A 56,483-nucleotide genomic window follows, 5' to 3' on the forward strand; every position below is an offset into this window, starting at 1 on the left:
TGCAACCGGTGGATATGAGACCAGGGATCAGGCCCGGGATGCGGTCGAAAACGGCTTTGTCGATGCGGCTAGTCTGGCCCGGGCGATGGTGCTTGAGCCAGGTCTTGCGAATAGCTGGCTGACTGGAGACGGTGGTGATCCCGATTTTCCTGTATTCGATGCGCCGCCACGCGGAGGCGTGACGGCATGGTATTCAATGCGACTGACAGCGCTTGGAGAAGACGATGAGGCGCAGTTTGATCTGACCCCCGCGCAGGCTGTCGACGCCTATGAGGCACGGGACGCACAACGCTGCATCACATGGCAAGAGCGGTTCGGCTGAGGCAGGTTGTCAGGCTTTCGCGCTTGCTTTGCGCCGGCGGATCGGGGTGGGGCGCACACGCGCCTCGATCATTTCGTAGAGGTTGCCAACGATGTTCTTGCCGGTCGAGTTTTCGATCCCCTCGAACCCCGGTGACGAATTAACCTCGAGCACTTTCGGCCCTGCCTCGGAACGCAGGAGGTCAACGCCGGCCTTGTTCAGGTCAAAAACCCTCGCCGCGCGGATCGCGGTTTCGCGTTCCACTTTGGATATCTTGACCGATTTGGCGGAGCCGCCGCGATGCAGGTTAGATCGGAAATCACCTTCAGCCCCGGTGCGTTTCATCGCGGCCACGACCTTGCCGCCAATTACGAGGCAGCGGATGTCCTCTCCGGCGGCTTCCTTGACAAAATCCTGCACCAGAAAATTGGCCTTGAGCCCGCGGAAAGCGTCAATGACCGACTCGGCCGCTTTTCTGGTTTCCGCCAGCACCACGCCCTTGCCTTGTGTCGATTCCAGCAGCTTGACGATCAGCGGCGCGGTGCCAACAAGACCAATAATATTGCCGGTATCGCGAGGCGAGGCGGCAAAGGCGGTGTTGGGCATGCCGATCTTGGCGCGCGCCATCAGCTGATGGGCATAAAGCTTGTCGCGGCTGGCGGTGATGCCCGCGCTGCCGTTGACGCAATAGGTGCCGATGGTTTCAAACTGGCGGATGATCGCGGCGCCATAGGGGGTGATTGATGCGCCGATGCGCGGGATCACAGCGTCAAACCGGGGCAGGCGCTTGCCGTCATAATGCACTTCGGGCGCCATCGCGTTGATCGCCATGTAGCAACGGGTGGTATTGATGACCTCGACCGTGTGGCCGCGTTTTTCGCCCTCTTCCACCAGTCGGCGGGTGGAATAATTATCCTCGCGCGACAGCACGGCAATGCGCAGCGAGCGTTTCGGAGCGGACTGCCGCATCTTGGCGGTGTGGTAGACGTCGTAGCTGAGTTCCGGTTGCTGAAACCGCTCGGTTGCCACAATCGAAATGTTATCCTTGAGTGCGGTACGACCCAGCAGCATCCGGCTGGTCATGTTGGCCCTGTTTGTCAGGGTAATTTCGATGGGCCAGTGCTGGCCGCTGACCTCGAGCGACGAGGAGATCACGTAGCGCAGCTCCTTGTCGCCGTTCGATGAGGTGACCTCGCGCCGGTCAACGATTTCGGCCGAGCAAGGGATGACCAGATCGTCACGCCCGGGGATCGGATGCACCGTGAACCGCACCTTGGGCTTGGCACTGGAGCCGAAGGTTTCGATGTCGAACGCATGCAGGGCCGAGGTGCGCGCGCCGGTATCAACCTTGGCTCTGAGTGCGGGCACGCCCAGATCAGGCAGGCTGATCCACTCCTCCCAGCCGAATTGCAATGTGGGCTGGGGGGTGTCGTCGGTCATGGGGGGTCCTCTCGTGAATGCACGCGGCCGCGTGTATCCGGCATCATCGCGATTGCGGCGCGTGGGTTCAAGAGGGATCGGTCAGTCGTTGATGTCTTGATCGAACCGACGAGCAGCACCGTCTTCGCGGCGGAAGAGGGTGCGCAGGGCGCCCCAGGCCACCAGAGACAGAACGGCGAAGATTGCCATGAGCGCGGGCAGGCCGGGGCTGAACGGGGTGAGCAGCATCAACCCCACCAGAACGGCCCCGATACAAAAGCCAAGGAACATGAAGCCCGGCGCCAGCACCTCGAGAATGGCTAGGATAAGCGCGGCGGCCAGCCAGACCCACCAGAGCGACCACAGAGCCATATCAACCATTATGTTTTCCCTTTCAGCATGTTGAAGGCGTTGCCAAAGGCTTCAAGCGCGTTGGCGGGCACCACGATGGTCGATGAGGACGGGCTGTTGCCCATGGCATTGAGGGCCTCAACCTGTTTCAGCGCCACCTGATACTGCGCCGCCTCTAGCCCGTTTTCTGCGATGGCCGCGGCAACGACGCTCGTCGCATAGGCCTCGGCATCGGCCTGGACACGGCGCGCCTTGGCGGATTGTTCGGCGGCGTAAAGCTCGGCATCGGCGTTCAGCTCGACCGATCGTTTCTGGCCTTCGGCCTCGGTCACCTGCGCGCGGCGGGCACGTTCCGCGTTAAGCTGTTGCAGCATGGCATCCCGCGTCGCCTGATCGAGGTTCACATCGAGGATTTCCGCCCGCGTAACCTCGATACCCCAGTTGTCGACCGCATCTTCGACCAGCTCCTTGATGGTGGCGATCAATTCATTCCGGTTCGACTGCACCTCGTCGAGGTCCATCTTACCGATCTCTGCCCGGACGATTCCGGCCACGGTGGTGGCAATGGCGGCATCGACATCGCGGATCCGGTAGACCGTCTTTTCCGGCTCGGTGATACGGTAGAAGACCGAGGTTTCGACCTGCACCAGTACGTTATCCTTGGTGATCGCGTCCTGACTGGCAGTGGGCAGTTGCCGTTCCAGAATGGAAATCCGGTGGGCGACCTTGTCCAGAAACGGCACGATCATGTTGATGCCGGGTTTCAGAACCGCGTGCAGGCGACCAAAGCGTTCAACGACGAATTGCTCGGATTGCGGCACGATCTTGACGGCCCGCAGGATGACGATGATCAGCAATACGGCCAGTAGCACATAAAGCAGGTTCGATGAGAGCAGGCTCAGGATTTGGTCTTCGGTCATTCAGTTCCCTCGTGATAATTCCGTTTTGGTATACTACGGTATACATATGGGGATCGAGCATCTGTTTTACAAGATATGGTAACTGGGATTAAGGAAGGGAAAAAGCGAATAAGGCCTTTGGGTATGGTGAAAAAATTTCAGTTTGAGCTTCTGGCAACAGATGGAGCGGCGCGACACGGGCTGATATCAACCCCGCGCGGCGACATCCGCACGCCGGCCTTCATGCCGGTGGGCACGGCGGCGACGGTCAAGGCGATGATGCCGGAATCGGTGCGTGACACCGGGGCGGATATTCTGCTGGGTAATACCTATCACCTGATGTTGCGCCCCGGGGCCGAGCGGATTGACCGTCTGGGCGGGTTGCACCGGTTCATGAACTGGGCGCGGCCGATCCTGACCGATAGTGGTGGGTTTCAGGTGATGAGCCTTGCCGGGCTGAGGAAGCTGACCGAGGCTGGCGTGACCTTCAAATCGCATATCGACGGGTCGAAACACGAGTTGACGCCGGAACGCTCAATGGAAATCCAGCGGCTGTTGGGCAGCAATATCGTGATGTGTTTCGACGAGTGTCCCGCTTTGCCTGCCAGCGACGAGGCTGTTGCGGAAAGCATGCGGCTGAGCATGCGATGGGCGGCCCGGTCGAAAGAAGCGTTTGGCGACAGGCCGGGGCACGCACTTTTTGGCATCATGCAGGGAGGCGTCACGCCCGAGCTGCGCGAGGAAAGCGCGGCAGCGCTGCGTGACATCGGGTTTGACGGTTATGCCATCGGCGGGCTGGCCGTGGGCGAGGGGCAGGAGGCGATGTTCGGCGTGCTGGATTATGCCTGCGGTTTTCTGCCCGAAGATCGCCCGCGCTACCTGATGGGCGTGGGCAAGCCCGATGATATTGTCGGCGCGGTGAAGCGCGGCGTGGATATGATGGATTGCGTTTTGCCATCACGCTCGGGCCGCACCGGGCAGGTTTTTACCCGGCGCGGCGTGGTCAATATCAAGAATGCGCGCCATTCGGAGGATCCGCGGCCATTGGACGAGCAGTGCCGCTGTCCTGCTTGCCGCAACTATTCGCGCGCCTATCTGCACCATGTGTTTCGTGCGCAGGAGATGATCAGCGGTATGCTGCTGACCTGGCATAATCTGCAGTATTATCAGGATCTGATGGCGGGGATGCGCGACGCGATCGCGGAGAAGCAGTTTGCCGCGTGGGAGGCCGCGTTCCACCAGACCCGTGTCGAGGGTGACATCGAGCCGATTTGACGTGTTTTTGGCGACAATAATGGACAGGCTTGCCGGAGCGGTTGATGGACAGGCTGGCGGTACGCCGCTCCCGCTAGTGCGGATCGCCCCGCCCGCCATCCCGTCCGGCGTATTAACTGCGCGGCGTCATCAGGCTTTAAAGAGTATGGGCGTGTTTCCTGCCCGGGCGGGTGCGCGGGCGGCTCCGAACGTGAGGTTGGGGCCATTGATCATGTGGTTTCGATACTGGTCAGGATGGAAACAAACTGTTTTCACCTAATTGCTTCGTATTTTGGCCAAACTCGTGAGAGAATAGTCTTCTTCGTGCCGCGTTCTTGACTCTGAGGTCAGGAAATCCGGTATAGGAGACGTTTGGGTGCGTGTTTAAGTTTGTGTGAGTGATCTGGAGTTGGATATGTTGAAGTTTACTGTTTTCGCCGCTGGTTGGTTTTCCGTCGCGACATTGGCCGCAACCACGCTGGCCTGAGTTCAGGCGACGGGCGCTGGCCGCGTTATCATCCCTTTTTCCGACCGAAGAATGAACGCTTGTTTTTGCTGCGACCGTCGAAGGACCAGCCATTGGCTTCGAAAAACGCGCGCACCTCGGGTGTGAGCATGCCGCGACCGGCAGCCTGCTGCGGAAGGCCGAACCCACTGCCATAGTTGATTTCAACAATCACGGGCCCGTCATTGGTAATGGCGATATCCGTGGACTGGTAGCGGATTGGGGTGAAGAGGCGCGCGGCCCGTGCATTCATGTCGCATAGTTCATCCCAATAGGGCAGCACCAGGCCCTTGAGGCCCGGAACCGACGGGTGATCGTCGAGATATTCGATCTCATGTAGATTGCGCTGCGCCACCGTGGTGAGGCGGCCTGTCGGAACGTCAATGGCGCAGGCGATGTTATCGTCGCGCCAGAAAGCGTCGGCAATATTGTTGCCCTGGGACAAGGCCATTGCGGCGACCGGCACGGTCACGTTTGCGTCGTCGACAAGATTTACCATGCGAACGGTGGCGAGCGCCGTGGCAAAAGGCGCAATCTTATCGTGGTTAAACAACCGGCGCTGCAAGAGGTATTTGTTGTCGCCCACCACATTTTCCAGGAAATCATCGTAGCTCATTTTGTTGTGGCCGAAGCATTGCAACCCGTCCTCGTCCGCAGCGTCGATCCGCAGCGCGCCGAAACCGATCATTCCGTCTATGATCTTGCCGAAAATTCCGTTTTCTGCATGTTCGACGCAAAACGCCCTGAGGTGATCCGCGCTCGAGATTTGCTTTAATTGCGGATATAGACGCTGTGTGCGGTCAATCACTGCAAGGCTAGCGGGAACGGCGACGCCGCCGGCCTTGAGAATAGTGTCGGCAATGACCTTGTCCTCGGTGCTGGCCTGCCAGCTTGGATCATTGCAGGCGTGGGTGATCGGCCAGTGCACGTTATTGCCGATGAAGGTCAACCGCTCTTCTTCCGTGTATCGGTCGGTATAAAAAAGCCCGTGCAAAAGGTATTCCGTCATGTTGATCTTGGTGCTCTGGCGCGACAGGCGCATGAAATCGCGCTGGATCGAAAGCACGGAACGGCCTGATTTCCGGGCGGCGAAAACCAGTTGCTCCTGGTGGCTTGCCTCGCGGATGGCTGCAAAGGCTTCTTTGTCCTTATTGGCCGCACTAACTTGGGCTTGGGCGTTCATTTTTGGCTCCATATCCCAGAAAATTCGAAGGATTGTTCGGTATTTCGAAACAGTGCTGACGCCTGAATATGGTGAAACTTTGACCAAGCCGGTGACAATAATGTGGTTCTTACTGCACTGTGGCACCAATATCGCCCGAAAGACCGCTACCGGGCCAATTTAACTACTAGTCTAACTTTTTGACGCTTGTAGTTGTGCACCCCTCAAGGCATTGTATTTGCCACGCGGTTGAAAACAGGTCGGAAGCGACCCAGATTACACAGGTGAAACGGAGAAGGCCGGGGCTGCTGATTGATCGGGGCCAGAGCCTTTTTGCCAAAGACAGGAAAACCGAGCATGCAAGACCCATTGAACGCCTCTTACCCGGTGCTGCCGTTGCGCGATATCGTGGTATTTCCCCACATGATTGTGCCGCTCTTTGTGGGCCGCGAAAAATCAGTTCGGGCGCTGGAAGAAGTGATGCAGGACGATAAGCAGATCCTGCTGAGCAGCCAGATCGATCCAAGCGTGGACGACCCGGATGCCGCTGGCATCTACAAGGCAGGCGTTCTGGCCAATGTATTGCAGTTGCTGAAACTGCCCGACGGCACCGTCAAGGTACTGGTGGAAGGCGTGGCGCGGGTGCGTATTACCGAATACCTTGAAAACGAAGATTTCTTCGAGGCCCGTGCAGAGTATCTGACCGAGATGCCGGGTGACGCGACCACTATCGAGGCATTGCTGAGAACCGTGACCAACGAGTTCGAGCGCTATGCCAAAGTGAAAAAGAATATCCCCGAAGAAGCACTGGCGGCCGTCGGCGAGAGCGAAGAACCCGCCAAGCTGGCCGATCTGGTGGCCGGGCATCTGGGCATTGAAGTTGGCCAGAAGCAGGAATTGCTTGAAACGCTTTCCGTCAGCGAGCGGCTGGAGAAAGTCTATGGCCTGATGCAGGGCGAGATGAGCGTGCTGCAGGTCGAGAAGAAGATCAAAACCCGGGTCAAGTCGCAGATGGAGCGGACCCAGCGGGAATATTATCTGAATGAGCAGATGAAGGCCATTCAGAAGGAGCTGGGCGATGGCGAAGAGGGCGAAGGCGAATTGGCGGAGCTTGAGGCCAAGATCGCCGACACCAAGCTGAGCAAAGAGGCCAAGGAAAAGGTTGATGCCGAGCTGAAAAAGCTCAAGAACATGAGCCCGATGAGCGCCGAGGCCACGGTGGTGCGCAACTATCTGGATTGGATGCTGTCGATCCCGTGGGGGGTGAAATCCCGCGTCAAGAAAGACCTGCACAAGGCTCAAGAGGTGCTGGACGCAGATCACTATGGGCTTGAGAAGGTCAAGGAACGCATTGTCGAGTATCTCGCAGTTCAGCAACGCTCGAAAAAGCTGAAAGGCCCGATCATGTGCCTTGTCGGCCCTCCGGGCGTCGGTAAGACCTCTTTGGGTAAATCGGTGGCGCGGGCCACGGGGCGCGAGTTTATTCGCATCTCGCTGGGTGGCGTGCGCGACGAGTCGGAAATTCGCGGCCATCGCCGGACTTACATCGGTTCGATGCCCGGCAAGATCATCCAGGCGCTGAAAAAGGCCAAGACCACCAACCCGCTCATTCTTCTCGATGAGATCGACAAGATGGGCCAGGATTTTCGCGGTGATCCGGCAAGCGCCATGCTCGAAGTGCTCGATCCGGAGCAAAACAGCACATTCATCGACCACTACATGGAGGTCGAATATGACCTCTCGAACGTGATGTTCCTGACAACGGCGAACTCCTACAACATGCCCGGGCCGCTTCTGGACCGGATGGAGATCATTCCGCTGGCGGGCTACACCGAGGATGAAAAGCGTGAGATTGCCAAGCAACACCTTCTGGCCAAGCAGATCAAGAACCACGGTCTCAAGGAAAAAGAGTTCGAGCTGACAGACGAGGCGCTGACCGACATGATCCGCTATTACACCCGCGAGGCGGGCGTGCGGAACCTTGAACGTGAGATCGCCAAGGTGGCGCGGAAATCCGTGACCAGGATCATCAAGAAAGAGGCTGAGACCATCAAGGTGACCCCGGACAATCTGAATGATTTCCTGGGCGTGCGGAAGCACAAGTTCGGACTGGCGGAAGAGGCCGATCAGGTCGGTGTTGTCACCGGGCTGGCCTATACGTCTGTTGGCGGCGAGTTGCTGAACATCGAGGCGTTGCGCCTGCCGGGCAAGGGCCGGATGAAGACCACCGGCAAGCTGGGTGACGTGATGAAGGAATCGATCGATGCGGCGTCAAGCTATGTCCGCTCGATCGCGCCGGCCATTGGTGTCAAACCACCGAAGTTCGAAAAATGGGATATTCACGTGCATGTTCCCGAAGGCGCCACCCCCAAGGACGGACCCAGTGCCGGGCTAGCGATGGTGACGTCGATCGTATCGGTGCTGACCGGCATTCCGATCCGCAAGGATATCGCCATGACCGGCGAGGTCACGTTGCGCGGCAATGCGCTGCCCATCGGCGGATTGAAGGAAAAGCTTCTGGCGGCCCTTCGTGGTGGCATCAAGCGTGTTCTGATCCCGGCGGAAAATGAAAAGGATCTGGCCGAGATCCCCGATAACGTGAAAGAGGGGCTCGAGATCATCCCGGTCGAACATGTGCGCGACGTGCTGCGACATGCGCTGACGGAAACACCCACGCCGGTGGATTGGGACGAGGCCGCGGAAGAAGCTGCCGCCGCCGAGGCCGCGTTGAAAAGCGAGGGCGAAGGTCCGGGCGCCACGGCGCACTGACGCCTTCATATCACTTATCTAAAGAGGGGCGCGTCATCTGGAGCGCCCCTTTTTACTGTCCCAATGCTAGCTTACGCCGCCATCTTCGCGTGATTTCCGGCATAAATAGTCGATGAACAACGACTTTGAGCCTGTCATGGTATCTGTCTTCCACAAGGCAACGGTCTGCAGCCGCTCGGTCACGCCGTCAAGCTCCAGCGGGACGAGGCCATTTGGAAGAGTTTTTCGACTACTCTCGGTAAGCACCGTTACGCCCATGCCACATGCGACAAGGCCGAGAATACCAGCCGAGTTATAAGCCTCCTGAACGATACTGGGTATGAACCCAGATTTACGACAAAGCGGGATCAGGTATGAATAGAAATGTTCCCAGTCTTTCGTTGGCCCATGCACGAAATCTTCATGCGCCAGCTCTTCAAGATGGATGCTGCGACGGTCGGCCAGCCTATGGCTTTCATAGACGACACATATCAGTTTTTCCGATTGAATGGGGAGTTGCTCAAAACCGGACCGATTAATCGGACCGGTGACGCAGCCAATATCGAGTACGCCTTCGTCCAGCTTCTGCAACTGCCGCGAGGTCACATCGTGATGAGGTTGTAAAACGATCCTCGGCTCCTGCACTTGAAACGCCTTCAGCAAGGTCGGTAAAACACCGGCGATGGCCATGTCGGTATAGCCGATCCGCAGGTTCCCTATTTGTCCATGATGCACCCGGCGGGCATCTTCGATCGTGTGCTCGACCGAATTCATGATGCCTTTGCACCCATCCAGAAACCTGCGCCCGGCATCCGTGATACGGACGTTCCGGTTTGACCGGTCAAACAGCACCACTTCCAGCTCCTGTTCAAGGTGCTGAATGGCACGGCTGAGCGCCGGTTGCGCCACGCCCAATTGCACGGCGGCCCGGCGAAAATGCAACTCGTCCGCTACGGCAATGAAATAGCGGATATGACGAAGGCCAATTTTCATGATGCTTTTTTGTTATCAGTAGTGACCGAATTGATATTATACACGCAAGCGTTCTTGTGGCAATCTCGACCAATAACAAAAAAATCAAAATGGAGAGATCAATGCCAAGCCTTAAATCAATGCCCCTCGCGGCATCTATCATGGCCCTCAGCCTGGCCGCCCAACCGGCGCTGGCCGGGGATGTTGTCATCAACCTGGGATATGCCGCCGCCGAAGGCAGTTCCTACGCTGTTCTGGCCGATAAGTTCGAGGAGCTTGCCGAGGAATATTCAGGCGGCAGCATCGACGTGAAGGTTCGGTGCTGTGGTCAGCTCATGGGCGAGGATGAGGCGTTCAAGGCGATGCAACTTGGCACCGTCGACATGCACGTGATCACCGGCAACAATATCTCTCCCCACTTCCCGCTGATGGACGCCTTTGTGCTGCCCTATATCTTTGAGGATAAGGCGCATGCCTACCGAGTGCTTGAAGGTGAGGTCGGTCAGAATTTCGCGGGCCAATTGCATGAGGCCACCGGCGTTCACCTGTTGACCTTCGGTTTTGTCGGCGATCGTGATTTCTATAATTCACGCAACCCGATCACCAAGATGGAGGATATGGCAGGCCTCAAGGTGCGTGTGCCCAAGAACCAGGTGATGATCGACACCTTCAGCGAATTCGGCGCTGCACCGATCCCGCTGCCCTGGGCCGACACGCCGACCGCGCTGCAAACCGGAACTGTCGAAGGGGCGGACAACGGTACCTCCTTCATCAAGTCGCAGAAATTCTATGAAATCATGCCGCATTTCACCGTGCTCGAGCATTTCACATACTTCTCACCGCTTTTTGCCAGCAGCCGGATCATGGACAAGCTGGACGACAGCCAGCGTGAGGCTGTGATGCGGGCGGCGCACGAGGCCGGGATCTATCAGAAAGAGGAAATGACCAAGCAGGTTGACGGCATCCGTGCCTTCCTGACTGGTGAAGGTGGCATGAAAACCGCCGAGTTCGACCGCAGCGATTTCATTGCCGCCGGTCAGCGCGTGCAGGACAAGTATTCGGCCGACAAGGGCGATGATTTCAAGGCACTTGTCGCCGAAATCCGCGCCGCTGCCGAGTAAAACTACTCTCCCAGAACCTTCGGGCTACGATCACTTTATCGCAGTCCGCTTTTCACCCACCGCAGAGGGGATGATCCATGCTGGGCAAATTAGACCGGTATTTCGAAGAAGTGCTATGTACGATCTTTCTCTCGGTCGTGGTGGGATCTGTTCTGATGCAGGTCGTGATGCGGTTCGTCTTTCATTCGGCCGCCGCGTGGGCCGAGGAAACGGCGGTCTACGGTATGATCTTCGCGGTCTATCTGGGGGCCACAATGGCGGTGCGAGAGCGGGCGCATATCCGGATCACTCTGTTGACCAGCCGCCTGCCACGTAAGCTCCAGATTTTTTCGGTCGTCCTGGCTGACATGCTGTGGCTTGCCTTCGTCATCTTCATGATCGCGCAGACCGCGACCTACACCCAGCTGCTATTCAACGTCACCTACCAGACGCCCGGTCTCGGGATCGAGCAACGCTGGGTTCAGATGTTCATCCCGATGCTGTTTTGCCTGATGCTGTTCCGGATACTACAGGTCTATTGGCGTTGGAAAAATGATCGTTTCAGGGGGTTGCCGCTATGAGCCAGACAGACACAACTCAGGCCCGTAGCGGTGTCATCCCCTCGATCATCTTCGGGATCATGATACTGGCCGTGGCGGCCACTTATGCGGTCGGCCTGAATGGTCCGCTGACAATGGCCGTCGTCTTTGTGGTCACGATGGCCATAGGCGTGCCGATCCCGTTTGCCGCCGGGATTGCCACGGTGGCGGGGCTTTATATCGCCGATATTCCGATGACCCTGATGGCGCAGGCGGCATGGACCGCATTCGAGCCGTTTCCGTTGGTGACCATCCCGCTGTTCGTATTGGCAGGACAATTAATGGAACAGGGTGGCATGTCCGAAAAGCTTGTCAACATCGCGCAAAAGCTCGTGGGCGCTTACAAGGGTGGCCTTGGTCTGGTCACTGTTGTCGCCTGCATGTTCTTTGCCGCCCTTTCCGGTTCGGGCCCCGCCACGACCGCCGCCATCGGATCGATCACCATCCCGGCGATGCAAGAAGAGGGCTACCGGTCGCGATTTGCCGGTGCCATCGCCGCTGCCGCCGGTGCGCTTGGCAGCATGATCCCACCCTCGAACCTGCTGATTATCTTTGCCCTGGTGACCGATGTATCTATACCGCGTCTCTTTCTGGCAGGCATCGTGCCGGGTATCGTTCTTGGCCTCATGTTGATGATCGTCGTCTTCATCATTTCAGTCAAAAACGACTATGGTGGAACGGGCGAGAAATTTCGCTGGGGCCCGCTGCTTGAAGCCTTCTGGGAGGGCAAGTGGGCGGTCATGGCCCCGGTCATCATCCTGGGCGGCATCTATGCGGGTATCTTTACCCCTTCCGAGGCCGCCGGTGTGGCCGTCGCTTACGGCTTGTTCGTTGGCATGTTCATCTATCGCGGACTGACCTGGGTCAAACTGTTTCACGCCTTCAAGTTTACCGCCATCGTGATCGGAACGGTGTTGTTCATTCTGGGCTCTACCAAGGCCTTTGGTCAGTTGGTTACGATCTTTGATATCCCCGATGCCGTACTGGGCCTCTTCCGGGGGCTGGCGGAATACCCGTGGCTCGTGATGTTGATGATCGGCGTTTTCTACATCCTTGTCGGCATGTGGCTGGAAAGCATTCCGCAGATCATCATTTTCACCGCTGTCTTCTTTCCGCTTGTCACCAGCTTGGGGATCGACCCGGTGGTCTTTGGCATCTTCACCGTGATGACATGCGAGATCGGCTTCCTGACGCCACCCATCGGTGTGAACCTCTTTGTTGCGGCCAGGATCACTAAAATCACAATCGAGGAAATTTCGGTTGGCGTTCTGCCGCTCCTAATTCCCTATATTCTGATGATCCTGCTACTGGTCTTCTTCTCGTCTTGGGTAACCTTCTTACCCGACCTTGTTTACGGGCCGATGCGATGATCGAAGCGCAGAGCAATCCACCCTTGCTGGGCTACTGTGACCGGTTGTCGGCGCGCCCCGGCGACGAGATCGCGTTCAAGGTCTCTTCCATCTCGGCAAAGCCATTTCGCGCGCGTCTGACCCGATCCATCAGCGCCGACCCCAACCCCGCCGGGCAGGGCATTGTCGAGGAAGATGCGTCAGCTTTTTTTGAACCGCAGAGCTTTGCGTCAGTCGAACGGCCCTTTCACGCCGGGTCGTATGGCGTTGCGATTCATGAGATTTCGATCCCTGCCGATAGTGCCATCTCGCTGTCGGTCAGAATTTTCCCGACACTGCGATCAGAGCGGCCCCAAACAATCATCAGCATCGGCGATTTGGATCTGCGTCTGGAAAGTGATGGGATTGTCACGCTTGACCTGGGCAGGTCCATCATCAAATCCGGCCCGCCAGTCAAATTGCGGCGCTGGCACCAGATAACGGTGCGGATTACCGATGGGACTGCCACGGTTGAGCAGCGCATGCTGGGCGTTGTTCCCGACGACTTGTCCACGGCCACAGGCGATATAGGCGCATTCGCGTCTATTTCCGGCAGGCCAATCATAGCCGCCTGCCTGCAGAACGGTGTGGCCGCGCAACATTTCAACGGCAAGATTGAAGCGCCTTTGATTTCAGCGGAAGGCGATGTGGTGTGCGGCTGGGATTTCAGCCACGGTATCTCGACCACAACCGCCAAGGCTATCGCGGGGCCTGACCTGACGCTTATCAATTTCCCAACCCGGGCGATGACCGGCGCCGACTGGGACGCGTCGGAAATGAACTGGACCCATAGGCCAGAACATTATGCGGCGATCCATTTCCACGAGGACGATATTTATGATTTCGACTGGGATACCGACTTCACGTTCAGGGTCCCCGAGGGAATGCCACCAGGCGCCTATGTCATGCGGCTCGATTGTGACGGGCATCACGATGCGATCCCGTTTTTTGTGTGCCCGCCGCGAGGTCAGCGGTCGGCCGAGCTTTGCGTTCTGATCTCGACCTTTACCTACACCATCTATGGCAATCATGCGCGGCCCGATTTTGCCCCATCCTGGAAAGATAAGTTTACCCGCCTCGGTGCCTATCCTCATAATCCGGCTGAATTCACGCAATACGGCTTGTCGACCTATAACTATCACAGCGATGGTTCGGGCATTTGCCATGCCTCAAACCGGCGTCCGCTGTTCAATCTACGGCCGGGGTTCATGACCTTTGGCAACACCGATTGTTCTGGCCTGCGGCATTTTCAGGCAGACAGCCATCTTCTAAGCTGGCTTCATGCCAAGGGAATTGCCTATGATCTGGTGACAGATCACGATTTGCACGCCGAAGGTGTTGCTGCGATTGAAGGGTACAAGGTTGTAACCACCGCATCCCATCCCGAATATCACACCGCAGAAACCCTTGATGCCCTGCGCGACTACCGCGACGGCGCAGGTACGCTGATGTATTTGGGCGGCAACGGGTTTTACTGGCGTATCGCCGTGCATCCGGAAAATGAAAGCCTTCTGGAAATTCGCCGGGCAGAAGATGGCATTCGCGCCTGGGCGGCGGAACCCGGTGAATATTACAATGCTTTCGACGGCACCTACGGGGGGCTTTGGCGGCGTAACGGGCGTGCACCTCAGGAGCTGGTCGGGATTGGCTTTGCAGCGCAGGGCGAATTCTTTGGCGATCCTTATCGGCGGGTGTGCAAAGACCCGGAATTTGACTGGGTGTTCGAGGGGGTCGAGGGCGATATCATCGGTGATTTCGGTTTTTCCGGCAACGGAGCGGCGGGGTTCGAGCTGGATCACATCGACTACCGTCTGGGTTCGCCCGAAAACACGGTGCTGCTCGCGCGTTCAGTGACGCGCGATAACGGCTTCATGTTGGTACCCGAGGAACAGCTGACCCACCTGACCAACCTGACCGGCGGGACAGAGAAGGATGCGCTGCACGCGGATATGATCGTTGCTGAATATCCCGGCGGGGGCAGGGTTTTTGCGACCGGCTCCATTACCTTTTGTGGCAGCCTGCCGTGGAACAATTTCGACAACAACGTCTCGAAACTGCTTCAGAATGTACTCACCAGGTTCCTGACGTGAGCATGCATCGGCTGGGGTGAGCGGTGTGATAGGTATTCTGGTTGATCCGGGGCCGGTTCAGACCTCTGGCCGGAAATGGGTGCGGGCACAGCCCGGCAAAAGGAAGGCTATTACCTTATTGGGGGCTCGCCGAACTCCACCGCTTGCCCATCGCGGTCCATGACCAGCCACCGGGCGGCGTAAAGCTGATGCTCGCGGGTTTGCCAGCCTTGATCATCGCAGCTGAATCGCGGCCGCCATGCGCCTTCGATCCGCACCGGGTGCCGGATTCTGTCGATATCGAGCCCGCCTCCACCTGTTCCGCCGGCAGCCCGCGTGCGGTTCAGTAGCGTTTGTAATCGCGCTGTTAGCGGTTTCACCTGCGATTTCCGGCGCCCGGCGAATACCACGTCGATTGCCCCGTCGACATCGACAAACCCCTTGATCAGAACGTCTCCTCGCTTGTTCTGCGCAAACAGTGGGACAAGTTCGACCGTAAGCTGAACCAGCTGGGTCTTGAAGATCCCCGAATCCTCGTATCGGGGCGTCGTCTCGATCACAGGTTTTCGGCGGTCATGCATCGTCACACTCAATCGCAGGCAATTCAGACAACGCGGCATCGACAGCGCGTTATCAGGGCCGGATTCTATCATCAGATGTGTTAACAGTGGCTGAACCAGTGAGGTCAGAGCCGTCGAATTTTGAGCCGTGTAATCCTGTTTTCTTTCACTTCGGTTACCTCGAAGCGGAAGCCGTGGAAGCTGAATACCTGACCCACGACCGGAATGATTTGTGCCTCGTGGATGACCAGCCCCGCGATTGTGTTGGCCTCTTCGTCAGGCAAGGCCCAGTCGGTCGCGCGATTCAGGTCGCGGATCGTCATCGCGCCATCGACAATGTATTGATTGTCCGAGGTCAGTTCCAGCGGTAGCTCTTCATCCTCGTCGAATTCATCGGTAATCTCGCCAACGATTTCCTCGAGGATATCTTCCAGCGTGATCAGCCCTTCCAGCGTGCCGTATTCATCAACCACCAGGGCAAAATGACTGCGCATGCGCAGGAATTGCCGCATCTGGTCGTCAAGGGTCGTGGTTTCAGGCACGAAATAAGGTTTGCGCGCCACGCTGCAGATATCGAAACTGCCAAGCGCTTCAAGCGAGGCGCCCGGTCCTGTCACCAATTTGTGCATTGCGCGCAGCAGATCCTTGGCGTGCACCACGCCGATGATGTTGTCGGGATCGTTTCGATAGACGGGCAGGCGGGTGTGGTTGCTTTTCAGACATTGCCTGAGAATGGCTTCCGGCTCGGTCTCGGCGTCAATCATCTCGATCTGTGAGCGGTGCAGCATGATCTCTTCGACGGCCCGTTCACCCAGGTCAAGCGCACCCAGAATCCGGTCGCGGTCTTCCTTTTCCACCACCCCTTCCGAATGGCCCAAATAAAGCGCCCCGGCGATTTCCTCGCGCACCGCGAGGATCTGACTGTCGGGGTCAGTCTTGACACCGAAGACGCTCAGCACCCCGCGCACCAGCCAGCGCACCAGGGTCACAACGGGTGAGAAAACCCGGATGACCAGCACAATAATCGGCGCGGTTCGCGCCGCCGCGGTTTCGGCATTGGTGATCGCATAGGTCTTTGGCAGTACCTCGGCGAAGATCAGGACGAGCAAGGTCATCACCAGTGTCGCCAGCGCCACGCCGCTTTCTCCAAAGAGCCGGGTAAACATCGCCGTCGCCAGCGATGTCGCCAGGATATTCACCAGGTTGTTGCCTAGCAGGACCGAGCCGATCAGCGTCTCGTTATCCTCGGTGATCTGAAGGGCCTTTTCGGCCCCGGCCGATCCCTTTTCCGCTTGCGCGCGCAGCTTCCCGCGCGAGGCCGCCGTCAGCGCGGTTTCGCTGCCCGAGAAATAGGCCGAGAGCACCAGCAGGCCGATAATCGCCGCCGAGGTGATCCAGAAGGCACCATCGATCACAGTTGAAGAAGCTTCCATTGCCGCCTTTGTCCTTTTATCCAGTAGGGTTATGGGGTGCGGGCGCACGGCAATCAAGGGATCATCGCTGATGTCTGTGCAGGATCTGGGCAGCTTGGACGGGCAGGTACTGCTGTTTGGTGGCCCCTATTCCAACCTTGCCGCGACAAGGGCGCTGCTGAAGAAGGCACAGGATTTGGGCGCCGCCGCCGATCACATGATCTGCACCGGCGATACTGTGGCCTATTGCGCGGACGCCGCCGAAACGGTGACAGCGATACGCGGCGCAGGCTGCCCGGTTGTGGCCGGAAACTGTGAGAAGCAACTGGCAAGCAATGCGATGGATTGCGGCTGCGGATTTGAGGCGGGCAGCACCTGTGATCTGCTCTCGGCGGGCTGGTATGCCGTTGCGGACAAGACTATCGGTGGCGACGATCGCGCCTGGATGAAAGGCCTGCCCGATATCGTGACCTTCCGACATCACGGGCGGCGCGCTGCGGTGATCCACGGCGGTGTCACCGATATCAGCCGGTTTCTGTGGCAGGTCAGCCCCGAAGCTGCCTTCGTCGAGGAAATCGGCTGCCTTCGGGATCAGGTGGGGCAGGTCGATATGGTTGTCGCCGGGCATTGTGGTATTGCGTTCCAGCGGCGCATCGGAAGTGTTGACTGGATCAATGCCGGGGCGATCGGGCTGCCGCCCAATGACGGCAAACCTCAGACGCGATATGCGCTGCTTGAAGCGGGGCGCGCGGAAATCCGCAACCTATCCTACGATCACGAGGCGGCGGCTACGCAGATGGAGACCTGCGGCTTGACCCAGGGCTACCACAACGCTCTGCGGACGGGTTACTGGCCGTCCGAGGAGGTTTTGCCATTGGCGTTGCGTCGCGCCGCCGTAGCCAGCGGGTGATGCTCGAGTACCAGCTCTTTCAGCCGTTCGTCCAACACATGGGTATAGATCTCGGTGGTGGCGACATCTGCGTGGCCGAGCAATGTTTGGATCGCCCGCAAATCCGCCCCGTTGGCCAGCAGATGTGTGGCAAACGCATGCCGCAGCGTGTGCGGCGTAACCTTGGCCGGAGAGACACCGGCGAAGACCGACAGTTCCTTGATCAACGTATAGAACCGATGCCGGGTCAGGTGCCCCAGTTTGCCATTTGACGGAAAGAGGAAAGCCGATGGCGCATGCCCGTCGGCGCGGGCCGCATCCTCGGCCTTGTCGCGCAGGTCAAGCCAGCCCGCCAACGCGTCGCGCGCAGGCGGTGATAGTGGTACCAGCCGTTCCTTGCCACCCTTGCCTCGGATCAGCAGCATGCGCGGATCGCCCCGGGCCGCAGCAACCGGCAGCGAGACCAGTTCTGTGACACGCATGCCGGTGGCATAGAGCAGTTCCATCAGGCACGTATTACGGCGCCGGTCACGCTCGTTGCGCGCCGAGGTGCGGGCGGCTTCCAGCAAAAGGTCCACCTCGGCCTCGCTCAGTGTTTTCGGTAGCCGCTGATCGCGTCCCGGGCCTTTTATGCGGATCGCCGGGTTATCGTTTCGCAGGCGCTCTTCAAAGGCGAAGCGATAAAGCTGCCTGATCGCCGACAGGCGGCGCGCGCGGGTCGATTTTGCCAACCCCTGCGCGTCGCACCAGATCAGATAGGCCTCGACATCATTCTGACCGGCACTGGCCAGGGTTAGCCCCTTGCCGGACAGCCAGGTGTAATAATCATTGAGATCGCGCGCATAGGCGTTGATGGTGTTCTGCGCGGCCCCAAGTTCGGCACTTTGCGCCTCAAGGAAACCGTTGATCCAATGGCGATCAGGCGCCATCACGTGTTCCCAAGAATGAGGATCTGCAAGGCGGCGCGCCGGGCGGTATCTTCCAGCCCCAGCGATCGAAGTGTGGCCAGCGCATTGGCCATGTCAGACAGGCTGCCATCGCGTGTGCGATCAAGCTGGTTGGCAGCGGCCAGGATAACCTGACCGATTTTGCCCGCCTTGATCTGCGCCGCGTGGCTTGCATCCGGCTGCTGGCTGGTGAAGCCCCGCGCGATGGCTTTTTCCCGGCTGGTTCTAGCGAGTGAGGCATCGGGACTGCCTGCCGCAAGGCTGATCAGAAATTTTTGCCGGTCTTTGGGTGCGGCAAGCAACGTGCTGGCGGTTTCGTATTCATCGGACAACAGCACTATGAGAAACGCAAGCTCCTGGCTGCTACCGTCAAGTGTCACACCATGCAGCCGATCCGCAAAAAGCTGCGCAAAGGCAGTCGGCAATCTGCGGTTTTTCATGGCCCGCCAGGCCGCAGGCAGCGTGGCGGCGACTTCTTCAGGCTTGCCGGAGTTCAGCGCTGTGTCGAATTCCTGGATTGCGCGTACCCGGTCCCAGACACCGCCGGATGCGGCGGGCCGGCGTTGCGTATAGAGACCTAGCAACTGGTTGGCGGGCAGGGCGCCGGTCTGCGTCAACCGCTCGGCGGCCTCGATTTCGGCGCGCCATGCGGCGGTGCCCCGCAGATCAGCCATGGCGAAGACACGAGGCAGCCGGATCGTGGGTAGCGGATTCCCCGCCGCTTCGAACAGCCGGAACATCAGCGGTGACATTTTGCTCGGCGGGGCTGGTGGCGTGTTGATCTCGATGGTTTCCGGATCAAGATAGAAGGTCAGCAAGGCAGCTTCGACCGGATCGAGCGCGTCAAGTCCGACCGCGGTTTCGTATGTCAGCGCGGCGGTGGGCCAGTCGCCGACCCGCGCCGTGCAATAAATCCTGGCAGCGTAGTCCTCACTCAGGCTGGGTTGCTCGCGCAGCGCCTTGCAGGGCTCGTCTTCGGTTCCGTTAAGCAGCGATACATCCAGCCATCTGTCAAACAGGGCTGGGTTGAGCGGCCCGGCACGGTCAAGCAAGGCCCGGGCAGGATCGGCGGCGCCAAATGCCATCAGCGCATCTACCCGCGCGTTCAGAAAAAGCGCGTTCTGTCCGGCATCTGCCGGGGCCTCGGCCTCGGCCAGCAACAAGGTGTAGTAAAGCGCCTGCAAGGCAGGCAGGGGATCGGTGGCGACCGCTGACAATTGCCGGGTCAGGTCATCGGTCGCGCTGGCTGCCCAAAGCGTTCGGGGCAGACCCGTTGTGCTGGAGGGCAGCAAGCCGACAGCATCCGCTTGCGCGCCATCAAGCGGCATCACCTCGACTTTGGGCGAAAGCGCGGTTTCGGTGACCGCCGGTTCACCGGGTATAGGTTGGGTGAGTTGGATCGCGCCAAGCTCGTCCAGCCAGTCGATGGCCGAGAGTGGGGGCTGCTGTGCCGCAGCCGATGTGGTCAGCAAAAAGGAAAGGAGGGCCGCTTTAACCGGTTTCAAGTATGACGTCCTGGCGAATCTCGTTTGTGGGAGGAGAGAAGTCGACACCAAAAAACGGGCCGATATAGGCATAGCCCACAAGGCCGATAAAAGCCAGACAGGCCATATAAATCAGCCATTTAAGTAGTCGTAACATTGTCGTTCTGCCCGTTTTGGTTATTCTTTTCACAAACTTATAACTGGCCTTTCGGACAAGATCACGTCATTCAAGGAAAAAATGTTGATTTTGGCAGGGGAGCGCCGAGGCGTGGCGGCGGCGGATAACTGGAAATTGAAGAAAACCGTTGTGCTGGTGGGCATGATGGGCGCAGGTAAAACTGCGGTTGGTAAGGCATTGGCCGCACGGCTAAAAGTGCCTTTTCTTGATTCGGATGCCGAGATCGAAGCTGCCGCTAACATGACGATTGCCGAGATATTCGAGCGAGATGGCGAAGCGTTTTTTCGCGATCGCGAAACAGAGGTGCTGGACAGGCTCTTGGAAGATGCCTGTGGAATCCTGTCGACCGGCGGCGGGGCATTTCTGTCGGAGCGAAACCGGCGACTGATTTCCCAAAAAGGCGTCGCGATCTGGCTCAATGCCGATCTTACATTGCTATGGAATCGGGTAAAACATAAAAATACCAGACCCTTACTGCGCACTTCTAATCCGCGTCAAACCCTCAGTGACCTCTACGATAAGCGGGTGCCGATCTATGCACTGTCGGATTTGGGCGTGATTACTAAACCGGATTATACGATCGACACGACGGCGGGGCTGGTGCTGGAGGCGCTGGAGACCCGTCCGGATGTGCTGGAAAAGGTAGCATGATGGAAAAGGTTCACGTGGGGTTGGGCGATCGTGCCTATGATATCCTGATCGGTCCGGGGTTGCTGGACCGCGCCGGAGAGGTGATATCGCCGCTGCTGGCGCGTCCGCATGTGGCTGTGATCAGCGATGAAAACGTCGCCAACTTGCATCTGGACACCTTGAAAAACGGGCTCGAAAAGTCAGGTGTCACTGCGTCGACCTTGACCCTTCTACCGGGCGAATCCACCAAATCCTGGCCTCATTTCGAGCGTGCCGTCGAATGGCTTCTGGAACAGAGAATCGAGCGAAATGATGTGGTTATCGCCTTTGGTGGCGGCGTGATCGGCGATCTGGTCGGCTTTGCCGCCGCAGTCATGCGACGCGGTGTCCGGTTCGTGCAGATCCCCACCAGTCTGCTGGCACAGGTCGACAGCTCGGTGGGCGGCAAGACCGGGATCAACGCGCCGCAGGGCAAGAACCTGATCGGCGCCTTTCACCAACCCTCGCTGGTGCTGGCAGATTCGGATGTGCTGGGCACACTGACCGAGCGCGACTATCTGGCCGGGTATGGCGAGGCGGTCAAATACGGGCTTCTGGGCGATGCCGCGTTCTTTCAATGGTTGGAGGAAAATGCCGCACACGCTGCCGCAGGCGATATGAACGCACGTATCAGGATCGTCAAACGTTCGGTCGAGATGAAAGCCGAGATCGTTGTTCGGGACGAAAAAGAGAGCGGCGATCGGGCATTGCTTAATCTTGGTCACACATTCTGCCATGCGTTGGAGGCGGCGACAGGGTATTCCGACCGTCTGCTGCATGGCGAAGGCGTGGCCATCGGTTGTGCGTTGGCGTTCGAATTGTCATCGCGGATGGGCCTGTGTTCGCAGGAAGACCCCAGCCGGGTGCGAGCACATCTGAGAAACATGAAGATGAAGGTTGATCTATCAGATATTGAAGGAGATTTACCGGATTCGAATGCGCTGATAGAGCTGATGATGCAAGACAAGAAGGTGGTTGACGGTCAGTTGCGCTTTATCCTTGCGCGAAGCATTGGCGACGCCTTCGTTACCGCCGATGTCCCACGGGATGCAGTGAAATCAGTGCTGGATGAGGCGCTTAGTCAGCGATCCTGACCTTTCGGGCAGGCAACGTACAGGATGTACGTTCCGTACGTCATTTACGTACATAACTCTGAAATTTCCGATGCGGCGGGTGACTTAGCTGTCCTGTGGGTCCGTGTCCGGACGCAACAGCCAGCCGAAGAGCAGCACCGCCAGAACCGACCCGATGATCTGTGCCAAAATGAAACCCGGAACGTCGTCCGGGCGGATGCCCGCAAACGTGTCGCTAATGGCGCGACCGATGGCGACCGCAGGATTGGCGAAGGAGGTCGAGGCGGTGAACCAGTAGGCGGCGGTGATATAGAGGCCGACCAGCCAGGGCACGGCATCGGCGCGAAAGCGGACACCGGCAAGGATGGTCCCGACAAGGCCGAATGTGGCCACGATTTCGGCAATCCATTGCGGCCCGCCCGTACGCGCAGTCTGGGATATCTGGATCAGGTCGAGATCGAACATGGCGTGTGCCACGATACTTCCTGCTAGCCCGCCGGCGATCTGCGCCAGAATATACGCTAGGGCGTCGGAGACCGGCGCTTCTCGGCGGATGGCAAAGGCAAGGGTGACAGCGGGGTTGAAATGCGCGCCCGAGATCGGCCCCAGAATGCTGATCAGCACCACGAGGATTGCGCCCGTGGGCAGGGTATTGCCCAGCAGCGCCAATGCCACGTCATCGGTCAGGCTGTCGGCCATGATGCCCGATCCCACCACGGTGGCAACCAGAAGGGCGGTGCCCAGGGCCTCGGCTGTCAGGCGGCGGGGCAGGGAATAGATCATGAGATGTCTCGCAGTTTCACGCGTCGTCAGGTTTCGGCGCTTTGGTGAAGTGAAATCCGCTGCCCGTCAATATGCAGCACCCGATTTTGCGGGTTTTGTCATACGGGTTTTACAAAGCCGCTTTACGCCGATCTCAACGCGATGATCCTGGAGGGTGGCACGTGAGATGGAGTTTTTTGACCCGGGCCGCGCTTTGCCTTTTGCTGCCCACCGGTCCGGCCTTGGCCGGATGCGCGGGCTCCAGCGGCACCGATGTCGGGCGTTCGATCTGCATCAGCGCGGATCGCGAGGGGTATAGCAGCGAGGCAAGCAACCTGAGTGTGACGGTCAAATTCGGTGCGGTTGTCACGTCAACCGGCGGTGATGCCGCGATAGATATCAGCGAAGAAGACACCACACTTGTGAACAACGGCACGCTGCGGTCTTCGGACAATGCGGTCCGCGGCGGGCGCGGATTTGCCCTGCTGAACACCGGTGCGATTGCGGCGTCGCGCAATGCCATTGAACTGAGCGGGGAAAGTGACGTGGAGATCCGCAACAGCGGGCAAATTCTGGCGACCTACCAGGCGATAAACATGGATGCGCGCGACGGATTTGGCGGGGTAGGCAATTCATTGGTGAATGAAGGCCAGATCGTCTCGACCCGGGGCGAAGCGGTGGAGGCGGGTGATGAAGCTCGCATTCACAATGCTGCGGGCGCTGTGATGCAGGCCTATGATGATGCGGTGCAGGTGGGCGAGCGCGCCAAAATCGTAAATCACGGTGTGATCCGCACCACCGGCATGGCTGGTGATCCGCAGGATGCGATCGACATTGACAGCGGCAGGATCGTCAACGGCGCGGGAGGGCGGATTCTCTCGGACATGGAAGCGGCGATTGATTTTGATCAAAGTGTGATCGCGTCTGTGATCGACAATGCCGGAGAGATCAGCGGCGTGAAGGGCATCATCGTCGAAACCCATGCCAGCATCGCCAATGTCGCGGTGCAGGAGGTGATAAACCGTGCCGGGGGCCTGATCGTGGGCCGAGGTGGTCTGGCGCTGCGTCTGGGCGCCGGAGAGGACCGGCTGGTCAATCATGCGGGCGCGAGGATCGACGGCTCGGTCGATATGGGGCCGGATGCGGATGTGATCGTGCTGCAAGGGAACTATCAGGGCAGCTTTGGCGGCAAGGGCGGGGTGATCGACGGCGGCATAGGGACGGACCGGCTAGAGCTGCCTGAATACAGCATTGATCAGATCACCGATGTGTCGCTGATGCGGGACGGGGTAGTGCTGTCTTTGGACAATGGTGCGGGTCCCTTCAGGATCGCACTACGCAACTGGGAGAGTTTCGAATTCGGCGGAACGATCTACAGTGCACACCAGATTGCCGCGCTCGCCCCGCAAAAAGCGTCGCTGACCAGAACGATATTGCTGGCGATGGGCGGGCTGACCGGACTTGGATTGATTGCAGCGCGCCGCCGGATGCGTCAAGGGGTCAGAGCCGCGCGCAGGGCCTGTCAGCGCGCGTTCCTGAGCTATCAGTCAGTCAGACGCACCAGCGCGTGACGTTTCTTGCCAGCGCTGAGTTTGATTGGTGCAGCCAAAGCGGTGGCATCGACCATCAGACCCGCATCGGTGAGCGGTTCATCGTTAAGTCGCGCGCCGTTTTCCGAGATCAGGCGCTTGGCTTCTTTGCCGGATTTTGCCAACCCTGATTTGACGATCAACTGCACGATCGAGATGCCATCGCCCAGATCAGCGGGGGCGAGGGTGATTGTCGGAAGATCATCCCCGACGCCACCTTTTTCAAACACTTCGCGGGCGGTGGCTTCGGCGGTCTCTGCGGCCTCGCTCCCATGCAATAGCGTCGTGACTTCATTGGCGAGGATGATCTTGGCTTCGTTGATCTCGGACCCGGCCAGTTGGCCCAGACGCTCGCATTCGTCCAAGGGCAATTCGGTATAGAGCTTGAGGAAACGCCCGGTATCGGCGTCGGTGGTGTTGCGCCAGAACTGCCAGAACGTGTAGGGCGCGCACATGTCAGCGTTGAGCCAGACCGCGCCATCCTGTGATTTGCCCATCTTCTTGCCGTCCGAGGTGGTCAGCAGCGGCGAGGTCAGGCCAAAGACCTCGCCGTCAATCACCCGGCGGGTGAGGTCGATCCCGTTGACGATATTGCCCCACTGATCACTGCCACCCATCTGCAACCGGCAGCCATAGCGGCGGTTCAGTTCCATGAAGTCATAAGCCTGCAGGATCATGTAGTTGAATTCGAGGAACGACAGGGATTGTTCGCGGTCAAGCCGGGATTTGACGCTCTCGAAGCTGAGCATTCGGTTGACCGAGAAATGCCTGCCGATATCGCGCAGGAATTCGATGTAGTTCAGCCCGTCCAGCCACTCGGCATTGTTGATCATCAGCGCATCGGTCGGCCCGTCGCCATAGGTGATGTAAGAGGCGAAAGCCTGCTGGATGCCGTCGATATTGGCCTGAATGGCGGCATCATCGAGCAAAGGCCGTTCATCGGCGCGAAAGCTTGGATCACCCACCTTGGTGGTGCCGCCGCCCATGAGCGTAATCGGCTTGTGGCCGGTCTTTTGCAGCCAGCGCAGCATCATGATCTGAATGAGCGAACCCACATGCAGTGACTTGGCGGTGGCATCAAAGCCGATATAGGCAGGCGTCACGCCGGTGTTCAGTGCCTCGTCCAGCCCCTGATAATCGGTGCAGTCGGCCAGAAAGCCGCGGCTGATCATGACATTCATGAAATCCGATTTGGGGTGATAGGTCATTGTGCTTGTCCGCTGCTGATTTGCCGGGCATGTATAGGGAGGGAATTGGCGAAGGAAAAGGCCATGTTGAAGGCTGGACGCATCTGGGCGTTGGGCGCGATGTCGGGCACGTCTCTGGACGGGGTCGATGCGGCGATGGTCGAGACCGATGGCGAGGTGATTTACGGCTTTGGCGACAGCACCTACCGCGCCTATTCCCCCGACGAACAGAGCGTGTTGAAAGCGGCCCTCGGGCGCTGGCCCGGTGACGATGTGGTGGCGGCGACACGGATCGTGCAGCAGGCCCATGCAGAGGTTTTGTCGGGCTTTGAAGGTGCGGAACTGGTGGGGTTTCACGGCCAGACGCTGGCGCATGAGCCGCACGGGCGCGGCACCCATCAGGTGGGCGACGGCGCGGCGTTGGCGGAGAGGTTGCACCTGCCGGTGGTCTGGGACTTCCGCAGCGCGGATATGGAGTTGGGCGGCGAGGGCGCGCCGCTTGCGCCGTTCTTTCATTTCGCCTGTGCCCGCTGGATCGGAGCCAAGGTGCCGCTGGCGTTTCTCAATCTTGGCGGTGTCGGCAACCTGACATGGGTGGATCCGCGCAAGGCCCGCCCCGGGGACGACGGTGCGCTGCTGGCCTTTGACACCGGGCCCGCTAATGCGCCGATAAACGATCTGATGATGGCCCGGCGGGGCGAGGGGTTTGACCGGGATGGTATGCTGGCGCGGCAGGGCAAGGTAGCACAAGGCGCGTTGGAGCGTTTTCTGGAACATAAGTATTTCACGCGGATACCACCCAAATCCCTGGACCGAGACTCGTTCGCTGACATGACCGAAACGGTGAGCAATCTGGAGGATGCAGATGCGGTGGCGACGCTCACCGCCATGAGCGCTACTGCCGTGCTCAAGGGGCTGGAACATTGCCCGGTGGCGCCTGCGCGCCTTCTGGTCACCGGCGGCGGTCGGCATAACCCGGTACTGATGGAGATGCTTCAGACGGCGCTTGATGTGCCGGTAGATCCGGTTGAAGCCGTGGGGCTTGATGGCGACATGCTGGAAGCGCAGGCGTTTGCGCATCTGGCGGTGCGGGTATTGAGAGGGCTGCCGACCTCCTGCTCTGGAACGACGGGCGTACGGGCCGCGGTATCGGGGGGCATTCTCAGCCAACCGGGCGCAACGGAAAGGATCGCGTGATGAGGGATGTGGTGTTTGACGACGGTGCGGGTTGTGGCCTCAGGCTGGGCATGATCGTGCTGAGCACCGATGAAACGCTGGAATATGAAGCGCGGCAGGTGCTGGAAGGGCGCTGCATCAACATGATGCATGCCCGGATCGAATCGCATCCTCATGTCACGCCAACCTCGCTGAAGGCGATGCAGGCACGGATGCCCGAGATCGCAGCGTTGCTGCCAAAAGAACTGAGTGCCATTGCCTATGGCTGCACATCGGCGTCGGTTCTGATCGGGCCGGAGATTGTCGAGCGCGAGGTGCAAAGCGTACAGCCGGGAAGACCGGTGACCAATCCGATCAGCGCGGTGATCGCCGCACTGGGCGCGCTCAAGGCCGGCCGGATCGGGCTGGTGACGCCCTATGCGCCCGATGTGGCGGCACCCATGCGAAAATTTCTGGCGGATCACGGTATCGAGACTGCGCATGAGATCAGTTTTGGTGTCGATGATGACCGCAGGGTCGCACGGATATCGCAACGCTCGTCGCTTGAGGCCATGCTGGAAGCCGGGCGCGCGGATGGAGTCGAGGCGGTTTTTGCAAGCTGCACCAATCTGGGCACTTTCGAGGTGATCGATCAGGCTGAGGACGAGCTGGGCGTGCCGGTCATCAGTTCGAACCTGGCATTGATCTGGCACCTGCTGAAACTGGCCGGGATCGAAGCCAGGGGCTGGGGCCCCGGGCAGCTGTTTCATCGCTGAGAGGGCATCATGGCATTCAAGAAACTGAAACCCGCCACGATCGCGGCCCGGGCGGCGGGCAGCACGGATGCGGCAAGCGCCGGGGTTGTACCGGGCATACATCTGGCCACGACCTATATGCGCGGGTCTGACAATGCGTTGATACGCGACGACAACCAGTATGGTCGCGACCAGAACGATACAGTGCGTCAGGCGGAAGAGGTGTTGCGTCAGCTTGAAGGCGCTGCGGCGACGCGGCTTTTCCCCAGCGGCATGGCAGCGATTGCGGCGCTTTTTCGAACCATCCCCAATGGTGGGCGCGTGGTGGTGCAGTCGGGCATCTACTGGGGCGCGACCGCCTGGATCCGTGATTTCTGTGCCCGGCGCGGGGTCGCGCTGACCGAGGTGGAGGCAACAGACCTTGCAGAGCTGACGGCGGCCTGCGCCGAGCCCGCCGATCTTGTCTGGATTGAAGTGCCATCGAACCCGTGGCTGAGGGTGGTCGATATCGCGGCCGCAGCGGCGCTGGCACGGCAGGCCGGTGCCTTGCTGGCGGTGGATGCCACGGCCGCTACACCGGTCTTAATGCATCCGCTGGCCTTGGGCGCGGACATGGTGATGCATTCGGCGACCAAGGCGATTAACGGCCATACGGATGTACTGGCCGGGGTATTGTCCTGCGCTGATGCGGACAGCGCGGTGTGGCAGGCGATCACAGCCGACCGCCATGATGCGGGGGCGATCCTCGGGCCATTTGAGGCCTGGCTGCTGCTGCGCGGTATGCGAACCCTGCCGTTGCGGCTTGAACGGATGTGTGCCAGCGCGCAGGCAGTTGCGGCGTTTTTGCAGCGGCATCCGGGCGTTGAAGATGTTTTCTATCCCGGCCTGCAGAGCCATCCGGGGCATGACATCGCCACACAGCAGATGACGGGGGGCTGCGGGTATCTGATGTCAGTGCTGATCCGCGGTGGTCGCGAGGTGGCGCTGGCGGTGGCCGGGCGACTGGAGCTTTTTCACCGTGCCACCTCGCTTGGTGGCGTCGAAAGCCTGATCGAGCATCGCCACACTGTCGAGTCGGATACCGGCATTCCGGAAAATCTGCTGCGCCTGTCGATCGGGATCGAGGACGTTGACGACCTGATTGCTGATCTGGATCAGGCTCTGAACGGGTAGCTGTTACCAGATTGAGTGCGCTTGCGCGCACGCTGAATATCTCGTCGTCGGCCTCCGGCCTTCTCCTCGGGCCGTCTGCCCCGGAGGTGGGGCGTCAATTCAGCGTAGTGTTGGGAAGTGGTGGGCAGCGTTGTCTTTCTATGGATATACCGGGCATAGCCGGTCAGGTGGCGTGGCCTTTCCAGATCCAGCCGCCGCCGAGGATACGGCTGCTGCCGGTCTCGTAGAACACGCAAGCCTGACCCGGTGAAACACCTTCTTCCGGTGTCAGCAGTTCCACTTCGGCTTCGGTTGCACTGAGCGGGCGGATGATGGCTTCGCGCGGGGGGCGGGTGGAGCGGACCTTGACCGAGACGTGCCATTCGTCCTGATCTGTCAATGCGGTGTCGCCCAGCCAGTTAATCTCGCGCACTGGCACGCTGCGGGTGGCGAGCATGTCCTTGGGGCCAACGATCACTTGTTTCTCGTCGACATCGAGCTTTACCACGTAGAGCGGACCGGCGAGGCCGCCGATGCCGAGGCCTCGCCGCTGGCCGATCGTGTAATGGATCACGCCGGTGTGCTGGCCCAGTACATTCCCGTCGATATCGACAATCTCGCCCGGTTCCGCAGCGCCGGGGCGGAGTTTTTCGATCACGCTGGCATAATTCCCATCCGGCACGAAGCAGATGTCCTGACTGTCAGGCTTGTCGGCAACGCTAAGCCCGTATTTCGAGGCCAACTCGCGGGTGGCCGCCTTGGAAGGCAGGTGGCCCAAGGGAAAGCGCAGATAGTCAAGTTGTTCCGGTGTCGTCGAAAAAAGGAAATAGCTCTGGTCCCGCGCGGCATCGGCAGCGCAATGCAGTTCCGGACCGTTTGCACCGGTCTTGCGCTGGATATAATGGCCGGTGGCCATGCAGTCAGCCTCAAGGTCGCGGGCGGTTTCCAGCAGGTCTTTGAACTTTACCCGCTCGTTGCAGCGGATGCAGGGCACCGGGGTCGCGCCCGCGAGATAGCTGTCGGCAAACTCGTCGATCACCGCGTCCTTGAAGATGTTCTCGTAATCCAGCACGTAATGGGGAAAGCCCATCTCTTCGGCCACGCGGCGCGCGTCGTGAATGTCGATACCGGCGCAGCAGGCGCCTTTCTTGGCCAGCGCCGCGCCATGATCGTAAAGCTGCAGCGTCACGCCGATCACGTCATAGCCTTCCTCTGCCAGCTGCGCCGCCACGACGGAGCTGTCGACGCCGCCTGACATGGCGACGACAACCCGCGTTTCGGCGGGCGGCTTGGCAAAGCCAAGTGAGTTCAGCGACTGGTCGAGAGGCATGGGGCGGCTCCGGTGGATTTGTTGCGGAATATAGGAAAATCCTAACTACTCTCAAGGCCTCGTTTCACCGTGTGTTAAGTGCCTGCGTCCAAATTGCCAGCATTCAGAGAAGGGTGAGAGAGATGTATCTGAAAAAAATCGACGGACCAAGGGCGGTTACACTGCCGGATGGGCAGATCATGACGCTGGCGGATCTGCCGCCGGAGAATACGCGCCGCTGGGTGGCGTCGCGTAAGCTCGCGGTGGTGCGCGGGGTGGCCTACGGGCTGATCGAGCAATCCGATGCGCTGTCCCGTTACGGGTTGAGTCGTGAGGAATTCCATGAGTGGATTTCTGCCGTCAATGCCCATGGCGAGGAGGGTCTGAAAGTCACTTCGGTGAAAAATGATAGACAACCTTAGGTAGAATTCGCATTATGTTCCACATCGGTAACCTGTGGTTAACCAATTTTGGCCAGTGTCTGGTTAGACAACCAAGATTTAACGGAGAGAACATATGCGCGTGCTTTTGGTCGAAGATGATCCGACAACCTCGAAAAGCATCGAGCTGATGCTGACCCATGCCAACCTGAACGTCTATACGACGGATCTGGGGGAAGAAGGCATCGATCTCGCAAAGCTCTATGACTACGATCTGATCCTGCTGGATCTGGGGCTGCCGGATATGAATGGCCATGACGTGCTGCGACAATTGCGGCTGGCACGGATCGAGACACCGATCCTGATCCTCAGTGGGGCTGATGATACCGAGAGCAAGATCAAGGGCTTCGGCTTCGGCGCCGATGATTACCTGACCAAACCGTTCCACCGCGAGGAACTGGTGGCGCGTATCCATGCGATCATCCGCCGCTCGAAGGGCCATTCGCAATCGGTCATCAGGACCGGCAAAATCAACGTCAACCTGGATGCCAAGACGGTGGATGTGGACAACAAAACCGTGCATCTGACCGGCAAGGAATACCAGATGCTGGAGCTTCTGAGCCTGCGCAAGGGCACGACCCTGACCAAGGAAATGTTCCTGAACCACCTTTATGGCGGGATGGACGAGCCGGAACTGAAAATCATTGATGTGTTCATCTGCAAGCTACGCAAGAAGCTGAGCGAGGCGACGGATGGCGATAACTACATCGAAACGGTTTGGGGACGGGGCTATGTGCTGCGTGATCCCGAGCCCAACGAGATGGACGACCAACGGGTTGCGGTAGGAGCCTGAGCAGAACGCGCGGTTCGGACGGCAGGGCCGACCGGCGTAAACAACAAGTGGGATGACCGAGAGAGCCGGGTGCATGTGCGTCAAAGCACGGCACCCGGTTTTCGGTTGAACGCGTTAGTTGGTCGGTTCCTGCGAAAGCCGATGCCAGATATTTCCACAGTCAGCACAGGGTGTGATGCGGTCGTGTCTTCAACCGGTTATTTCCTACGCCGCCGGAAGGAGGCATTGCTGGCGAACCCGATTTGCGCCGGCTTTTCCTCTTTCGATGCGATTATATCAGGCGTGACAAGGAATGCCGTCAGCGCCACTACGATTTGCAGATATAGCTGCGCGGCACTGATATTGATGAAGAATAGGCTTGGGGCAAGGCATTTTTGAACGGCCACGCCGATGCACAGGCTGGACGCAATGACGGTGGTGCTGTCTCGGCGTTTAGCGCTGGGCGGCGGGCTGTATTTTGTTCGACGCGGCAGAAAGCGAAACGATCCCCGGTCGGTTCATGGCGGCGTTCGATTTTCGCTAAGCTCGCAACGTCAATTCCGAATGGTATGTAGTGACAAAAGACATTTCGCGCGCATATTCCATACATTCAGAACATCCCGACCCGCAGGGAATACCTTTCGACATCGGCGGCAAGCGAGCGGCTTGCGATATCGGCAAGGCGGCGGCGTCCGGAAGCGTTGACCGGTTTCTGGCTTGGCGCCTTGATCTCTATAGGCAGCTTGGTGCGATCCCCCCTTCAGGCACCGGGATTATCAAGCCTTTCGACTGGTTGCACGCTGCTCCGGGGTGGTGGCGACGATCTTTGACGCTGACGGGATCACCATCCGGTGCCTAAGAATTTCGGTTGTACTCACGTGGAAACCCTCCTATCACCGGCCCTACCTCGGGGTGCGTGGGCGACCGCGCTGAGATGCCTGATTGGCGAACCCGTTGAACCTGAACCGGCTAGAACCGGCGGAGGGAAGGCAAGCGGTTTCATCCATCCTTACCCTCTCGCGAGCCAATTGGAGGATGACATGAAACATCTGCTTTTCGCTGCGGGAATTCTGAGTGCAACATCGGCCATTGCCGCCGACAAGCCAGAACTGACCGTCTATACCTATGACAGCTTCGTTTCGGACTGGGGCCCCGGGCCGCAGGTCGAACAGGCGTTCGAGGCAACCTGTGGCTGTGATCTGAACCTCGTGGGGGTCGAGGACGGCGCCGCGCTGCTGTCGCGCATCCGGCTTGAGGGTGAAAACTCCGATGCCGACATCGTGCTCGGCCTCGACACCAACCTGATCGCCGCAGCCATGGAAACCGGCCTTTTCGCTCCGCATTCGATCAGCGCTGATTACACGCTGCCGATCGAGTGGACCGACACCACTTTTTTACCCTACGACTGGGGCTATTTTGCCTTTGTTCATAACGCCGAAACTACTGTACCCAGCAATTTCCGGGATCTGGCTGAAAGCGACACCAAGATCCTCATTCAGGATCCGCGCTCCTCGACACCTGGTCTGGGCCTGCTGATGTGGGTCAAGGCGGCTTATGGCGATGAAACACCGGCGATCTGGGAGGGGCTTTCGGACAATATCGTGACCGTCACTAAAGGCTGGTCTGAGGCGTACGGGCTTTTCCTTGAAGGGGAGGCCGACATGGTGCTCAGCTACACCACCTCGCCCGCCTATCACCTGATCGCCGAGGAAGATGCCAGCAAGGCCGCGGCGCTTTTTGACGAAGGCCATTACATGCAGATCGAGGTTGCGGCCAAGCTCAAATCTACCGACCAGAACGCGCTTGCCGATCAGTTCCTAAACTTCATGGTCTCCGACGCCTTTCAGTCGATCATCCCCACCACCAACTGGATGTACCCGGCTGTCACCCCCGCCAGCGGCCTGCCTGACGGGTTCGACACGCTGATCGCGCCCGAGAAATCGCTGTACCTGCCTGCTGACGAGGCTGCAGGCGCCCGCGAAGAAGCCCTGAGCGAATGGCTGGGCGCGCTCAGCCAGTAAACCCTTGGCCCGGGATCAGCGCGGCTGCTCTTGTTGCCGCTCTGATCCTTGGCACGCTGGCCGCCGTCGCCCTGCGCGCCGAGGCCACGCGCGGGTTTGGTCCCGCTGACTGGTCCGCGCTGCGCTTTACCCTTAGCCAGGCGGCGCTCTCCGCAGGTCTTAGCGTGGCGCTTGCCATTCCGGTTGCCCGTGCGTTGGCTCGGCGCCGCTTCACCGGCCGCCGTCTGCTGATCGCCCTTCTGGGCGCACCGTTTATCCTGCCGGTGATCGTCGCTATCCTCGGGCTTTTGCAGGTCTTTGGCCGCGCCGGATGGGTGTCGGATCTGCTTGGGTTAATCGGGCTGCCGCCAGTCCAGATCTACGGGTTGCACGGCGTTGTGCTGGCGCATGTCTTTTTTAACCTGCCGCTGGCCACCCGACTTATCCTGCAAGGCTGGCAAGAGGTTCCATCTGAGCGCTTTCGCCTTGCGGCACAGCTGCGCTGTGAAGGGTTTGCCTTGTTTCATCTGATCGAAGCCCCAATGCTGAAACGGGTCGTGCCTGGCGCGTTGGCGGTGATTTTTGCTATTTGTCTCACCAGTTTTGCCGTCGCACTTACCCTGGGCGGTGGTCCGCGCGCGACGACAATCGAACTCGCGATCTATCAGGCCTTTACCTATGATTTCGACCTCGGCCGCGCGGCACTTCTGTCGGGGTTGCAGCTGGTGCTGACCGCCACGGCGGCCTTTGTAGCGCTCCGGCTTTCACGCGGGGATGGGTTTGGCAGCGGGCTTGATCGCGCGATCCGCCGATGGGACGGGACGGGGCGGGCGGCACGTCTGGGTGATGGCTGCTGGATCGTGCTCGCCGGTGCCTTTCTGATGCTCCCGCTGGCGTCGGTGATGATCTCAGGGCTGGGCGGGTTGATGCACCTGCCGATACAGGTCTTTCAAGCCGCGCTGGTTTCAATTGTTGTCGCTGCGGCCAGCACGGCGCTGCTTTTGGCACTGGCCCTGCCAATGGCGACGGCGATCGCCACTGGTCGTTACGGCATTGTCGAGATTACGGGCATCCTTGGTCTTGCGGCCTCGCCACTGGTCATCGGCACCGGGCTTTTTATCCTGATCCGCCCGATGGTTGATCCGACCGCGCTGGCCTTGCCGGTGACGGCCACGGTCAATGCAGTCATGGCGTTACCCTTTGCCCTACGCATCCTTGTGCCAGCTGCGCGTCAGTCGGTGGGTCGCTATGGGCGACTGGCGCTGTCACTTGATATGGGGGAGCGGGCGTTCTTCACACGCATCCTCTTGCCCCGGATGCGGCCGCAGATCGGCTTTGCCGCCGGGCTTACGGCGGCGCTCTCGATGGGAGATCTGGGCGTGATCGCGCTTTTTGCCGATGCCGAGATTGCCACCTTGCCGCTGCAGCTTTACCGCCTGATGGGTGCCTATCAGATGCAGGCTGCTGCCGGGGCGGCGCTTTTGCTTCTAATCTTGTCGATGGGCGCATTCTGGATGTTTGATCGCGGAGGCCGCTGGCATGCTGAAGCTTGAGGATATCATCATCGCCACTGGCGATTTCACGCTGGCGGCTGATCTGACTGTTGCGCCGGGCAGCAGCGTCGCCGTGATCGGCCCCTCGGGTGCGGGTAAATCCACGCTGCTTGAGGCGATCGCCGGGTTTCGCGATCTGCGCCGGGGGCATATCTTGTGGCAGGGTCAGGACCTTACCGACCTGCCCCCCGGCAAACGCCCTGTCGCGATGCTATTTCAGGACGGTAACCTTTTTCCGCATCTTACCGCCACGCAGAATGTCGGTCTGGGCTTGCGACCAAACGGCCGGCTCACACCGTCCGAGCACGAGCAGGTCCAATCTGCGCTTTCGCGGGTCGGGTTGGCTGATAAGGGCGCGCGCAAACCAGCGGAACTGTCTGGCGGACAGCAAAGCCGCGTCGCGCTGGCGCGGGTTCTGGTTCAGCAACGCGCCTGTCTGCTGCTTGATGAACCTTTCGCGGCCCTTGGCCCCGCGCTCAAGGCCGAGATGTTGGATCTGGTCGCCGAACTGGTATCCGAGACCGGGACTACGCTGCTGATGGTCAGTCACGAGCCTGAAGATGCCCGCCGCATCGCCGCGCAGGCGCTGCTGGTCGCCGACGGGGTGGCACATGCGCCGATGGCCACTGCCGAGTTGCTGGACAACCCGCCGCCTGCTTTGCGCGACTATCTTGGATGATGGTTTTTATTCAGAATGCAAATGCCGGGCCGGTATTGCCGGAATGATGGGTTCTCGGATGTTTGGGGATTGCAGCCCGGGCACGTCTTGGGGCATGTGACAGCCCATGAACAACGACAGACACCCTTCCGGCGCCCCGTGGCGCAATTTCTATGGCCGTTTCAAAGGCAAGGGCTTGCGCAAGTCGCAGGAAGCGTTTCTTGATGAAGACCTCGGCAAGTTCTCTCCCGGCGCGGTGGGGTGGGACGTTAACCCGGACCGGCAACCTATTGATCTGGAGGCGTATTTCGGAGATCGCGATATCTGGCTTGAGATCGGGTTTGGCGGCGGCGAACACATGGTGCATCAGGCGGTGGCAAACCCCGGTATCGGTATCATTGGCTGTGAGCCCTACATCAACGGCGTGGCCATGCTTTTGGGCAAGATACGCGAGTCCAAGGCGCAAAATATAGCAGTTTACCCCGGTGACGTCCGTAACATGTTCGATGTCCTGCGCGAGAATTCGATCTCGCGGGCGTTTCTGCTTTATCCCGACCCCTGGCCGAAAAAACGTCATCATCGCCGCCGTTTCGTGACGTCTGAACATCTGGAACCGCTTTCGCGGGTGTTGAAGCCGGGTGCTATTTTCCGCGTGGCGACGGATATCCCGGATTATGTCCGCCAGACACTGGTCGAAGTGCCCCGTCACGGGTTCGACTGGCTTGCCGAACGCCCGGAAGACTGGCGAACCCCTTGGGATGACTGGGTTTCCACCCGGTACGAGCAGAAAGCCCTGCGCGAAGGCCGCACGCCGCATTACCTGACGTTTCGCAAGGCCTGATCAGAAATATGGTGGAAATCTGCTACGCCTCCATCCAGATCGTCACCGGACCGTCATTCAGCAGCTCTACCTTCATGTCCGCGCCGAATGCACCGGTCTCGACGGGCACGCCCTGTGCTGCCAGCTGTGCGGCGAAATATTCATAGAGCCGATTGCCGTCCTCGGGGCTGGCTGCCGCTGAAAATCCGGGCCGGTTGCCGCGTGAGGTATCAGCGGCAAGGGTGAACTGGCTGACCACCAGGGCGCCGCCGTCGATGTCGCGCACCGAGAGGTTCATCTTGCCGCCCTCATCCTTGAAGATCCGCAGCTTGGCGATCTTGGCCGCCAGTTGATCCGCCTGCGGCTCGCCATCGCCCTGCATTGCGCAGATCAGGATCAACAGGCCTGGCCCGGTCTGGCCGACCCTCGCGCCATCGACCGTGACGGACGCGTGGGAAACTCGTTGTAGCAGGGCACGCATGGGAACCTCTTTTCTGTCTTTCCGTGGGGCTCGCGATCGCACACCGGAGTTCGGATTTTGACGCGTGTCAACGACGCCATCGCCGCCAATTGCTAGACTCTTCCCATCACCAAGGAAAGGATTTCTGACGATGGTTGAAAAATCTCATACCGCTGGTTTGTGGCCAGCCTTTTACGAGCCGTTCCGGAATTTCGGGGCCCGTGTGGCTGATTGGCTGGCGCCGGCATCGGATGCCTCTTCGGACGACAAGGCGTACCGGATTTCCGTGGAACTGCCGGGTGTCAAAGAAGAGGATATCGAGCTTTCAGTACATGACGGCGTGGTCTCCATCAAAGGCAAAAAACAATCTGAGCGCGAAGAGAAGGGCGACACCTGGTTCTTTTCCGAACGCCAGTTCGGGTCTTTCAGCCGCAGTTTCCGTCTGCCAGCGGATGCCGAGGGCGACAAGATAGCGGCCAGCCTGAAAGACGGTGTGCTGTCGATTTCGGTGCCGAAAAGCGCGCCTGAATTACCCGAAGCAAGGAAGGTGCAGATCACCAAAGGTTAGCCGGGATCAGCCGCGCGGGTCGTAGATTTCATCAAGCCCGGCCCGTTCGGTCCGGAAGTTGTTGGCGGGATGGTCCGGATCGGCATAGCCGAAGGAGATGGCGCAAAGGATCAGCCGAGACTTGGGCAGGTCGAAATGGTCGCGGATCATTTGCGGATAGGCCGCAACCGACGCTTGCGGGATCGTTGCCAGCCCGAGGGCAGTCGCCGCCAGAGAGAAGGCGGTGACGAAGCCACCGCAATCGAGCGCGCCATAGGCCCCGAGATCGGATTCCGAACTGATGATCGCGACATGCGGCGCGCCGAACAGGCGGAAGTTTTCAAGGCTTTGTTGGTTACGCGCGGCGCGATCGTCGCGGGCGATACCAACAGCCTCGTAAAGCTGAAAGCCACAGGTTCGGCGACGCTCGCCCGTGGCACCCGGATAGGAGCTGGGCCAGGCAAGATCCGGGTCCGGTTTTTCACTGGCGGTTTTCAGCAACGCCTCGCGAAACCGTTCGGTTTCCTGTCCGCGTGTCACGGTCGCTTGCCAGGGTTGGGCGTTGCACCATGACGGCGCACGCCCGGCGGCGGTCACGATCTGTTTGATGGTTGCGTCCGGGACCGGGTCAGAGCGGAAGGCGCGGCAACTATAGCGCGCGTGAAGCACGTCGCGGAGCGTGTCAAAATCTTTTCCCATGTCACAGCGCGCCCTGATTGAGTGCAATGAAATACCCGACGGTACCCGCGACGATCGCGCCGATTACAACCGCGATGGCGATCTTGATGGCCGAATAGGGGCGTTCGCCCTGTACGCGCCCGGTTCGGCCATTGACGACGAAACGATAGGTCTTGCCCCGGTACTTGTAGGCTGCCAGCCAGACCGGCAGCAGGATGTGTTTGAAGGTCACGTCGCCGATTTCTGTCTGGATGTCGTGGATGCGTTGCCGGTCGCCGCCGATGTCGAATTTCACATCCCTTGCGATCACGCGGTCCATGTGGCGGCGCGCCTCGGTAAAGCCGTCTTCCAGCTCGACGGTGTAACCCTCGGCCCGGAACCCAGCGAGGTATTCGGGGCGGTAGGGCTCCAGCGCGGCCAGATCCCAGGGTTCCAGCGCATCAGTAAAGCGTTTCGGCAGCGACCGCGCAGCCAGCACCAGCACATCGTCGAAGAGCCGCGCCACGCGGCCCCGGACGGCGCGCCACCGTACCTTGGCGACGCGCACATTCTGGCGCTTGCCGTCGCGCATGACAGTGCGGGTTTCGTGATAAACCGTGCCGCGTTCACCCTGATAGCTTGATTTCGTGTCGGCATCGAAGGTCCAGTAGGGCACGTAAATGCCCTGCATCTTGCGTCCCTTGCGGGCATATTCCTGCAAGCCGGTGGGGGCAAACCAAAGACTGCCCAGCCAATCCGTCATTGCCTTGCGGGCCGTTCGTTCTTCCAACGCAAAGGGCAGCAGCCCGCGGGGTTTGATATGCCGGTGGGTGCCTGTATCCGTGACCACGGGCGTGGCGCAGAACGGGCATTCGGTGGCATGAGTGTCGGCATCGAATTCGACCTGTGCGGCGCAATTGGGGCATTGGAGAACGCGGGTTTCCTCGATCTCTTCATCGGGAAGTTGCTGGCTGAGGGCTGCGCGCAGGTCCAGTTCGCGGATAGGTGCGTTCCACGGCGTGGCATGTTCGATCTCGGCGGTGTTGCCGCAATGGTCGCAGGTCAGTTGCCCGGCGCCGGGATCAAAGCGGAAATCTGACCCGCAATTGTCACAGGGAAAGCGGTGTTCCTGAAGAGGGGCGGTATCGCTCATGTCTCAGAGATATCGGTGAAGCGCGCGGGGCACCATGATTCGAAGCGCATTGTCACGCAGTTTGACATGGCGCCAGATGTGAAAGCCCGCGTGGACGATCGCGATCGCCGCCAGCAGGTAGAACTCGTAGATATGGATCTGGCCGATGATGCTGTTTGATTGCGGCATGTCCATCGGCGGGGCGACAGGCACGAAACCACCTGCCTTGAGCAGTACCGCCGAGGTGAGGCCCAGGAAGAACCCGGTAAGTGCCACCCCGAACAGCCCCCAGATAAGGGTGAGATGCAGAATGCGGTGCGTTTTCCGCGCCCAGGGCGGCAGTTTCGGCCCTGGGCGGCTGGCGAGGCCACGGCGCAGATAATCCGCAGTCCAGAGAAGGGAGAGCGTGACGAAGATCAGCCCCAGCACCGAATGGAACTGAAATGCGCCCTGGCCGAATTGCAGGATGAACGAGGGGGTCACGAAGACGAACCAGATCAGTAGTACCAACATCGTCCAATGCAACCACTTGAGCGCGGTGCGGCGGTGGGGAAGACGTTTTTTCAGGCGCTGGAACATGTTTCAGATACGTAGGTCACGGAGAATTGGTTTCAGCCGCCGGACCGATTTTTATGTTGATCCGGTGGCACCACGAGGCGCAGGCCCGACGGTCACGCGCCCGGTGGCGGGGGCGGCATCACGGTGAAAAGCTGTGCAAGCTCCTGCACATCTTCGGCCCGTTGCCAGCCATCCTGCCCGGCGGTCCAGACATGTGTGTCGCGTGTCAATTTGCCCTCGCTCGCCATGCGACCCAGGGCGGCCTTCGAATAGGGCCCGTGGGTCTGGCCGCTTTCGGCGATATGCCAGACATGTTCGACCGGTGGCGGCGGTGGAGGTGCGGCAGCGCGCGCCCCCCAGGGGCCTTGTTGCATGCCGGCCTGTGCCATTGCCATGCCCATCCCCATACCAAGCCCGGCGCCCATGCCGCCACCATTCGGGTTGCGCGCGGCCTCGGTCATCGCCTCGGCGGCAGAATATTCAGTGAAACGGCCCAGATCACCGGCAATGCCCGACGACGTGCGTTTGTCCAGCGCCGCCTCGACCGCCGGGGGCAGCGAGATGTTTTCGATGTAAAGCTCGGGCAGCGTCAGACCATAATCAGCAATGGTGCCGCTGATCGCGGTGGCGACCAGCTTGCCCAGATCGGCGGTGTTGGCGGCCATGTCGAGCACCGGTATCCCCGAGGAAGCGATAACGCGGGAAAACTCCTGCACGATGATGTTGCGGATCTGATAGCTGATCTCGTCCATGGTGAACTCGCCATCGGTGCCGACGATTTCGGACAGGAATTTCGCTGGGTCGCTGACGCGGACCGTGTAAGTGCCGTAGGAGCGCAGACGGGTCGGGCCGAATTCTGGATCGCGCAGCATGATCGGGTTCTTGGTACCCCATTTAAGATCATTGAACCGGGTGGTGTTGACGAAATAAATCTCGGACTTGAACGGGCTTTTGAACCCGTGATCCCAGTGGTTCAGCGTCGTCAGGATCGGCATGTTGTTGGTCTCTAACATGTAAAGCCCGGGCGTGAAGACATCGGCCAACTGCCCCTCGTGCACAAACACCGCAGCCTGACCCTCGCGTACTGTGAGCTTGGCCCCATATTTGATCTCATGCCCCTCGCGCTCGAACCGCCAGACCATGGTATCACGGGTGTCGTCGGTCCAGTGGATGACGTCGATGAACTCACCGGTCAGAAAATCGAAAATACCCATCTCTCAGGTCTCCTTTATCATCAGCTTGGCCCGCCATGCCGGGCCGCGATCAGGCGGCGAAAGACCGGGCGGGCCTCGTCGGCGGTCATGCCGGGGCGCAGGGCGGGGTTGTAGAGCAGGCGCAGCAGCTCTTCGTCATGGGTGGTCAGCAGCGCGAACTCGTCGTCATCGTTGAAGATTGACGGCCGCGCCGAAGGGCTGTCATTGGCAAGGCCCAGCCCCTGCGCCAGTTCCTCGTGCACGCAGGATTGCCGCATCAGTGGCGGGTGCTCAGCGCGAATGAAGGCGATGGCGCGGGTGTATTCGTAATCCTGTTCCGACCCGGCGGTGATCACGAAACAGAGGATCGACCGCGGCAGGTCGCTGAAGAAATCAAGCGAAGCCGGGCTGATCGATGGGATGATCTGGGCCGCGCGCTGGCGGGCGAACTGGCGATCATCCTCACTCATGATGAACACGTGGAAATTGGGGGTGCGGCTGTTTGCGCTGATCGGATGGCCGGTTATGCGTGCCAGTCGGCTGGCATATTTGGCGATCTGAAGCCGGTCGACCGCCTGCTGTTCTCTTGGCACCGAGGCGCCGAATTCGACGCCGATGCGTACCGGGCCTTTCCATTTGCGCAATCGCCCAGAGATACCATCGGATTTTTTCAGGCCCTGATCGCGCGCATATTCGTCGAAAAACGCAATCCGTTCAAAATTTCGGGCCAGGTCTCTGTCACTGTAAGGCGTGTCGACGCCGCCGCCGCCGGTACGTAGCAGTCCTTGGGTCAGCAGGTCCGCCTGCATGCGTCCGTAGAAACGCGCAAGCGCCAGGCTTTCCGCCGATGGCTTCAGCGGCACAGGCTTGGCGGCAAGGCCGACCGGGCGGGCGCGGGGTTTGGCGGTTGGTTCAAAGGGCGCAAGCGTGCAGGCGCCGAGGGCCAGAAGCCCCAGGCCCATAAACGACCGAGAGAATGCCGTGCGCCAATCCACCGGGGGTTCAGGCTCCGGGTACTGCTGTGCCTGCGTTATCGCCCACGCCATCGCGTCGCGATTTCGCCGCGGCAAGCGTGTCGCGCAGTTCTGCTTCCATCTTCTTCAATTCCTCCTCGGCGGCGGCGCGCCGGGCCTTGCCCTCGTCGGCGATAGCAAGGCTTTCCTCAATGGTGCCGATCAGGTCGGCATTGGCTTGTTTGACCGCCTCGATGTCAAAGACACCGCGTTCCATTTCCTCGCGGATGACCTTGTTCGATTCGCGCAGATTTTTGGCGTTGGCGGTCAAAAGCTCGTTGGTCAGGTCGTTGGCGTCCCGTACGGCCGAGGCCGCTTCGGCCGACCGCTGAATCGTCACCGCCTGCGCCAGTTGGGTTTCCCACAGCGGCACGGTGTTGACCAGCGTCGAGTTGATCTTGGTCACCAGAGATTTGTCATTTTCCTGCACCAGCCGGATCGAGGGCAGAGATTGCATGGTGACTTGCCGCGTCAGTTTCAGATCGTGCACCCGGCGTTCCAGATCGTCACGCGCGGCACGCAGGTCGCGTAATTCCTGGGCTTTCATCACCTGATCGCCTTCCGGCGCTTTTTCGACCTCGGCTTCGGCTGCGGGGATGTCGGTTTCGTCCAGAATGCTGAGTTTTTCTTCGCCAGCGGCAATGTAAAGCGCCAGTTCGTCGTAAAAATTCAGGGTTTTATCATAGAGGATATCAAGCGACTTGATGTCCTTGAGCAGCGTGTGCTCGTGGCTCAGCAGATCTTCGGTGATCTTGTCGATCTGGTTTTGTACCGTCTCGAACCGGGCGGTGAACTGGGCAAAGGGCGCGGCCTTGCCCAGCAGCGTTTCCCACCAGCTGCGTTTGCGGCGGACATCCAGCTCCGAGACGGAAAAGCCGCGAATGGTGCTGACGATCCCGCGCAAGGAGTCGCCCGCGGGACCCACATCCTTGTTGCGCACGCCTTGCAGCATGGATTGCGAGATTTCCTGCAACTCCGCCTGCGCATTCGATCCGAAAGAGACGATGGACTGGGTATCGCTCATGTCGATCTCGGCCATCCGCTTGGTGATTTCGGCACCCACCGGTTTGTCGGCGTCTTTCAGGGGCACGATAGCATTGGCATCGGTAGGCTCAGCCAGAACGACGGCGCTTACCTGTTCAACTTCGGCTAGTGCTGCTTCGGCCCTTTGGCGGATAGTGTCGGTCATTGCTTTCCCCTCACTTTATTCATTCGGATGTGTCGGCTGTGCGTCGGGGCGAATGCCCTCGCGTTGCAGTCGGTCGCGCAGAACACTGATTTCGACCTCAAGATCAGTATGATTATCGGCCAGCAGTTTTTGGGTCTTGGCCGCGAAATTCTCTTCCAGGTCGGTCAGCAACGTCAGGTAATCCGACCGGGCTCCGGCATCGCGGGAGCGGGCATAGATATCGGCGAATTTGACCGTCGCGTCACGGGCACCCACCAGATAGATGCCCATGTATTTGCGCGCCGATGTCAGATCGCGCGGGTCGTTTTCGACCGTGCGCAGCATATCCCGCACGCTGGTCTGAAACCGCTCGACCCGGGCTTCTGCCTGCCGGTCGCCTGCGCGAATGATCGCGTCGGACATGGCGGCCAGATGGGTTTCGGCCTTTTCCACGGCCCGCGCCACCCGGTCGGTTTGAAACTGATCGACGCCTTCAAGCCCCTTGTCTTTCATCGGATCGAGGCCAAAGGCAAAGCTATGCAGCAAGGTTCCGATCACGCCGTAGACAACCGGTGCGACAAGGCCGCCGCTGGCGGCGAACCCGGCCACGGCCAGGCCCAGCCCGGTCAGCAGGGAACCGGCCATCTTGCGGGGGAAACCTGGGCGGCGGGCGATTTTGCGCGCCTCATAAGCTTCCTGCGCCAAAATACCCTCTCGTGTCATCCAGGCGGCCAGAAGCAACAGGCCAAGGGCCGCAAGGTTCAATGCAAGGGCGGCAGGCCCGTTACCGAAAGCCGACCAGATCAGAGGCAGGGGGGCCAGAAACAACAGGTTGACGCGGCCCCCGGCACGGGTGCGGCGGGCGCCCAGAAAGCTGCCGCGGTCCGGACCACTGTCGGGTCCTGTCCCATCCGAGCCATCGGGGCTATATTTACCGCCATAGCGCTGCGCCATGCTACACGCCCCCCGAAACCGAGACGTAGAGGATCAGCAGCACAAGCAGGAAAAATGCAAGCTTTTGCAGTCCTGTTTCGGTCATGGAGTTCCCCGGTGTCCTCTTTCAAGACAAATCTAGGGGATGCGGTCACCGCATACTAGGGGGAAGTTTCGTGTGCGCGGCTCATTGCGGATGACGGGATGCGTGCCGGGCGCAGGTGTTTTTCCATCAACTACCGTGGTCTTACGGGTAAGTTGGGCACATTTATTGCGGGATTTGATATGTTAATGCTTCACCGTACCAGATTGAAGGGCGTAATGTAGCAGCGTTTCAGGAGGGAGTGTCATGGATCAATCACTGGTTTTTGCCTTGATCGCGGCGACGGCGGTGCTGGTCGCCATCCCCGGCCCTAATGTGGCGCTTTTTGTCGCCAATACCCTGCGATATGGGTCGCGCCACGGGGCGATTACCGTGCTCGGCACCACGATTGGGGTCGGTGTGCAACTGGCGGCGGTGGTGCTGGGGCTTGTGCTGGTGCTGCAACTGGCGGGCGAGGCGCTGACCTGGCTCAAGTGGATCGGCGTGCTTTATCTCCTTTACCTCGGATACACCACGTGGCGCGAGGAAACGGCCGAGATGTCTGACGCCGCTGCCACTGACGCACCACTTGGCCGCGTCTTCTGGCAAGGGTTGCTGCTGGCGGCGATCAACCCCAAGACCTTGATCTTTTCGGCAGCCTTTTTGCCGCAATTCGTGAGCCCCGGGGCTGAGGGTGGGTTCGTCTTGTTGATGCCGGCGGTGATCTATCTGAGCGTGATATTCTTGGGGGATATGTGTTGGGTCATCTCGGCCCGGGCGGCCCGGCCCCTGCTCTGGCGGTTGGGCCGATGGCGGAACCGGTTGACCGGCACGCTGTTTCTGGGGGCGGGGATCGGCTTGGCTCTGGCGCGGATCGAGCGTTAGCGGTTCGGTCCTGGTCGCAGCGAGTTCACCAATTTGGCCTTGCGTGACCGTTCGAGTTTATGGCCAGCGCGGAACCAAGGCCGCAGGCCGCCGCGCGATCGCCAGACCGCTCGCAAAGGCTGGCGATTTGGAGAGGTTGCGCAACGTTCTTAGCATGCAATGACTTGGCTGGGATAAAGCGCATTCCACAAAGGTTTGCTCGTCACCCCGCGGTCTGGCGATCGCTCGGCTCAGCACTTCAAAGGCGCAATGTCCGCTCATTAGGCCATACCCGCCAATGCGTTTCCGCCCAATAAATTCTGTTCGATGAGCGTGAGTGCAGGGTGAGCGATACCCACCCTGCAGCATCAGGCTCAATGATGGGCGGATGTGCGGCGTTCGGCATTTAGCTTGCGGGAATAGCCCGACTGGATGACCTCGACCGCGACCAGCACGACGACCGAGAAATAGAAGGTCGTCTTGGACATCGGCACCACTTCGTAGCCGAAGAATTTCAGCGCCAGCGTATCGTCATGCATGGCGTGGGCCGCGGCCTGTCCGGCCTCGCCCAGAAGTACGACGCCGACAATCAGCAGGATGAAAAGGCCCAGCACCTCGTACATGCGGTTCTTTTCAAGAAACCGCGTGACGCCGTCGGCCAGCAGCAGCATGGCGAGGCCCGACAGGATGATCGCGATCGCGAGCACCGGGAAGACATCTGTGATCGCTAGCGCGGACAGGACGGAATCGAACGAGAAGATCAGGTTCATCAGCACGATCAGAAACACGACCTGCGTGGCCGATTTGCCGGATTTCGATGAGACATCGGTGTCCAGATGCTCGATCGTGAGCATGTGACCGATTTCCTTTACGGCCGTGTACATGATGAAAATCCCGCCCAGTATGAAGACGCAGGTGGCGAAGTTCACCCCGCCCTCGATCACACCGGGGGTGTTGAACACAAAGAACGGCTCGGCCATCGCGTCGATCAGTTGGATCATCGTGAAAAGCAACACAACCCGCAGGGCAACGGCGATGATGATCCCCCAGTACCTGACGGATTTTTGCTGGGCCACCGGCGCGCGTTGGCTTTCGATTGAGATGTAGAGCAGGTTGTCAAACCCCAGAACCGCCTGCAAGAAGCAAAGCATCAGCAGGTTACCCAGGTTTTCTACTGTCAGAAGATCGGCCATTTGGTCTGTCCTTCGTACGTTTGTCGTTGGTTTCCCGAGCTATAGCGTGGGATATTCGGGAAAACAAAACGAAACGATTGATGATACCTGCTTGTTAGCTGTTTCGCTGCCAGACCTTCATTCCAAATGATGGCAATGCGGACAGAGCTGCCATATGCACTGTCGTTCTTGATGGCGACATTTGGCGCATCGCGTACAGTTTGCCGTCACGCTGCGGATTGGCTTGTCGGGAAAACGCCAGACATCAGGACAAACCCTGGCAGTCGTTTTATTCTGTCGCACCATCGGCGAATGGCTGGGTAGTCCTGCCGTGAAACACCGCCCTCTTCGGACAAAATGACATAAGGAAAACAGGCTAAATCGGCGATGGTGGGATGATCACCGGAACATATCCAATCCTGGCCCTCCTGTTCGGCGAACCATAGATGCTCATCCAGCACACGAAACAACCGGTGCGCGCCTGCACGGGCGGCCTCGACGTCAAGCTCATAGAACAGCGTGTCGTGGAGGCGTGCAGACGAGGCGGTGGCGGTGATCCCGTCGGCAAAAGCCAGCCATTGCGCGACCTGACCCAACCGATCCGGGTCGGACACAGGGTACCATTGGCCTGACGGGTCATATTTATGCGCGAGATAGGTCAGGATCGCCTGCGCGTCCCGCAATACAAGGTCTCCATCTTCCAGGATCGGCAATTGCCCCAATGGGTTCAACTTCATCAGTTCGGGGGACTTATGTTCGCGCCCCGGATAGAAATCGACTGGTCGGGTCTCGTACTCTCGACCCAGAAAATTCAACATCAGCCGGATCTTGTAGCAATTCCCCGACAGTTCGTAATCATAGAGTTTCATGTGCCCACCCCTCAGATGTCCAAGACAAGGCGCTTGGATTTGCATCGGGACACGCAGGTTATGATACTTTTGCCCGCAGCCCGTTCACCGGCTGACAGATAGACATCCTGGTGATCGGGATCTCCTTCGATCACCGTTGCCAGACAGGTGCCACAGGCGCCCTGTTCGCAGGAACTTGGCATTTCGACCCCGTTTTCATGCAGCACCTCAAGGATGGTTCTGCCTGCGGGCACTTGCAAGGTCAGGGCCGAACGCGCCAGGGCCACCTCAAAAGCGGAGCTGTCGTCAATCTCATTGGTGTTCTTGAAATACTCAAAGTGAACAGCCTCATCAGGCCAGCCTTTTCGGTCTGCTATCGCGCGCGTGGCCTGTAACATCGGACCGGGGCCACAGATATACAGGTGCTCCTCTTCGCCGCGGGTTTTCAGTATCTCCGCCAATGTCTTGCCTGTCGCTTTGGGATCAAGGCCAAGGTGAGTGGTGACTGCGTCTTTAAGTCGGCCGAGAATTTCCTCAAACCCCAGATGCGCCACGGACTGGGCAAAGCAATGCAACTCAAATGGCAGAGACTGCGCCTCCAGCGTCTGCGCCATGGCCAGCATCGGCGTGATCCCGATGCCGCCCGCGACCAGAATGGTATTCAGCGCATCACGGCGCAGTGGAAAATTGTTGCGCGGGGCGGAAATGGCCAGCACATCGCCTTGCTGAACCGTTTCATGCAGGCACGCGGAGCCACCGCGCGACTCTGGCTCGCGTTTGACACCGATGGCGTAATGATCGGTTTCGCCGGGTGCATTGGTCAGGGAGTACTGCCGCGACATGCCATTGGGCAGATGCACGTCGATATGCGCCCCGGGCTGAAATGTGGGAAGCTGCCCGGTAATCGCCTCAAACCGGAAGCCCGCGATATCAGTGGCCAGCGCCCATTTCCGGGCGACGGTCACACGCAATTCAGCTTTGGGACCTGAGCGCGCACGGGCAGGTATTTGGGCCAGTTCTTCATCCACCGGGGTGAAGGACACCGAAATCGGGTCTGGTGCGTCAAGCGTGGCGGCCTCGGCCTCAATCCGGTCACGTAGGGCCGACATGGCCCGGTTGTGGTGGTGCAGGACCGGCATCGGCGTATCCGGTCTGGTGGTCAGTACACCGCGCAGGATCGACCGGCCTGCATCCACCGGCTGAATGAACAAAAGCAGCGTCGTGGTCATGTCGCCGAGGGTCGACCGGAGTTCGAGAAAGCCATCGGTTTCAACGATGAGGCTTACATCGGCACCGCCTGCTCCGGTTGGCGAAAACTGATAACTGCGCGCATGCGCCGCAACAAGCGAGGGAGGCGCATTGACCGGAATGGGACGCAGGGCAAGAACATCAGCACCGACAAGCAGCGTATGTTCCTGAAAGTCTTCTGCCGGATCCAGGGCTGACCAGATCAGCCCGTGGGCCTCAATTGCCGGGTAAGTGTTGTTGCAGATCGTGCGCGCCGGGGCATCCGCCGGATGTGCCGGGATATAGGTGCAGCCTGCGGTGCGGTTGGCGTAACGCCAGCCGTGATAGAGGCAACGCAGTTCGCGCCCCTCGTTCAGGCCAATCGACAGGCGCACGCCGCGGTGCAGACAGCGGTTTTCCCAAACGTTGACATGGCCATCGTCGGCCCGCCACACGGCCATTTCACGCCCCCAGAGCTGGCCATGAAAGACATGGCGCAGGGGAAGATCTGAGCTCGAGGCGATGGGATACCACCGACCGGGATCAACACTCATAGCAGATCTCCTCAATCATACGGCTGCCGGGATGACGCCGTAAGTCAACCCTTTCCTGGAAAGCCAGCGGCGATAGGCAATGGCTGATTTGTCGGCGCGAATGGGGGTTTCGGCGCGGGTATCCAGAGGCAGTTGCTTGGGAAACTGGTTTTCGAGGATCGGTTTGTCCTGACCAAAGATCACCTGTTGAAAACAGCGGATACCCTGATAGCTGTTTTCCAGATCAATCACGCACATGCCCGTGTGGGCGCGGGTCCATTCGCGGGTCATTGGTTGCAGGAACATATAGATCACGTCCATGCGCCCCTCGGCCTCGAAGCCGGGGCTGGATTTGTAAAGCAGCGCGCAGTTGATATGCGGCACGCGGTAGACATATTCCACATCCGCACCACTCTCGGATGCCAGAGCGGCCTTGGGCTGATAGAACTGACAACGAGTGGCGAGGATTTCATCGCGGCTCTCGCTAATCTCAACATCGTACTCCTTGACCTCCGTGCGGGGTTCTTCGCCCAGGATGCCGGTATGAACGAAAGGGAAATGACCCATATCGAGGAAGTTTTCGATGGTGCGACCAGCCGAAACGTTCACGCCAAAGACGCCTGTGGGCACGTTCTGGCGGTCGGGTTCCAGCAGTTCTGGCACCGGGAATAAATCCTTGGGTGGTTTGCCGACACAGGTCCAGAGGTAGCCATGCTTGGATCGCGCAGGCAAGGCGTTGCCTGCTTTCGCCGGATCATAAGGCGTGTGAGCGGGCTGTGCGGGTGTTCGGTACCAGACATGTAGCGCGCCCGTATCGTCCATCGCGTAGGATAGAGGCTGCTCCAGCAGGACCGTGTCATGCACCAGCCCCTGTGCGATCTCGTCAAGCGAGGTCAGCGGGTGCCATTGATTGTGGATCACTGGATCTTTGCACGCTTGGGTCATGATTGATCTCCGTTCAGCGGAAATAGGGGATGCCGAGCTTCACCGGCTGATTGGTTTTGCGCCTGAGCCCCATCAGAAGCAGAATTGAGGCAAGATAGGGGAGCGCCAAGAAAATCTGGTGCGGCACGTTCAGGCTGAGCACCTGAACGTGAGTCGCAATGCTTTCGAGGAGGGCAAAAACCAGCACCGCGGCCAGCACGCCGCGGGGCATCCAGTTGCCTGCGATGATTGCCACCACTGCCAGCCAGCCGCGCCCGGCGGTGATGTCGGCCAAAAACCGGTCAGAAAAGCCCAGCATCAGAAAGCCGCCGCCAAGACCGGTCATGACCGAGCCAATCATCACAGCCAGATACTGCCGGCGCACGATATTAATGCCCTTGATATCAAGCGCCTTGGGGTTTTCGCCCAGACATCGCAACTCCAGCCCCCAGCGGGTGCGGTACAGCAGGAACCAGATGACCGGCACCATGGCAAAGGCCAGATAGGTCAGCAGACGTTGGGTAAAGAGGATCTCGCCCAGCCAGGGGATCGCCGACAGGCCCGGGATGGCCACGCTGTCAAACCCGTCAAATGTCGGTTGCGGACGACCCTTGATGTAGATGCGGAACCAATAGAGGGTCAGCCCTCCCGCCAACAGGTTGATGCCGAGGCCAGAGATGAAGTGATCCACCCGCATGGTTGCGGTCATGAAGGCGGTCAGCAACCCCATCAGCGCGCCCGACGCCATCGCAGCCCAGACCGCCAGCCAGACCGAGCCGGTCGATGAGGCCACAATATAAGCCGTGAAGGCACCCGTCAGCATCGTGCCCTCAACCCCCATGTTCCAGATGCCAGCCCTCTGGGTCACCAATTCGCCGATTGCGGCAAAAAGGATCGGGGTCATGATGCGCACGGTGCTTGCCAGGATGCTGATCAGAATGGCTTCGGAGAACAGTTCAGACATCGCCATCCCCCACACGCACAAGACGGTAATGTGCCGCAACTCCCGCGCAGAGGAAGGTGAGCATCAATATACCCTCCATCGCGGGAACCAGCGCAGAGGGCACTTTGGCCAGCAATTTCATGTAAAGCGCACCCGACGCCAGACCACCGAATATGATGCCCGCGACCACGGTGCCCAGCGGGCGCAACCCCCCGATCATGCCGATGATGATGCCGGTATAACCCAACCCGTAAAGCGTATCGGACCGCAACCGGTGTGACGTGCCAAAGATTTCGGAAACGCCTGCCAGCCCGGCAATCGCACCGCTGATCGCCATGACCATAATGATCGTGCGCCCGATATTGGTGCCACGATAGGCCAGCGCCACCGGGTTGTAGCCCAGAGCACGGATTTCATACCCCAATGGTGTCTTTTCCAGCAGGACGTAGCAAACCACCGCCGAAGCCATGGCAAACAGGAACCCTAAATGAAGTTTCTTGCTGCCCAACAACTGCGGCAGTTGTGAGGCGTCTGGCACCGGGCCGGTTTGCTGATAAACCACGGTCGAGGAGATTTCCGTCCACGGCCCGCCACCGATCAGATAACTAAGCAGAAAGACGATGAGATAATTCATCATGACGGTCGAAATAATCTCGTTTACATCAAACCGATCTTTGAGCACGGCGGCGATGGTTCCAAGCAGCGCGCCGCCAATTATGCCCGACAGGATGATCAGCGAAAGATAGAGCGCCACCGGCAGACCCGCGAACACCAGACACCCCAGATAAGCCCCCATGGCCCCGGCATAGACCTGCCCCTCCTGCCCGATGCTCCAGACCTGCGCGCGGAACGCCACCACGGTGGCAAGGCCCGTCAGGATCAGCGGCGTCGCCTTGCTGAGTGTTCCGATCCAGGCCTTCTGGCTGCCAAAGGCCCCTTTGAGCAGGGCCGAGAATGCCTTGGCCACATCGGCACCAGAGGTCCAGAGGAGCAGTGCCGAAAGCGCGAGCCCGATCAGCGTGGCACTGAGATACATCGTAAAGGTCCAGCCTGCGTTGCGGTTGAGCCGACGTTCAATCGTCAGGCGGGTACGGGGCTGGGTTGCAGCGCTGCTCATGCGGCGACGCCGTCGGTGCTTCCGGCCATCAAGAGACCGATCTCTTCGATGGTGGTGGTATCCGGGTCAACAATGCCGGTGATCCGCCCCGAGGAGATCACGGCGATCCGGTCGCTGAGGTTCAGCAGATCCTCCAATTCCTCGGAGGCCAGAAGCACGGCATAGCCTTCGTCGCGCTTGGCGATAATCTGTTTGTAGACATATTCGATCACCCCCAGATCAAGGCCGCGGGTGGGTTGATTTGCGAGAAGCAACTTGTTGGAATGCACGAATTCGCGCGCCAGAATGACTTTTTGCGCGTTCCCACCCGAGAGGTGATTGACGGGCGTAGCGCCCGATGGCGCGACGATTTGAAATTCGTCGATCAGCCCGTCTGCAACGGTGCCGATATGCTTGTGATCAAGGAATATTCCATTGGTGTAATCATCGTGGCGCTGCCAGCCGAGGATCATGTTCTCGCGGATGTTGAACTCGGGGATCAGCCCCTCGCGAAAGCGATCGTCGGGCACCAGACCCACGCCGCGATCCATATAGTGGCGCGAGGGCAGGCCCTTGATTTCCTCCCCCGTCAGTGTGATGCGCCCCACCTGCGGGATCAGCACGCCGGATAGCGCCTCGAACAGTTCTTTCTGGCCATTCCCAGACACACCAGCGAGGCCCAGAATTTCGCCTTCGCCAATGGTCAGGTTGATATCATCCAGCGCGGTTTTGCCCAGCCCGTCGCGATAGCTAAGCCCTTCGACAATCAGGACAGACACCGTGTCGGTGGCGCGGGTTTCAGCGGTGTCACGGGCCACGCGCAACTCCACATCCCGGCCCACCATCATGCGGGTCAGCTCTTGCGGTGTGACGTCAGCGGGCCGCACCGTGTCCACAACCTTGCCTTTGCGCAGCACCGTCACACGGTCGGCCTGCATCACCTCGGCAATTTTGTGGCTGATCAGAATGATCGACAGACCCAGCTTACACATATGGTCGACGATCCGGAACAGGCGCTCAGATTCCGCCGGGGTCAGAACCGCCGTCGGCTCATCCAGGATCAGAACCCGCGCTTCAAGATAAAGCGCTTTGAGGATTTCGACCCATTGCTGCTGACCAACCGCAAGATCGCGCACATAGGCGTCAAGCTCCAGTTCGATCCCGTATTCAGCGCATAATTTCTCAATGCGCGCGCGGGCCTCGGGCAAACCGAGCCGCCAGCCCTGTTCATGGGTGCCAACGATAATGTTCGCCAAAACCGTAAAGTCCGCGACCAGCACAAAATGCTGATGCACCATCCCGATCCCCATATGGATCGCATCCCGAGGGGACCGGAACCGGACCGGTTTGCCGTCAAATTCGATATGACCCTCCTCGGGGTGATAGAAACCGAAAAGACAGGAGGAAAGCGTCGATTTCCCCGCGCCGTTTTCCCCGAATAGGCAGTGAACCTCGCCTTGCTCCAACTCGAAATTCACATCCTCATTGGCAATCACCCCGGGGAAGCGCTTGGTCAGATTGACAGATTTGAGGATGGCAGGCATCAGTTTTGCCCTCAGCTTGGCATGAGGTGTCCGGGCCCAGCATTGGCAAGGGCCCAGACTTTGCGATTACAACGGGATCAGTCAGACGTGGGGGCGGACACATCCAGTTCGACGCTCACGGCACCGGATTTGATGCCATCGATTGTCTCGGCCACCGCAGCTTGAACATCTGCCGGAACCTTGTCTGCCATGGCATGATAAGGCGCGATACCGGCACCTCCATCTGCGATGCCGAACCATTTGATCTCGGTATTGCCGTCAAAGGCCTCGCCGCCTGCCTTGTTGGCCCACCATTCGTCGATGATCCAGTTCAGGTCCGGATCCCAGAATGCCAGTGCGCTGGACACAACAGTGGTCGGTGAAAACGCGTGCTGATCCCCGAAATTGGCAAAGCACAGGATGCCCGCCTCTTCGCAAGGCTGGAAGTTGGCGGCGAGCGAAAAGATAATATCCGCCCCCGTGGCAATCTGCGCCGATGTCATCTCGGCGGCCTTCGCCGGATCATACCAGCTTTCGATGAAGGCGACCTTTTGTTTGATATCCGGGTTGACCGATCGCGCACCATTGAAGAAGGCGTTGATCTCGTCATTCACGTCATCCGCAGGGAAGGATCCCACAACGCCCAACGTGTTACTTTCGGTCAGCTTGCCGGCCGCCACGCCCAGGGCATATGCCGCTTCGTGCACCCGCTTGTAGACCCAGTACTGGTTACCGCCGAGGCCTTCGTTACCAGAACCAACCACGACGAACATGATCTCGGGATACTCGTCCTTCAACTTCTTGACCTGATCGGAATAGGTCGAGTGGGCCCAAATGATGTCATACTCACCGGACTCGGCAAACAGCGCCATTGCATCGCCCGCGTCATCGCCCCAAAGCGGATCGGTATATTCCCAAGACAGGTTTAGCCCGTGAGGTTTTTCAGCCTTCACACGTTCGAGCGAGTCAATGAGTGTGCCGTCCCATGGGCTTTCGATGCCCGCTGACAGGATAATCGCGATGTTCAGGTCAGTGGGGTCGTCCGCCTGCGCTGACCCCGCAAACGACGCAAGGGCAATCGCGGTCGCCCCCATCGCCTTCAGAAATGTTCTTTTGATCATTGTCGTCTCCCTTATTGGTGTCTTTGATACGGGTCTTATTGCCCTTTAACTGGAAAATGGCGCACCCAGGCCAAGTTTGGCCAGCGCGCGACGGTATTCGACCGACATGCGGTCTGCCGGAATGTGAATTTCCTCTTTCATATCCAATGGCAGGTCTTCGGGCCGCTGGCCTTCGACCATGGATTTATCCTCGTTGTTGATCATCAGCGATTCCTTGATCAGGAAATCCGCATCGGGTTTGCCGTTTGTGTCCGTCACCACCTGAAAGATCCGCGTTTCGTGGGCCGAGACCGGGCACACAGTGTCAGCAAAATACTGGGCGTACGGCCCCTCGGTAGGTTTGATGATGATGATCGTCGAAAATGGCAGCGTCAGTTGATAGGTGTAAACAACGTTGCGTTCATCGCCCTCAACATCGTCTGGAAAACGGTTGCCGACCTCAAGATAGGGGATATCAAACGTTAGCCCGTAATCCGTTGCCTCGACCTCATAGGCCGGGATCGGATCTTCTTCGTAGCCGCCGAAAGTCTCTTTGTGCACAAAGGGAAAATGCGCCACATCATTGAAGTTTTCCACATGGCGGCTCGCCGCTGCGTGCCAGGTATCGCCCGGAATGTGCAGGTTTTCCAACGTGTCATCCCCGATCCCCGGCCAAACCGGCAAAGGGTGCGACGGGGTGTCGGCAAGGCAGGCCCAGACGATGCCATAACGCTCTTCGGTCAATAGCGATTGCAAGCGCATCCGCGGCGGAATACGGGCATTCGGGTCTCCCACAGACGGGTTTTTTGTGCATTGCCCGGCATGGTCATAGCAAAGCCCGTGCATCGGGCAGACAAGGTTGTCACCCTCAATCCAGCCTGCACTCAGCCGCGTGCCCCGGTGCGGGCATATATCACGCGCCACAGAGATACCCTGAGAGGTTCGGTAAATCACCAGCTCAACATCCAGCAAGCGCGCCGCGACGGGCTTGGCGTCTATGTCATGGGCAACGGCGACAGGGTGCCAAAAGCCTGCCAGTATTTTCCAATCGCTTTCAGTGAACGTGCAGTTTCGTGGCAAGACCGAGGGCGCTTTCGAGTGATCGGTGGCTTGAAACACGGTCATGGCTCCTTCGTGGCAGAGCGGAAGTGGCTGGATGGTTCATCGACAGTCGTTGATCTAAATCAATTTATAAATGCCCATTTCAAAGGATTTATTGCTTTAAATTAAGATTGTGGGCATAAATTTTTCGGTCGGGTCATTTCTGCGGGCTCTTGATTGCATCTATGTTTGGCCGGTGAGTTATCCTCGAGGGTGAAACACCAGATTTCGGTGGGGGAACAATGGATCAGCTTCTCAATCATGTTCGTGGATTTTCGTTCGGCGGCATGACCTATGAGCGCGGAGGCTTGTTCGGTCCGATCCTGCGCCCCTATGTGTCGTTGATAATGGTGGAAACGGGCACTTGCACCCTGAGGGCCGATGGAAAGCTCGTTAAGGTTTCCAGCGGACAGACGGGTATAGCGGCTGCAGAAACCAAGTTCGAATTTGACTATCAAAAGGATGTGCAGACAACCGTCATCTGGTGCGAAGGCTTCCTTCCAGAGGGCGCGTTAACTGACCGCGATAAAACACAATCCAAGATGGCGCCTATCGCGACGACATCCAACATTCAAAACCTATGCAAAATTGGTCTGGACATCGGGCACGCCTCCCGGCCGGACCTCAATTCGTTGCGCGATGCACTGGGGCAGGCGGTCTGCAGGGCGTATATTTATGAAGCTCGCAAGGATGTAGAGAACCAGAACATCCCTGGCAACATCCTCAGAGCACGTCGCTTTATTGAAGAAAACCTCGGGAACGATGCAGTCAATATCAGCGTGATCGCGGCACAGGCGTCTCTGACACCTCAGCATCTGATCGCCTCGTTCAAAAGACACTTCGGAGTGACACCTTCGCGCTATCTTTGGCGGATGCGCGCAAATAGGGCGCGGCAGTTGTTGATACATACGCAATTCAGCCAATCTGAGATTGCCCATCGCTGCGGATATCGTAGCCTGCCGCATTATTCACGCAGTATAAGAAGCCTGTTTGGAATGACCCCCGCTCAACTGAGGCGCGACATGGGCTTTACACAGCCAAGCAACTCAGACGAATCCGTTCGCGACCTGATCTTTTGAATGTGCCTTTCCTTGATCACCGCTGCAATTACCGCAGCGTTTCGCAAAAAACCACAGCTTTCCGATCCAATCCGAAGTACGGCAAATTTTGAGCTTTACCCAGTTGCTGCTCGACGTCCGCTTTGTAAGCATTGCCGCCAAATTTGCAGGATGCAGCATTTGTTGCTTTGTGCTCTTTCCCGACATTCACGATGTGGCG

The 56,483-nt window shown here is 59.2% G+C and carries 54 protein-coding genes and 1 riboswitch (1 of these 55 only partly in view); of the genes, 24 read left to right on the top strand and 30 right to left on the bottom strand.

The window, feature by feature from the left end:
- Positions 1 to 322, top strand: partial view of an oxidoreductase gene (locus LC334_RS04530; protein ID WP_223412887.1) — the end only. It extends 854 nt beyond the left edge of the window; only the last 322 of its 1,176 coding nucleotides appear in the window; its start codon lies off the left edge, out of view; it ends in the stop codon at positions 320 to 322.
- 9 nt (positions 323 to 331) lie between these two features.
- On the opposite strand, the gene rimK is transcribed toward LC334_RS04530, so the two are convergent.
- The 3 genes from rimK to LC334_RS04545 form a co-directional block, all read right to left on the bottom strand.
- On the bottom strand, positions 332 to 1,741 hold the full coding sequence (rimK, locus tag LC334_RS04535; protein ID WP_085799052.1) for a 30S ribosomal protein S6--L-glutamate ligase: 1,410 nt from the start codon (positions 1,739 to 1,741) through the stop codon (positions 332 to 334).
- 81 nt (positions 1,742 to 1,822) lie between these two features.
- Entirely contained in the window at positions 1,823 to 2,101 is a 279-nt protein-coding gene (locus tag LC334_RS04540; protein WP_085799053.1) for an NfeD family protein, read from the bottom strand.
- On the bottom strand, positions 2,101 to 2,991 hold the full coding sequence (locus LC334_RS04545) for an SPFH domain-containing protein (protein ID WP_085799054.1): 891 nt from the start codon (positions 2,989 to 2,991) through the stop codon (positions 2,101 to 2,103). The genes LC334_RS04540 and LC334_RS04545 overlap by 1 nt, the downstream gene beginning before the upstream one ends.
- Positions 2,992 to 3,114: 123 nt before the next feature.
- Between LC334_RS04545 and tgt the strand changes: the two genes are divergently transcribed.
- Positions 3,115 to 4,245: a tRNA guanosine(34) transglycosylase Tgt gene (gene tgt, locus LC334_RS04550; protein ID WP_085799055.1), complete on the top strand. Its 1,131-nt coding sequence runs from the start codon at positions 3,115 to 3,117 to the stop codon at positions 4,243 to 4,245.
- Between the two features lie 494 nt (positions 4,246 to 4,739).
- Here tgt and LC334_RS04555 read toward each other — a convergent pair whose 3' ends face one another.
- Entirely contained in the window at positions 4,740 to 5,912 is a 1,173-nt protein-coding gene (locus tag LC334_RS04555) for a sugar-transfer associated ATP-grasp domain-containing protein (protein ID WP_176237619.1), read from the bottom strand.
- A 336-nt stretch (positions 5,913 to 6,248) separates the two neighbouring features.
- Between LC334_RS04555 and lon the strand changes: the two genes are divergently transcribed.
- A complete protein-coding gene (gene lon / locus LC334_RS04560; RefSeq protein ID WP_085799057.1) occupies positions 6,249 to 8,660 on the top strand; it encodes an endopeptidase La in 2,412 nt (803 codons plus the stop codon).
- 66 nt (positions 8,661 to 8,726) lie between these two features.
- Here the strand turns inward: lon and LC334_RS04565 are convergent, their stop codons facing one another.
- Positions 8,727 to 9,632, bottom strand: a complete 906-nt coding sequence (locus LC334_RS04565) for a LysR family transcriptional regulator (RefSeq protein WP_085799058.1) — start codon at positions 9,630 to 9,632, stop codon at positions 8,727 to 8,729.
- 101 nt (positions 9,633 to 9,733) lie between these two features.
- Here LC334_RS04565 and LC334_RS04570 point away from each other — a divergent pair, with 101 nt between their 5' ends.
- From LC334_RS04570 to LC334_RS04585, 4 genes are all read left to right on the top strand, one after another.
- Positions 9,734 to 10,732: a TRAP transporter substrate-binding protein gene (locus tag LC334_RS04570; protein WP_176237620.1), complete on the top strand. Its 999-nt coding sequence runs from the start codon at positions 9,734 to 9,736 to the stop codon at positions 10,730 to 10,732.
- Between the two features lie 77 nt (positions 10,733 to 10,809).
- Positions 10,810 to 11,292, top strand: coding sequence for a TRAP transporter small permease (locus LC334_RS04575; RefSeq protein WP_085799059.1), 483 nt, complete (start codon positions 10,810 to 10,812; stop codon positions 11,290 to 11,292).
- Entirely contained in the window at positions 11,289 to 12,680 is a 1,392-nt protein-coding gene (locus tag LC334_RS04580) for a TRAP transporter large permease (protein WP_223412880.1), read from the top strand. Before LC334_RS04575 ends, LC334_RS04580 begins: the two co-directional genes overlap by 4 nt.
- Positions 12,677 to 14,788: a N,N-dimethylformamidase beta subunit family domain-containing protein gene (locus LC334_RS04585; protein ID WP_085799060.1), complete on the top strand. Its 2,112-nt coding sequence runs from the start codon at positions 12,677 to 12,679 to the stop codon at positions 14,786 to 14,788. Before LC334_RS04580 ends, LC334_RS04585 begins: the two co-directional genes overlap by 4 nt.
- A gap of 110 nt (positions 14,789 to 14,898) precedes the next feature.
- Here LC334_RS04585 and LC334_RS04590 read toward each other — a convergent pair whose 3' ends face one another.
- Both LC334_RS04590 and LC334_RS04595 read right to left on the bottom strand, forming a co-directional pair.
- Positions 14,899 to 15,420 carry a hypothetical protein gene (locus LC334_RS04590; RefSeq protein WP_085799061.1) on the bottom strand — a complete coding sequence of 174 codons (522 nt, stop codon included), beginning with the start codon at positions 15,418 to 15,420 and terminating at the stop codon, positions 14,899 to 14,901.
- A 32-nt stretch (positions 15,421 to 15,452) separates the two neighbouring features.
- A complete protein-coding gene (locus LC334_RS04595) occupies positions 15,453 to 16,760 on the bottom strand; it encodes an HlyC/CorC family transporter (RefSeq protein WP_085799062.1) in 1,308 nt (435 codons plus the stop codon).
- 70 nt (positions 16,761 to 16,830) lie between these two features.
- Between LC334_RS04595 and LC334_RS04600 the strand changes: the two genes are divergently transcribed.
- Positions 16,831 to 17,649 carry a metallophosphoesterase family protein gene (locus LC334_RS04600; RefSeq protein ID WP_085799177.1) on the top strand — a complete coding sequence of 273 codons (819 nt, stop codon included), beginning with the start codon at positions 16,831 to 16,833 and terminating at the stop codon, positions 17,647 to 17,649.
- Here LC334_RS04600 and LC334_RS04605 read toward each other — a convergent pair.
- Genes LC334_RS04605 through LC334_RS04615 form a run of 3 tightly spaced genes read right to left on the bottom strand, consistent with a single transcriptional unit; the run spans position 17,586 to position 20,216 of the window.
- The gene (locus tag LC334_RS04605; protein WP_085799063.1) at positions 17,586 to 18,557 is read right to left on the bottom strand and encodes a site-specific tyrosine recombinase XerD; all 972 of its coding nucleotides are present in this window, start codon (positions 18,555 to 18,557) and stop codon (positions 17,586 to 17,588) included. The genes LC334_RS04600 and LC334_RS04605 overlap by 64 nt on opposite strands.
- Positions 18,557 to 20,080, bottom strand: coding sequence for a hypothetical protein (locus tag LC334_RS04610; protein ID WP_223412881.1), 1,524 nt, complete (start codon positions 20,078 to 20,080; stop codon positions 18,557 to 18,559). Before LC334_RS04610 ends, LC334_RS04605 begins: the two co-directional genes overlap by 1 nt.
- Positions 20,067 to 20,216 (bottom strand): hypothetical protein, encoded by a 150-nt coding sequence (locus LC334_RS04615; RefSeq protein WP_176237621.1) that lies wholly within the window; start codon positions 20,214 to 20,216, stop codon positions 20,067 to 20,069. Before LC334_RS04615 ends, LC334_RS04610 begins: the two co-directional genes overlap by 14 nt.
- A gap of 81 nt (positions 20,217 to 20,297) precedes the next feature.
- Between LC334_RS04615 and LC334_RS04620 the strand changes: the two genes are divergently transcribed.
- Together LC334_RS04620 and aroB are read left to right on the top strand one after the other, a co-directional pair.
- Positions 20,298 to 20,888, top strand: a complete 591-nt coding sequence (locus LC334_RS04620; protein WP_085799065.1) for a shikimate kinase — start codon at positions 20,298 to 20,300, stop codon at positions 20,886 to 20,888.
- Positions 20,885 to 22,000, top strand: a complete 1,116-nt coding sequence (gene aroB, locus LC334_RS04625; protein WP_085799066.1) for a 3-dehydroquinate synthase — start codon at positions 20,885 to 20,887, stop codon at positions 21,998 to 22,000. Before LC334_RS04620 ends, aroB begins: the two co-directional genes overlap by 4 nt.
- A gap of 84 nt (positions 22,001 to 22,084) precedes the next feature.
- On the opposite strand, the gene LC334_RS04630 is transcribed toward aroB, so the two are convergent.
- Positions 22,085 to 22,762: an MIP/aquaporin family protein gene (locus tag LC334_RS04630; RefSeq protein WP_085799067.1), complete on the bottom strand. Its 678-nt coding sequence runs from the start codon at positions 22,760 to 22,762 to the stop codon at positions 22,085 to 22,087.
- Positions 22,763 to 22,923: 161 nt separating this feature from the next.
- Here LC334_RS04630 and LC334_RS04635 point away from each other — a divergent pair, with 161 nt between their 5' ends.
- Positions 22,924 to 24,312, top strand: a complete 1,389-nt coding sequence (locus LC334_RS04635) for a hypothetical protein (protein ID WP_139836298.1) — start codon at positions 22,924 to 22,926, stop codon at positions 24,310 to 24,312.
- On the opposite strand, the gene tyrS is transcribed toward LC334_RS04635, so the two are convergent.
- The gene (tyrS, locus tag LC334_RS04640) at positions 24,285 to 25,538 is read right to left on the bottom strand and encodes a tyrosine--tRNA ligase (RefSeq protein WP_085799069.1); all 1,254 of its coding nucleotides are present in this window, start codon (positions 25,536 to 25,538) and stop codon (positions 24,285 to 24,287) included. The two genes, LC334_RS04635 and tyrS, sit on opposite strands and share 28 nt — an antisense overlap.
- Before the next feature lie 63 nt (positions 25,539 to 25,601).
- On the opposite strand from tyrS, the gene LC334_RS04645 reads away from it, so the two are divergent.
- The 3 genes from LC334_RS04645 to LC334_RS04655 are packed head-to-tail and all read left to right on the top strand — an operon-like array spanning position 25,602 to position 28,600.
- A complete protein-coding gene (locus tag LC334_RS04645) occupies positions 25,602 to 26,714 on the top strand; it encodes an anhydro-N-acetylmuramic acid kinase (RefSeq protein WP_085799178.1) in 1,113 nt (370 codons plus the stop codon).
- Positions 26,714 to 27,448, top strand: a complete 735-nt coding sequence (locus LC334_RS04650; protein ID WP_085799070.1) for a maleate cis-trans isomerase family protein — start codon at positions 26,714 to 26,716, stop codon at positions 27,446 to 27,448. Before LC334_RS04645 ends, LC334_RS04650 begins: the two co-directional genes overlap by 1 nt.
- 9 nt (positions 27,449 to 27,457) lie before the next feature.
- A complete protein-coding gene (locus LC334_RS04655; protein ID WP_085799071.1) occupies positions 27,458 to 28,600 on the top strand; it encodes a trans-sulfuration enzyme family protein in 1,143 nt (380 codons plus the stop codon).
- Positions 28,601 to 28,763: 163 nt separating this feature from the next.
- Here LC334_RS04655 and mnmA read toward each other — a convergent pair whose 3' ends face one another.
- A complete protein-coding gene (mnmA, locus tag LC334_RS04660; protein ID WP_085799072.1) occupies positions 28,764 to 29,909 on the bottom strand; it encodes a tRNA 2-thiouridine(34) synthase MnmA in 1,146 nt (381 codons plus the stop codon).
- A gap of 122 nt (positions 29,910 to 30,031) precedes the next feature.
- On the opposite strand from mnmA, the gene sciP reads away from it, so the two are divergent.
- From sciP to trmB, 7 genes are all read left to right on the top strand, one after another.
- Positions 30,032 to 30,310 (top strand): CtrA inhibitor SciP, encoded by a 279-nt coding sequence (gene sciP / locus LC334_RS04665; RefSeq protein ID WP_085799073.1) that lies wholly within the window; start codon positions 30,032 to 30,034, stop codon positions 30,308 to 30,310.
- 94 nt (positions 30,311 to 30,404) lie between these two features.
- Positions 30,405 to 31,121 carry a response regulator transcription factor CtrA gene (gene ctrA / locus LC334_RS04670; protein ID WP_085799074.1) on the top strand — a complete coding sequence of 239 codons (717 nt, stop codon included), beginning with the start codon at positions 30,405 to 30,407 and terminating at the stop codon, positions 31,119 to 31,121.
- Between the two features lie 553 nt (positions 31,122 to 31,674).
- A complete protein-coding gene (locus LC334_RS04675) occupies positions 31,675 to 31,959 on the top strand; it encodes a hypothetical protein (RefSeq protein WP_223412882.1) in 285 nt (94 codons plus the stop codon).
- A 39-nt stretch (positions 31,960 to 31,998) separates the two neighbouring features.
- A riboswitch (TPP riboswitch) is annotated at positions 31,999 to 32,104 on the top strand.
- 36 nt (positions 32,105 to 32,140) lie between these two features.
- Positions 32,141 to 33,121: a thiamine ABC transporter substrate binding subunit gene (gene thiB / locus LC334_RS04680; protein ID WP_085799179.1), complete on the top strand. Its 981-nt coding sequence runs from the start codon at positions 32,141 to 32,143 to the stop codon at positions 33,119 to 33,121.
- Positions 33,097 to 34,653, top strand: coding sequence for a thiamine/thiamine pyrophosphate ABC transporter permease ThiP (locus tag LC334_RS04685; RefSeq protein WP_085799076.1), 1,557 nt, complete (start codon positions 33,097 to 33,099; stop codon positions 34,651 to 34,653). Before thiB ends, LC334_RS04685 begins: the two co-directional genes overlap by 25 nt.
- Positions 34,640 to 35,332 carry a thiamine ABC transporter ATP-binding protein gene (locus LC334_RS04690; RefSeq protein WP_085799077.1) on the top strand — a complete coding sequence of 231 codons (693 nt, stop codon included), beginning with the start codon at positions 34,640 to 34,642 and terminating at the stop codon, positions 35,330 to 35,332. The genes LC334_RS04685 and LC334_RS04690 overlap by 14 nt, the downstream gene beginning before the upstream one ends.
- A gap of 106 nt (positions 35,333 to 35,438) precedes the next feature.
- Positions 35,439 to 36,152: a tRNA (guanine(46)-N(7))-methyltransferase TrmB gene (trmB, locus tag LC334_RS04695; protein WP_085799078.1), complete on the top strand. Its 714-nt coding sequence runs from the start codon at positions 35,439 to 35,441 to the stop codon at positions 36,150 to 36,152.
- Positions 36,153 to 36,174: 22 nt separating this feature from the next.
- On the opposite strand, the gene dtd is transcribed toward trmB, so the two are convergent.
- On the bottom strand, positions 36,175 to 36,612 hold the full coding sequence (dtd, locus tag LC334_RS04700) for a D-aminoacyl-tRNA deacylase (protein WP_085799079.1): 438 nt from the start codon (positions 36,610 to 36,612) through the stop codon (positions 36,175 to 36,177).
- 130 nt (positions 36,613 to 36,742) lie between these two features.
- On the opposite strand from dtd, the gene LC334_RS04705 reads away from it, so the two are divergent.
- A complete protein-coding gene (locus LC334_RS04705) occupies positions 36,743 to 37,159 on the top strand; it encodes an Hsp20/alpha crystallin family protein (protein ID WP_085799080.1) in 417 nt (138 codons plus the stop codon).
- A gap of 6 nt (positions 37,160 to 37,165) precedes the next feature.
- Here the strand turns inward: LC334_RS04705 and LC334_RS04710 are convergent, their stop codons facing one another.
- From LC334_RS04710 to LC334_RS04740, 7 genes are all read right to left on the bottom strand, one after another.
- A complete protein-coding gene (locus LC334_RS04710) occupies positions 37,166 to 37,837 on the bottom strand; it encodes a nitroreductase (RefSeq protein ID WP_085799081.1) in 672 nt (223 codons plus the stop codon).
- A 1-nt stretch (position 37,838) separates the two neighbouring features.
- Positions 37,839 to 38,948, bottom strand: a complete 1,110-nt coding sequence (locus LC334_RS04715) for a TFIIB-type zinc finger domain-containing protein (RefSeq protein WP_085799082.1) — start codon at positions 38,946 to 38,948, stop codon at positions 37,839 to 37,841.
- Between the two features lie 3 nt (positions 38,949 to 38,951).
- On the bottom strand, positions 38,952 to 39,506 hold the full coding sequence (locus LC334_RS04720) for a cytochrome b/b6 domain-containing protein (RefSeq protein ID WP_085799083.1): 555 nt from the start codon (positions 39,504 to 39,506) through the stop codon (positions 38,952 to 38,954).
- A gap of 92 nt (positions 39,507 to 39,598) precedes the next feature.
- The gene (locus LC334_RS04725; RefSeq protein ID WP_085799084.1) at positions 39,599 to 40,699 is read right to left on the bottom strand and encodes an SPFH domain-containing protein; all 1,101 of its coding nucleotides are present in this window, start codon (positions 40,697 to 40,699) and stop codon (positions 39,599 to 39,601) included.
- 20 nt (positions 40,700 to 40,719) lie between these two features.
- Positions 40,720 to 41,640, bottom strand: coding sequence for a DUF2927 domain-containing protein (locus tag LC334_RS04730; RefSeq protein ID WP_085799085.1), 921 nt, complete (start codon positions 41,638 to 41,640; stop codon positions 40,720 to 40,722).
- 40 nt (positions 41,641 to 41,680) lie between these two features.
- A complete protein-coding gene (locus LC334_RS04735; RefSeq protein WP_085799086.1) occupies positions 41,681 to 42,880 on the bottom strand; it encodes a toxic anion resistance protein in 1,200 nt (399 codons plus the stop codon).
- Positions 42,881 to 42,895: 15 nt separating this feature from the next.
- Positions 42,896 to 43,813, bottom strand: a complete 918-nt coding sequence (locus LC334_RS04740) for a 5-bromo-4-chloroindolyl phosphate hydrolysis family protein (RefSeq protein ID WP_085799087.1) — start codon at positions 43,811 to 43,813, stop codon at positions 42,896 to 42,898.
- Between the two features lie 328 nt (positions 43,814 to 44,141).
- Between LC334_RS04740 and LC334_RS04745 the strand changes: the two genes are divergently transcribed.
- A complete protein-coding gene (locus LC334_RS04745; protein WP_085799088.1) occupies positions 44,142 to 44,759 on the top strand; it encodes a LysE family translocator in 618 nt (205 codons plus the stop codon).
- Between the two features lie 353 nt (positions 44,760 to 45,112).
- Here LC334_RS04745 and LC334_RS04750 read toward each other — a convergent pair whose 3' ends face one another.
- The 9 genes from LC334_RS04750 to LC334_RS04790 all read right to left on the bottom strand — a co-directional run bounded on the left by LC334_RS04750 (position 45,113) and on the right by LC334_RS04790 (position 55,229).
- Positions 45,113 to 45,931 carry a TerC family protein gene (locus tag LC334_RS04750; protein ID WP_085799089.1) on the bottom strand — a complete coding sequence of 273 codons (819 nt, stop codon included), beginning with the start codon at positions 45,929 to 45,931 and terminating at the stop codon, positions 45,113 to 45,115.
- 206 nt (positions 45,932 to 46,137) lie between these two features.
- A complete protein-coding gene (locus LC334_RS04755) occupies positions 46,138 to 46,779 on the bottom strand; it encodes a glutathione S-transferase family protein (protein WP_085799090.1) in 642 nt (213 codons plus the stop codon).
- Positions 46,780 to 46,790: 11 nt separating this feature from the next.
- Complete coding sequence (locus LC334_RS04760; RefSeq protein WP_085799091.1) at positions 46,791 to 48,539, bottom strand: Rieske 2Fe-2S domain-containing protein; 1,749 nt, start codon at positions 48,537 to 48,539, stop codon at positions 46,791 to 46,793.
- Positions 48,540 to 48,554: 15 nt separating this feature from the next.
- Positions 48,555 to 49,463 (bottom strand): aromatic ring-hydroxylating oxygenase subunit alpha, encoded by a 909-nt coding sequence (locus LC334_RS04765; RefSeq protein WP_085799092.1) that lies wholly within the window; start codon positions 49,461 to 49,463, stop codon positions 48,555 to 48,557.
- Positions 49,464 to 49,476: 13 nt separating this feature from the next.
- A complete protein-coding gene (locus LC334_RS04770) occupies positions 49,477 to 50,406 on the bottom strand; it encodes an ABC transporter permease (protein WP_085799180.1) in 930 nt (309 codons plus the stop codon).
- The gene (locus LC334_RS04775; RefSeq protein ID WP_085799093.1) at positions 50,399 to 51,502 is read right to left on the bottom strand and encodes an ABC transporter permease; all 1,104 of its coding nucleotides are present in this window, start codon (positions 51,500 to 51,502) and stop codon (positions 50,399 to 50,401) included. Before LC334_RS04775 ends, LC334_RS04770 begins: the two co-directional genes overlap by 8 nt.
- Positions 51,499 to 53,025, bottom strand: coding sequence for an ABC transporter ATP-binding protein (locus LC334_RS04780; protein ID WP_085799094.1), 1,527 nt, complete (start codon positions 53,023 to 53,025; stop codon positions 51,499 to 51,501). Before LC334_RS04780 ends, LC334_RS04775 begins: the two co-directional genes overlap by 4 nt.
- Positions 53,026 to 53,102: 77 nt before the next feature.
- Positions 53,103 to 54,125 (bottom strand): BMP family lipoprotein, encoded by a 1,023-nt coding sequence (locus tag LC334_RS04785; RefSeq protein ID WP_085799095.1) that lies wholly within the window; start codon positions 54,123 to 54,125, stop codon positions 53,103 to 53,105.
- 45 nt (positions 54,126 to 54,170) lie between these two features.
- A complete protein-coding gene (locus LC334_RS04790; protein ID WP_085799096.1) occupies positions 54,171 to 55,229 on the bottom strand; it encodes an aromatic ring-hydroxylating oxygenase subunit alpha in 1,059 nt (352 codons plus the stop codon).
- 218 nt (positions 55,230 to 55,447) lie between these two features.
- Between LC334_RS04790 and LC334_RS04795 the strand changes: the two genes are divergently transcribed.
- Positions 55,448 to 56,284 carry a helix-turn-helix domain-containing protein gene (locus LC334_RS04795; protein ID WP_085799097.1) on the top strand — a complete coding sequence of 279 codons (837 nt, stop codon included), beginning with the start codon at positions 55,448 to 55,450 and terminating at the stop codon, positions 56,282 to 56,284.
- The last annotated feature ends 199 nt before the right edge of the window (positions 56,285 to 56,483 follow it).

It is taken from the genome of Roseovarius aestuarii, assembly GCF_019966515.1.
GTDB classification, from domain to species: Bacteria; Pseudomonadota; Alphaproteobacteria; order Rhodobacterales; family Rhodobacteraceae; genus Roseovarius; species Roseovarius aestuarii.

Coding starts and splice junctions, on each gene's coding strand:
- rimK (WP_085799052.1), bottom strand. CDS start 1,741: ATGACCGACGACACCCCCCAGCCCACATTGCAATTCGGCTGGGAGGAG.
- LC334_RS04540 (WP_085799053.1), bottom strand. CDS start 2,101: ATGGTTGATATGGCTCTGTGGTCGCTCTGGTGGGTCTGGCTGGCCGCC.
- LC334_RS04545 (WP_085799054.1), bottom strand. CDS start 2,991: ATGACCGAAGACCAAATCCTGAGCCTGCTCTCATCGAACCTGCTTTAT.
- tgt (WP_085799055.1), top strand. CDS start 3,115: ATGGTGAAAAAATTTCAGTTTGAGCTTCTGGCAACAGATGGAGCGGCG.
- LC334_RS04555 (WP_176237619.1), bottom strand. CDS start 5,912: ATGAACGCCCAAGCCCAAGTTAGTGCGGCCAATAAGGACAAAGAAGCC.
- lon (WP_085799057.1), top strand. CDS start 6,249: ATGCAAGACCCATTGAACGCCTCTTACCCGGTGCTGCCGTTGCGCGAT.
- LC334_RS04565 (WP_085799058.1), bottom strand. CDS start 9,632: ATGAAAATTGGCCTTCGTCATATCCGCTATTTCATTGCCGTAGCGGAC.
- LC334_RS04570 (WP_176237620.1), top strand. CDS start 9,734: ATGCCAAGCCTTAAATCAATGCCCCTCGCGGCATCTATCATGGCCCTC.
- LC334_RS04575 (WP_085799059.1), top strand. CDS start 10,810: ATGCTGGGCAAATTAGACCGGTATTTCGAAGAAGTGCTATGTACGATC.
- LC334_RS04580 (WP_223412880.1), top strand. CDS start 11,289: ATGAGCCAGACAGACACAACTCAGGCCCGTAGCGGTGTCATCCCCTCG.
- LC334_RS04585 (WP_085799060.1), top strand. CDS start 12,677: ATGATCGAAGCGCAGAGCAATCCACCCTTGCTGGGCTACTGTGACCGG.
- LC334_RS04590 (WP_085799061.1), bottom strand. CDS start 15,420: ATGATAGAATCCGGCCCTGATAACGCGCTGTCGATGCCGCGTTGTCTG.
- LC334_RS04595 (WP_085799062.1), bottom strand. CDS start 16,760: ATGGAAGCTTCTTCAACTGTGATCGATGGTGCCTTCTGGATCACCTCG.
- LC334_RS04600 (WP_085799177.1), top strand. CDS start 16,831: ATGTCTGTGCAGGATCTGGGCAGCTTGGACGGGCAGGTACTGCTGTTT.
- LC334_RS04605 (WP_085799063.1), bottom strand. CDS start 18,557: ATGGCGCCTGATCGCCATTGGATCAACGGTTTCCTTGAGGCGCAAAGT.
- LC334_RS04615 (WP_176237621.1), bottom strand. CDS start 20,216: ATGTTACGACTACTTAAATGGCTGATTTATATGGCCTGTCTGGCTTTT.
- LC334_RS04620 (WP_085799065.1), top strand. CDS start 20,298: ATGTTGATTTTGGCAGGGGAGCGCCGAGGCGTGGCGGCGGCGGATAAC.
- aroB (WP_085799066.1), top strand. CDS start 20,885: ATGATGGAAAAGGTTCACGTGGGGTTGGGCGATCGTGCCTATGATATC.
- LC334_RS04630 (WP_085799067.1), bottom strand. CDS start 22,762: ATGATCTATTCCCTGCCCCGCCGCCTGACAGCCGAGGCCCTGGGCACC.
- tyrS (WP_085799069.1), bottom strand. CDS start 25,538: ATGACCTATCACCCCAAATCGGATTTCATGAATGTCATGATCAGCCGC.
- LC334_RS04645 (WP_085799178.1), top strand. CDS start 25,602: ATGTTGAAGGCTGGACGCATCTGGGCGTTGGGCGCGATGTCGGGCACG.
- LC334_RS04650 (WP_085799070.1), top strand. CDS start 26,714: ATGAGGGATGTGGTGTTTGACGACGGTGCGGGTTGTGGCCTCAGGCTG.
- LC334_RS04655 (WP_085799071.1), top strand. CDS start 27,458: ATGGCATTCAAGAAACTGAAACCCGCCACGATCGCGGCCCGGGCGGCG.
- mnmA (WP_085799072.1), bottom strand. CDS start 29,909: ATGCCTCTCGACCAGTCGCTGAACTCACTTGGCTTTGCCAAGCCGCCC.
- sciP (WP_085799073.1), top strand. CDS start 30,032: ATGTATCTGAAAAAAATCGACGGACCAAGGGCGGTTACACTGCCGGAT.
- ctrA (WP_085799074.1), top strand. CDS start 30,405: ATGCGCGTGCTTTTGGTCGAAGATGATCCGACAACCTCGAAAAGCATC.
- thiB (WP_085799179.1), top strand. CDS start 32,141: ATGAAACATCTGCTTTTCGCTGCGGGAATTCTGAGTGCAACATCGGCC.
- LC334_RS04685 (WP_085799076.1), top strand. CDS start 33,097: ATGGCTGGGCGCGCTCAGCCAGTAAACCCTTGGCCCGGGATCAGCGCG.
- LC334_RS04690 (WP_085799077.1), top strand. CDS start 34,640: ATGCTGAAGCTTGAGGATATCATCATCGCCACTGGCGATTTCACGCTG.
- trmB (WP_085799078.1), top strand. CDS start 35,439: ATGAACAACGACAGACACCCTTCCGGCGCCCCGTGGCGCAATTTCTAT.
- dtd (WP_085799079.1), bottom strand. CDS start 36,612: ATGCGTGCCCTGCTACAACGAGTTTCCCACGCGTCCGTCACGGTCGAT.
- LC334_RS04705 (WP_085799080.1), top strand. CDS start 36,743: ATGGTTGAAAAATCTCATACCGCTGGTTTGTGGCCAGCCTTTTACGAG.
- LC334_RS04710 (WP_085799081.1), bottom strand. CDS start 37,837: ATGGGAAAAGATTTTGACACGCTCCGCGACGTGCTTCACGCGCGCTAT.
- LC334_RS04715 (WP_085799082.1), bottom strand. CDS start 38,948: ATGAGCGATACCGCCCCTCTTCAGGAACACCGCTTTCCCTGTGACAAT.
- LC334_RS04720 (WP_085799083.1), bottom strand. CDS start 39,506: ATGTTCCAGCGCCTGAAAAAACGTCTTCCCCACCGCCGCACCGCGCTC.
- LC334_RS04725 (WP_085799084.1), bottom strand. CDS start 40,699: ATGGGTATTTTCGATTTTCTGACCGGTGAGTTCATCGACGTCATCCAC.
- LC334_RS04730 (WP_085799085.1), bottom strand. CDS start 41,640: ATGGGCCTGGGGCTTCTGGCCCTCGGCGCCTGCACGCTTGCGCCCTTT.
- LC334_RS04735 (WP_085799086.1), bottom strand. CDS start 42,880: ATGACCGACACTATCCGCCAAAGGGCCGAAGCAGCACTAGCCGAAGTT.
- LC334_RS04740 (WP_085799087.1), bottom strand. CDS start 43,813: ATGGCGCAGCGCTATGGCGGTAAATATAGCCCCGATGGCTCGGATGGG.
- LC334_RS04745 (WP_085799088.1), top strand. CDS start 44,142: ATGGATCAATCACTGGTTTTTGCCTTGATCGCGGCGACGGCGGTGCTG.
- LC334_RS04750 (WP_085799089.1), bottom strand. CDS start 45,931: ATGGCCGATCTTCTGACAGTAGAAAACCTGGGTAACCTGCTGATGCTT.
- LC334_RS04755 (WP_085799090.1), bottom strand. CDS start 46,779: ATGAAACTCTATGATTACGAACTGTCGGGGAATTGCTACAAGATCCGG.
- LC334_RS04760 (WP_085799091.1), bottom strand. CDS start 48,539: ATGAGTGTTGATCCCGGTCGGTGGTATCCCATCGCCTCGAGCTCAGAT.
- LC334_RS04765 (WP_085799092.1), bottom strand. CDS start 49,463: ATGACCCAAGCGTGCAAAGATCCAGTGATCCACAATCAATGGCACCCG.
- LC334_RS04770 (WP_085799180.1), bottom strand. CDS start 50,406: ATGTCTGAACTGTTCTCCGAAGCCATTCTGATCAGCATCCTGGCAAGC.
- LC334_RS04775 (WP_085799093.1), bottom strand. CDS start 51,502: ATGAGCAGCGCTGCAACCCAGCCCCGTACCCGCCTGACGATTGAACGT.
- LC334_RS04780 (WP_085799094.1), bottom strand. CDS start 53,025: ATGCCTGCCATCCTCAAATCTGTCAATCTGACCAAGCGCTTCCCCGGG.
- LC334_RS04785 (WP_085799095.1), bottom strand. CDS start 54,125: ATGATCAAAAGAACATTTCTGAAGGCGATGGGGGCGACCGCGATTGCC.
- LC334_RS04790 (WP_085799096.1), bottom strand. CDS start 55,229: ATGACCGTGTTTCAAGCCACCGATCACTCGAAAGCGCCCTCGGTCTTG.
- LC334_RS04795 (WP_085799097.1), top strand. CDS start 55,448: ATGGATCAGCTTCTCAATCATGTTCGTGGATTTTCGTTCGGCGGCATG.